Annotated in this window: 54 protein-coding genes and 1 riboswitch (2 of these 55 running past the window's edge); of the genes, 18 read left to right on the top strand and 36 right to left on the bottom strand. The window is 71.4% G+C overall.

Annotated elements, in window-relative coordinates; all coding sequences use genetic code 11:
- Together ASC82_RS10875 and ASC82_RS10870 are read left to right on the top strand one after the other, a co-directional pair.
- Nucleotides 1–2,218, top strand: partial view of an AAA family ATPase gene (locus tag ASC82_RS10875; protein WP_056644661.1) — the 3' portion only. 260 nt of this gene lie to the left of the window's left edge; only the last 2,218 of its 2,478 coding nucleotides appear in the window; its start codon lies off the left edge, out of view; its stop codon occupies nt 2,216–2,218.
- Nucleotides 2,211–3,521 (top strand): hypothetical protein, encoded by a 1,311-nt coding sequence (locus tag ASC82_RS10870; RefSeq protein ID WP_056644657.1) that lies wholly within the window; start codon nt 2,211–2,213, stop codon nt 3,519–3,521. Before ASC82_RS10875 ends, ASC82_RS10870 begins: the two co-directional genes overlap by 8 nt.
- A 20-nt stretch (nt 3,522–3,541) precedes the next feature.
- Here the strand turns inward: ASC82_RS10870 and ASC82_RS10865 are convergent, their stop codons facing one another.
- Complete coding sequence (locus ASC82_RS10865) at nt 3,542–5,287, bottom strand: glycoside hydrolase family 18 protein (protein ID WP_242427635.1); 1,746 nt, start codon at nt 5,285–5,287, stop codon at nt 3,542–3,544.
- A gap of 212 nt (nt 5,288–5,499) precedes the next feature.
- Entirely contained in the window at nt 5,500–5,973 is a 474-nt protein-coding gene (locus ASC82_RS10860) for a hypothetical protein (protein ID WP_056644652.1), read from the bottom strand.
- A gap of 240 nt (nt 5,974–6,213) precedes the next feature.
- Between ASC82_RS10860 and ASC82_RS10855 the strand changes: the two genes are divergently transcribed.
- Nucleotides 6,214–8,574, top strand: coding sequence for an MMPL family transporter (locus ASC82_RS10855; RefSeq protein ID WP_056644644.1), 2,361 nt, complete (start codon nt 6,214–6,216; stop codon nt 8,572–8,574).
- Between the two features lie 24 nt (nt 8,575–8,598).
- On the opposite strand, the gene ASC82_RS10850 is transcribed toward ASC82_RS10855, so the two are convergent.
- Genes ASC82_RS10850 through ASC82_RS10825 form a run of 6 tightly spaced genes read right to left on the bottom strand, consistent with a single transcriptional unit; the run spans nt 8,599 to nt 15,790 of the window.
- On the bottom strand, nt 8,599–10,017 hold the full coding sequence (locus ASC82_RS10850; RefSeq protein ID WP_056644641.1) for an FAD-binding oxidoreductase: 1,419 nt from the start codon (nt 10,015–10,017) through the stop codon (nt 8,599–8,601).
- Between the two features lie 37 nt (nt 10,018–10,054).
- Complete coding sequence (locus tag ASC82_RS10845; RefSeq protein ID WP_056644638.1) at nt 10,055–10,849, bottom strand: ABC transporter permease; 795 nt, start codon at nt 10,847–10,849, stop codon at nt 10,055–10,057.
- Nucleotides 10,849–11,781: an ABC transporter permease gene (locus ASC82_RS10840; RefSeq protein ID WP_056644636.1), complete on the bottom strand. Its 933-nt coding sequence runs from the start codon at nt 11,779–11,781 to the stop codon at nt 10,849–10,851. The genes ASC82_RS10845 and ASC82_RS10840 overlap by 1 nt, the downstream gene beginning before the upstream one ends.
- On the bottom strand, nt 11,778–12,935 hold the full coding sequence (locus tag ASC82_RS10835) for an ABC transporter ATP-binding protein (RefSeq protein ID WP_056644634.1): 1,158 nt from the start codon (nt 12,933–12,935) through the stop codon (nt 11,778–11,780). The genes ASC82_RS10840 and ASC82_RS10835 overlap by 4 nt, the downstream gene beginning before the upstream one ends.
- 43 nt (nt 12,936–12,978) lie before the next feature.
- Nucleotides 12,979–14,226: a spermidine/putrescine ABC transporter substrate-binding protein gene (locus ASC82_RS10830; RefSeq protein ID WP_056644632.1), complete on the bottom strand. Its 1,248-nt coding sequence runs from the start codon at nt 14,224–14,226 to the stop codon at nt 12,979–12,981.
- Between the two features lie 49 nt (nt 14,227–14,275).
- Nucleotides 14,276–15,790: a gamma-aminobutyraldehyde dehydrogenase gene (locus ASC82_RS10825; RefSeq protein WP_056644629.1), complete on the bottom strand. Its 1,515-nt coding sequence runs from the start codon at nt 15,788–15,790 to the stop codon at nt 14,276–14,278.
- A gap of 175 nt (nt 15,791–15,965) precedes the next feature.
- Here ASC82_RS10825 and ASC82_RS10820 point away from each other — a divergent pair, with 175 nt between their 5' ends.
- Nucleotides 15,966–16,514: an NADAR family protein gene (locus ASC82_RS10820; RefSeq protein WP_056644625.1), complete on the top strand. Its 549-nt coding sequence runs from the start codon at nt 15,966–15,968 to the stop codon at nt 16,512–16,514.
- Between the two features lie 69 nt (nt 16,515–16,583).
- Here the strand turns inward: ASC82_RS10820 and ASC82_RS10815 are convergent, their stop codons facing one another.
- Nucleotides 16,584–17,243, bottom strand: coding sequence for a DUF4190 domain-containing protein (locus ASC82_RS10815; RefSeq protein ID WP_056644620.1), 660 nt, complete (start codon nt 17,241–17,243; stop codon nt 16,584–16,586).
- 75 nt (nt 17,244–17,318) lie between these two features.
- On the opposite strand from ASC82_RS10815, the gene ASC82_RS10810 reads away from it, so the two are divergent.
- The 6 genes from ASC82_RS10810 (at nt 17,319) to ASC82_RS10785 (ending at nt 22,976) form a co-directional block, all read left to right on the top strand.
- Complete coding sequence (locus tag ASC82_RS10810; RefSeq protein ID WP_056644617.1) at nt 17,319–18,350, top strand: adenosine deaminase; 1,032 nt, start codon at nt 17,319–17,321, stop codon at nt 18,348–18,350.
- A 19-nt stretch (nt 18,351–18,369) separates the two neighbouring features.
- Nucleotides 18,370–19,059 carry a glycerophosphodiester phosphodiesterase gene (locus ASC82_RS10805; protein ID WP_056644612.1) on the top strand — a complete coding sequence of 230 codons (690 nt, stop codon included), beginning with the start codon at nt 18,370–18,372 and terminating at the stop codon, nt 19,057–19,059.
- Complete coding sequence (locus ASC82_RS10800) at nt 19,056–19,835, top strand: SAM-dependent methyltransferase (RefSeq protein WP_056644606.1); 780 nt, start codon at nt 19,056–19,058, stop codon at nt 19,833–19,835. Before ASC82_RS10805 ends, ASC82_RS10800 begins: the two co-directional genes overlap by 4 nt.
- Entirely contained in the window at nt 19,835–21,007 is a 1,173-nt protein-coding gene (locus ASC82_RS10795; protein WP_056644603.1) for a histidine kinase, read from the top strand. The genes ASC82_RS10800 and ASC82_RS10795 overlap by 1 nt, the downstream gene beginning before the upstream one ends.
- Nucleotides 21,004–21,714 (top strand): response regulator transcription factor, encoded by a 711-nt coding sequence (locus ASC82_RS10790; protein WP_056644601.1) that lies wholly within the window; start codon nt 21,004–21,006, stop codon nt 21,712–21,714. Before ASC82_RS10795 ends, ASC82_RS10790 begins: the two co-directional genes overlap by 4 nt.
- A gap of 95 nt (nt 21,715–21,809) precedes the next feature.
- Nucleotides 21,810–22,976: a serine hydrolase domain-containing protein gene (locus tag ASC82_RS10785; protein ID WP_056644598.1), complete on the top strand. Its 1,167-nt coding sequence runs from the start codon at nt 21,810–21,812 to the stop codon at nt 22,974–22,976.
- Between the two features lie 18 nt (nt 22,977–22,994).
- Here ASC82_RS10785 and ASC82_RS10780 read toward each other — a convergent pair whose 3' ends face one another.
- Nucleotides 22,995–23,645 (bottom strand): nitroreductase family protein, encoded by a 651-nt coding sequence (locus ASC82_RS10780; RefSeq protein ID WP_056644595.1) that lies wholly within the window; start codon nt 23,643–23,645, stop codon nt 22,995–22,997.
- A gap of 74 nt (nt 23,646–23,719) precedes the next feature.
- Between ASC82_RS10780 and ASC82_RS10775 the strand changes: the two genes are divergently transcribed.
- On the top strand, nt 23,720–24,433 hold the full coding sequence (locus tag ASC82_RS10775; protein WP_056644591.1) for an IclR family transcriptional regulator C-terminal domain-containing protein: 714 nt from the start codon (nt 23,720–23,722) through the stop codon (nt 24,431–24,433).
- 3 nt (nt 24,434–24,436) lie between these two features.
- Here ASC82_RS10775 and ASC82_RS10770 read toward each other — a convergent pair whose 3' ends face one another.
- Together ASC82_RS10770 and ASC82_RS10765 are read right to left on the bottom strand one after the other, a co-directional pair.
- On the bottom strand, nt 24,437–25,600 hold the full coding sequence (locus ASC82_RS10770) for a spermidine/putrescine ABC transporter substrate-binding protein (RefSeq protein ID WP_056644590.1): 1,164 nt from the start codon (nt 25,598–25,600) through the stop codon (nt 24,437–24,439).
- A gap of 145 nt (nt 25,601–25,745) precedes the next feature.
- A complete protein-coding gene (locus ASC82_RS10765) occupies nt 25,746–27,182 on the bottom strand; it encodes a gamma-aminobutyraldehyde dehydrogenase (RefSeq protein WP_056644587.1) in 1,437 nt (478 codons plus the stop codon).
- Between the two features lie 190 nt (nt 27,183–27,372).
- Between ASC82_RS10765 and ASC82_RS10760 the strand changes: the two genes are divergently transcribed.
- The 6 genes from ASC82_RS10760 (at nt 27,373) to ASC82_RS10735 (ending at nt 32,877) form a co-directional block, all read left to right on the top strand.
- Nucleotides 27,373–27,879 carry an Lrp/AsnC family transcriptional regulator gene (locus ASC82_RS10760; RefSeq protein ID WP_037641878.1) on the top strand — a complete coding sequence of 169 codons (507 nt, stop codon included), beginning with the start codon at nt 27,373–27,375 and terminating at the stop codon, nt 27,877–27,879.
- The gene (locus ASC82_RS10755; protein ID WP_199862508.1) at nt 27,864–29,243 is read left to right on the top strand and encodes an aspartate aminotransferase family protein; all 1,380 of its coding nucleotides are present in this window, start codon (nt 27,864–27,866) and stop codon (nt 29,241–29,243) included. The genes ASC82_RS10760 and ASC82_RS10755 overlap by 16 nt, the downstream gene beginning before the upstream one ends.
- 279 nt (nt 29,244–29,522) lie before the next feature.
- Complete coding sequence (locus ASC82_RS10750; RefSeq protein ID WP_024755663.1) at nt 29,523–30,251, top strand: ATP-binding cassette domain-containing protein; 729 nt, start codon at nt 29,523–29,525, stop codon at nt 30,249–30,251.
- Nucleotides 30,233–31,384 (top strand): hypothetical protein, encoded by a 1,152-nt coding sequence (locus ASC82_RS10745; protein ID WP_056644577.1) that lies wholly within the window; start codon nt 30,233–30,235, stop codon nt 31,382–31,384. Before ASC82_RS10750 ends, ASC82_RS10745 begins: the two co-directional genes overlap by 19 nt.
- 71 nt (nt 31,385–31,455) lie before the next feature.
- Nucleotides 31,456–32,595: an LOG family protein gene (locus ASC82_RS10740; protein WP_056644575.1), complete on the top strand. Its 1,140-nt coding sequence runs from the start codon at nt 31,456–31,458 to the stop codon at nt 32,593–32,595.
- Between the two features lie 102 nt (nt 32,596–32,697).
- Nucleotides 32,698–32,877, top strand: coding sequence for a hypothetical protein (locus ASC82_RS10735; protein ID WP_056644569.1), 180 nt, complete (start codon nt 32,698–32,700; stop codon nt 32,875–32,877).
- A gap of 42 nt (nt 32,878–32,919) precedes the next feature.
- Here the strand turns inward: ASC82_RS10735 and ASC82_RS10730 are convergent, their stop codons facing one another.
- The 9 genes from ASC82_RS10730 to rpsB form a co-directional block, all read right to left on the bottom strand.
- A complete protein-coding gene (locus ASC82_RS10730) occupies nt 32,920–33,954 on the bottom strand; it encodes an ABC transporter ATP-binding protein (protein WP_056644567.1) in 1,035 nt (344 codons plus the stop codon).
- On the bottom strand, nt 33,954–35,567 hold the full coding sequence (locus ASC82_RS10725; RefSeq protein WP_056644968.1) for an iron ABC transporter permease: 1,614 nt from the start codon (nt 35,565–35,567) through the stop codon (nt 33,954–33,956). Before ASC82_RS10725 ends, ASC82_RS10730 begins: the two co-directional genes overlap by 1 nt.
- 47 nt (nt 35,568–35,614) lie before the next feature.
- Complete coding sequence (locus ASC82_RS10720) at nt 35,615–36,742, bottom strand: thiamine ABC transporter substrate-binding protein (RefSeq protein ID WP_056644965.1); 1,128 nt, start codon at nt 36,740–36,742, stop codon at nt 35,615–35,617.
- Nucleotides 36,743–36,843: 101 nt separating this feature from the next.
- Nucleotides 36,844–36,953, bottom strand: a riboswitch (TPP riboswitch).
- A 29-nt stretch (nt 36,954–36,982) separates the two neighbouring features.
- Complete coding sequence (rlmN, locus tag ASC82_RS10715) at nt 36,983–38,095, bottom strand: 23S rRNA (adenine(2503)-C(2))-methyltransferase RlmN (protein ID WP_024755670.1); 1,113 nt, start codon at nt 38,093–38,095, stop codon at nt 36,983–36,985.
- Nucleotides 38,096–38,303: 208 nt separating this feature from the next.
- Nucleotides 38,304–39,407, bottom strand: coding sequence for a phosphatidate cytidylyltransferase (locus ASC82_RS10710; RefSeq protein WP_079039186.1), 1,104 nt, complete (start codon nt 39,405–39,407; stop codon nt 38,304–38,306).
- Entirely contained in the window at nt 39,407–39,964 is a 558-nt protein-coding gene (gene frr / locus ASC82_RS10705; RefSeq protein WP_024755672.1) for a ribosome recycling factor, read from the bottom strand. Before frr ends, ASC82_RS10710 begins: the two co-directional genes overlap by 1 nt.
- Before the next feature lie 97 nt (nt 39,965–40,061).
- A complete protein-coding gene (gene pyrH / locus ASC82_RS10700) occupies nt 40,062–40,826 on the bottom strand; it encodes a UMP kinase (RefSeq protein ID WP_024755673.1) in 765 nt (254 codons plus the stop codon).
- A gap of 163 nt (nt 40,827–40,989) precedes the next feature.
- Nucleotides 40,990–41,826, bottom strand: coding sequence for a translation elongation factor Ts (tsf, locus tag ASC82_RS10695; RefSeq protein WP_056644563.1), 837 nt, complete (start codon nt 41,824–41,826; stop codon nt 40,990–40,992).
- 102 nt (nt 41,827–41,928) lie between these two features.
- Nucleotides 41,929–42,846, bottom strand: a complete 918-nt coding sequence (gene rpsB, locus ASC82_RS10690) for a 30S ribosomal protein S2 (protein WP_056644561.1) — start codon at nt 42,844–42,846, stop codon at nt 41,929–41,931.
- 255 nt (nt 42,847–43,101) lie between these two features.
- Here rpsB and ASC82_RS10685 point away from each other — a divergent pair, with 255 nt between their 5' ends.
- Complete coding sequence (locus ASC82_RS10685; protein WP_056644560.1) at nt 43,102–43,551, top strand: M23 family metallopeptidase; 450 nt, start codon at nt 43,102–43,104, stop codon at nt 43,549–43,551.
- Nucleotides 43,552–43,624: 73 nt separating this feature from the next.
- Here the strand turns inward: ASC82_RS10685 and ASC82_RS10680 are convergent, their stop codons facing one another.
- From ASC82_RS10680 to ASC82_RS10610, 15 genes are all read right to left on the bottom strand, one after another.
- A complete protein-coding gene (locus ASC82_RS10680; protein ID WP_079039185.1) occupies nt 43,625–44,191 on the bottom strand; it encodes a TetR/AcrR family transcriptional regulator in 567 nt (188 codons plus the stop codon).
- A gap of 54 nt (nt 44,192–44,245) precedes the next feature.
- Nucleotides 44,246–45,082, bottom strand: a complete 837-nt coding sequence (gene whiG, locus ASC82_RS10675; RefSeq protein WP_056644559.1) for an RNA polymerase sigma factor WhiG — start codon at nt 45,080–45,082, stop codon at nt 44,246–44,248.
- A gap of 239 nt (nt 45,083–45,321) precedes the next feature.
- Entirely contained in the window at nt 45,322–46,527 is a 1,206-nt protein-coding gene (dprA, locus tag ASC82_RS10670; protein ID WP_056644555.1) for a DNA-processing protein DprA, read from the bottom strand.
- Nucleotides 46,524–48,137, bottom strand: a complete 1,614-nt coding sequence (locus tag ASC82_RS10665; RefSeq protein WP_056644552.1) for a YifB family Mg chelatase-like AAA ATPase — start codon at nt 48,135–48,137, stop codon at nt 46,524–46,526. Before ASC82_RS10665 ends, dprA begins: the two co-directional genes overlap by 4 nt.
- Nucleotides 48,137–48,502 (bottom strand): YraN family protein, encoded by a 366-nt coding sequence (locus ASC82_RS10660; protein ID WP_056644549.1) that lies wholly within the window; start codon nt 48,500–48,502, stop codon nt 48,137–48,139. The genes ASC82_RS10665 and ASC82_RS10660 overlap by 1 nt, the downstream gene beginning before the upstream one ends.
- A 149-nt stretch (nt 48,503–48,651) precedes the next feature.
- Complete coding sequence (locus tag ASC82_RS10655) at nt 48,652–48,960, bottom strand: DUF2469 domain-containing protein (RefSeq protein ID WP_005311352.1); 309 nt, start codon at nt 48,958–48,960, stop codon at nt 48,652–48,654.
- A 55-nt stretch (nt 48,961–49,015) separates the two neighbouring features.
- Nucleotides 49,016–49,537, bottom strand: coding sequence for an NUDIX hydrolase (locus tag ASC82_RS10650; protein WP_056644547.1), 522 nt, complete (start codon nt 49,535–49,537; stop codon nt 49,016–49,018).
- Nucleotides 49,534–50,322 (bottom strand): signal peptidase I, encoded by a 789-nt coding sequence (lepB, locus tag ASC82_RS10645; protein ID WP_056644544.1) that lies wholly within the window; start codon nt 50,320–50,322, stop codon nt 49,534–49,536. The genes ASC82_RS10650 and lepB (ASC82_RS10645) overlap by 4 nt, the downstream gene beginning before the upstream one ends.
- A gap of 53 nt (nt 50,323–50,375) precedes the next feature.
- Complete coding sequence (lepB, locus tag ASC82_RS10640; protein WP_056644541.1) at nt 50,376–51,290, bottom strand: signal peptidase I; 915 nt, start codon at nt 51,288–51,290, stop codon at nt 50,376–50,378.
- A gap of 10 nt (nt 51,291–51,300) precedes the next feature.
- On the bottom strand, nt 51,301–52,239 hold the full coding sequence (lepB, locus tag ASC82_RS10635) for a signal peptidase I (RefSeq protein ID WP_079039184.1): 939 nt from the start codon (nt 52,237–52,239) through the stop codon (nt 51,301–51,303).
- Entirely contained in the window at nt 52,232–52,996 is a 765-nt protein-coding gene (gene lepB, locus ASC82_RS10630) for a signal peptidase I (RefSeq protein WP_056644538.1), read from the bottom strand. The genes lepB (ASC82_RS10635) and lepB (ASC82_RS10630) overlap by 8 nt, the downstream gene beginning before the upstream one ends.
- Nucleotides 52,997–53,064: 68 nt before the next feature.
- Complete coding sequence (gene rplS / locus ASC82_RS10625) at nt 53,065–53,415, bottom strand: 50S ribosomal protein L19 (protein ID WP_024755882.1); 351 nt, start codon at nt 53,413–53,415, stop codon at nt 53,065–53,067.
- A 127-nt stretch (nt 53,416–53,542) separates the two neighbouring features.
- Nucleotides 53,543–54,364: a tRNA (guanosine(37)-N1)-methyltransferase TrmD gene (gene trmD, locus ASC82_RS10620; protein ID WP_024755883.1), complete on the bottom strand. Its 822-nt coding sequence runs from the start codon at nt 54,362–54,364 to the stop codon at nt 53,543–53,545.
- Complete coding sequence (rimM, locus tag ASC82_RS10615; RefSeq protein ID WP_056644535.1) at nt 54,361–54,918, bottom strand: ribosome maturation factor RimM; 558 nt, start codon at nt 54,916–54,918, stop codon at nt 54,361–54,363. Before rimM ends, trmD begins: the two co-directional genes overlap by 4 nt.
- 118 nt (nt 54,919–55,036) lie before the next feature.
- On the bottom strand, nt 55,037–55,178 hold the 3' portion of the coding sequence (locus tag ASC82_RS10610) for an RNA-binding protein (RefSeq protein ID WP_005311361.1). Its footprint extends 98 nt past the window's final position; 142 of the gene's 240 nt are visible here — the last part of the coding sequence; its start codon lies beyond the right edge, outside the window; its stop codon occupies nt 55,037–55,039.

Below are 55,178 nucleotides of genomic sequence, written 5' to 3'. Positions count from 1 at the left end.
CACCGGAGTCTGTTCCTGCGCGCTGCGCCCCGTGACCGAGACGCATGCCGAGACCCTGGAGTACTGGCCGGTCGACGACGCCCTGAAGGTCTTCGACCGCGACCGTCACCGGGCGGCGGTCGAGGCGGCCGACCGGGAGGCCGCGGCCATCCGGGCGGCCTTCCCCTGGGAGGAGTGGCCCACCCTGCCGGTCGAGCGCTACGCCCTCGGGCAGCCGGACGCCCAAGGGCAGGTCTACAGCCACGCCCTCGAGTACGGCAGCAAGGCGCTCGGCAGCATCACCGGCGGCTCGGCGATGAAGCACCTGGTCTACTACAGCCGCCGCGACCACGGCTGGTGGTACGACAAGGGCCACGGCAGCCTCGACGAGGCGTGGACGGCGGTCCGCTCCGGGATCGTGGAGGCGGTCACCGCCGCACGCGAGGGCCGGGTCCGGGACATCGACGACCTGCCGGCCGTCCGCTCCGGCATCACCGTCGTCGCGAAGACGCTGCGCGTGTACGCCCCCGAGGCGATCCTGCCGATCTACGCGGACAGCTTCACGCAGCACTATCTGGACCGCCTGGCGTTCCCCGGCGCCTCGGCGGTGCTTCAGCCGTTCGCCCGCAAAGAGGTCCTGAAAGCCCTCCTGGACAAGGACCCGCGGTTCGCGGGCTGGGCGCCGCAGCTCGTCTGGTACTTCCTCGACTGGTGGGCGCCGGTCCGCAGGACCGCGGCCAAGGTCGTACGGATCGGGCTGCCGGACCCGGCGCGCTGGGACCGGTTCCGCGCGGAGGGGCGCATCGGCGTCGAGGCCGAGGAGGCCGGGGACCTGCACGGGTACGCCGACCTGGACGAGTTCAAGGCCGCCTACGCCGAGGCCCTTGCCGACAAGGGAGTTCCGGCGGAGCGGGCCGCCGGGCGGGCGGCCGACCTGTGGCAGCTGCTGGAACTGCGCGTCGGCGACCGCGTCGTGGCCGCCACCGGCTTCAGCAGGGTGCATGCGGTCGGCCGGGTCGTCGGGGACGGCTACAGCTGGCGGGCGGAGCTGCCGGACCACCGGCACACGGTCGGTGTGGAGTGGGACGACTCGTACGCGGGGACCCTCGACGCGCCGGTCCCCGAGTGGGCCGGGCGGACGGTCTCGGAGGTGCCGTCGGCGCTCTGGCGCCGGATCCAGAAGCAGGCCACCGCTCCTCGGCCGACCGTTCCGGGCGTCACCGGGGACGTCCCGGAGCCCGCCGAGGCGGAGAACGGCAGCGAACCGGTGGAGATCCCGCCCCTGGAGGACGACCTCCAGCGGATCGACGACGCCCTCGAACGGCGCGGGCAGGCCGTCCTGTTCGGGCCGCCCGGAACCGGCAAGACGTACCACGCCCTGCGGTACGCCGTGCGCCGGCTCGGCGAGCTCTCCGACGACCTGCCCGGGGTGGATCCGCTCGCCGAACCGGGCACGTCCGCCTTCCGCACGACCCTCGACGCCCTCACCGCGTCCGGGCGGCTGACCATGGTCACCTTCCACCCGAGCTACGGGTACGAGGACTTCGTCGAGGGGCTGCGCCCGGTCAAGGGCGCCGCCGGATTCACCCTGGAGCCGACCCCGGGCGTCTTCAAGAGGGTCTGCGAGGCCGCCGCGGCGAACCCCGGGCGCCTGCACCTGGTCGTCGTCGACGAGCTCAACCGGGGCAATCTGCCGCGCATCCTGGGCGAGTTGGTGACCGTCCTCGAAAAGGACAAGCGCGGCCTGCCCGTCACCCTGCCCCTGACCGGCGCGCCCTTCAGAGTGCCGTCCAACGTCCGGATCCTCGGCACGATGAACACCGCGGACCGCTCGATCCGGATGCTCGACGCGGCGATCCGCCGCCGCTTCACCTTCCTCGAACTCCTCCCCGATTCCGGACCGTTGCTCGGCCGAAGGGTCGGAGAGCTGCATCTCGCGGCCTTCCTCGACGAGCTGAACCGGCGCATCCGGAGCACCCTCGACCGCGAGAAGCAGATCGGGCACGCCTTCTTCCTGCCCGAGGGGGTGCCGGTCGCCGACCCCGCGGAGTTCGCGGCCGTGATCCGGGGCGAGATCCTGCCGCTGCTCCAGGAGTACGCGTACGACGACTACACCCTGCTCGCGGGCTTCCTGGGCGACGACCTCGTCGACCCCGTGACGCACACGCTGAGGGACGTCGCCGACGAACGTCTCGTCACCCTGCTCTACGAGGAGCTGGAGGTCGGCGCCGGTGCGTAGCGGCCCGTCGCCCGTGCCGAGCGGTCCGGTCCACGAGCTGCGCGAGTACGAGACCGGTGTCTTCGCCGGGGTCCGCCTGACGGAAGCCGACCGTCGGCTCCTCGGCGACGGCGGCCTCTCGTCGCGGCTGAGGGTGCGCGAACTCGCCGACGGGAAGCTTGAGGTGACGGCCACCCAGTACGTGGGGTCGCTGCGCCTCGACGGCTGCGAGATCCGGGTCCGGCCGAAGTACCTCGGCACCGAGCTCGACGTGCTGCGGATGCTCGATCTGGCCTGGGGCGCGGCACGCGACCCGCTGCCGACGGCACAGGAGTTCCGGGACGGGCCGCCGAACCTCCGCGACCTGGTCTGCCGGATGGTCGTCGAGCACGGCGAGCGGCTGCTGCGGCACGGGGTGCGCCGCGACTATCTGAGCGTCGAGGACGACCTGCGGGTCGTACGAGGCCGACTGCTGCCGGACCGGCAGCTGCTGCGGCACCACGGCCGGCTCGACCGGCTGGCCTGCCGCTTCGACGAGCACGAGGCCGACATCGCCGACAACCGGCTGTGCGCCGCCGCTCTCGCGCTCGCGGCCCGTACGGCCCGCGATCCCGGCGTACGGGCCGGTGCGCGACGGGCCGCGGCCGAGTTCGCGGCGCACGCCCCGACCCCGCCGGGGGACGTCCGGACGCTGGTGTCCGGCCTGGAGTACCACCGGCACAACGAGCACTACCGGCCCGCGCACCGCTGGGCCCGGCTGCTGCTGTGCGGGGGCGGTCTCGACGGCCTGTTCACCGCGGGGCCCCTCGCGGCGCGGGCCTTCCTCGTCGACATGAACAGCCTCTTCGAGTCCTTCGTGACCCGGCTGGTCGAGTGGGGCGCGGCCGGTTCCGGGCTGCTCGTGAGCGCGCAGGCCGGGCAGCGGCGGGTGCTGCTCGACGAGGGGGCGGGGCGGAGCCACGGTGAGGTGCGGCCGGATCTGCTGGTCTCGGGGCGGCGGGACGGGGAGGTCTTCCGGCTGCCGGTGGATGTGAAGTACAAGCTGTACGACACGAAGAAGCTCTCCCCCGCGGATCTCTACCAGGCGTTCCTGTACGCGCGGACGCTCGGCAGGAGCCCCGGGGGAAAGCCGCCCGTCTGTGTCCTGCTCCATCCCGGCGACCGGGCGGCGGGGCGGGTCCGGGTCGCGGTGCGGGAGCTCGACGGGCCGGTGGCGGGGCGGGTGCGGGCGGTGCCGGTGGATCTGCGGGCGGTGCTGGGTGAACTGGCCGGGCCGGGGCCCTCGCGGACCGCGGCCCGGCTGTTCACGGAGCTGCTGGGCTGAGCTTCGGCGGCCCGGCTGCCTCAGCTCCAGTTGTACGCGTCGAAGTTCTTCGAGAACGCCCACTGGTTGTAGCGGTCCCAGTTGATCGACCAGGTCATCAGGCCGCGCAGGGCGGGCCAGGTGCCGTGGGTCTGGTAGGTGCCGCAGTCGGTCTTCCTGGTGAGGCAGTTGAGGGCCTTGTTCACCTCGGCGGGGGCCGTGTGGCCGTTGCCGGCCTGGGTGGAGGCGGGGAGGCCGATGGCTACCTGTTCGGGGCGGAGTGCCGGGAAGAAGCGGTCGCTGTTGCCGGCGACGGGGAAGCCGGTGAGGAGCATGTCGGTCATGGCGATGTGGAAGTCGGCGCCGCCCATCGAGTGGTACTGGTTGTCCAGGCCCATGATGGAGCCGGAGTTGTAGTCCTGGACGTGGAGCAGGGTGAGGTCGTCGCGCAGGGCGTGGATGACCGGGAGGTAGGCGCCGGCGCGGGGGTCCTGGCCGCCCCATGGGCCGGAGCCGTAGTACTGGTAGCCGAGCTGGACGAAGAAGGTCTCGGGGGCCATCGTCAGGACGAAGCCGGAGCCGTACTTGGCCTTGAGGGTCTTGACCGCCTGGATCAGGTTGACGATGACGGGGCTCGTCGGGCTCCGGAAGTCGGTGTCGCCGGTCTGGAGTGAGAGGGAGTGGCCCTCGAAGTCGATGTCGAGGCCGTCGAGGCCGTACTCGTCGATGATCTTCGAGACGGAGGAGACGAAGGTGTCGCGGGCGGCGGTGGTGGCGAGCTGGACCTGGCCGTTCTGGCCGCCGATGGAGATGAGGACCTTCTTGCCCGCGGCCTGCTTGGCCTTGATCGCCGCCTTGAAGTCGGCGACGGACTCGACGTTCGGGCATTCGGTGGCGGGGCAGAGGCTGAAGCGGATGTCGCCGGAGGTCACCGAGGTGGGTTCGCCGAAGGCGAGGTTGATGACGTCCCAGGAGTCGGGGACGTCGGCCATGCGGGTGTAGCCGGAGCCGTTGGCGAAGCTGGCGTGGAGGTAGCCGACGAGGGCGTGGGCGGGCAGGCCGGGGGTGCCGCCTCCGCCGCCGCTGGTCGTCGTCGCGGTCACCGCGGCCGACTTCGGGGACTCGCCGGCGCTGTTCACCGCGGCGACCTGGAAGGTGTACGGGGTGGAGGCCGTGAGCCCGGTGACGGTGGTCGAGGTGCCGGTGACCGTCTGGACCTTCGTCGTGCCCTGGTAGACGTGGTACGAGGTGGCGCCGGAGACCGCGCTCCAGGTCAGCGGCACGGTGGTGGAGGTCGGGGAGCCCGCGGCGAGTCCGGTGGGGGCGGCCGGGAGCTGGACCGGGTCGCCGCCGGGGCCGAAGAGGGAGAGGTCGTCGGCCTGGTAGGCGGGGGTGCCGTACCAGCCGTGGGTGTAGATCGTCACCGAGGTGGTCGAGGCGCCGGTGGTGAACCTGGTCGAGAGCCGCTGCCAGTCGGGGGCCGAGCCCGTCCAGGTGGAGACGTCGGTGGTGCCGGTGCCGGAGGCGCCGAGGTAGACGTAGCTCCCGCGGACCCAGCCGCTCAGCTCGTACGAGGAGTTGGGCTTGACGGTGACGGTCTGGGAGCACTTGGCGTTGTCGCTGCCGGCCGGGGTGGCCTGGAGCGCCTTCGTCCCGCCGTGCACGGGTGACGGGACGACGGCTCCGCTGCCCGCCGTGCAGGACCAGCCGTCGAGGCCGGCCTCGAAGCCGCCGTTGCGGGCGAGTTCGGCGTCGGCGGCCTGGGCCGCCACGGGGGTGAGGGCCATGAGCCCGCCGGCGGCGAGGACGCTCGCCAACAGCAGGGTGAGGGGTCTGGTGCGGTCCACAACTGCCTCCGGGGGTGGGGGAATCGAGGTGGAGCGCGCCACAGCATGGTCCAGACCAATCAAGTGGTCAAGACCTCTGTCTCGTGCGGAGCTCGCACGGAGCACGTACCGAACACGTACGAAACACGTGCGGAACCCGCCCGCGCCTCGCGTCAGAGCTCGGGCGGCTCCCCTTCCCCCCTGGCCAGTTGGCCCGCGGCCTCGTGCATCGCGAGCTCCAGGAGCGAGGTGTCGTTGAGGGTGCCCACCCCGTCCGGCGCCACCAGCCAGCGGACGCCGCCCGTCGCCCGCCCCGGGTACGGGACGACGATCCACGTACCGGAGCCGGCGCTGCGCACCCCGGTGCCGAGCCAGCGCGCGGCGGTGCCCGGCGGGACGAAGAAGCCGATCCGCGCGTCGCCGAAGTCGGCGAGGACCGGACCCGGCCGGTCCACCAGCCGGCTCAGCACGTCGAGGGTGGGATAGCCGAGCTCCCCCGGCAGGATCAGCACGTCCCAGCGCCTGCCGGCGGGCAGCAGCGCGACCCCGTGGGGGTTGCGCTCCCACTCCCACCGGCAGGCGTCGGGATCCGGTGCCACCGACGCCAGCCACTCCACCGCGGCCTTGGCCGCCCCCGAACCAGTCATGGCCAACGGCCTCCTTCATCTCCGTGCGGACACCTTGTCCACCCGCAGAGAGCGGGGTCGGCGCCGTTCATTACGCGGGTTCGGGCCATCGATTCACCGTGACCTGAGTCACACGACCGGCGCGCCCGATCGGGTGGACGACGGGGGGGCCGGTCGGCGGCATCCCCGGCTGGCCCGTCCCCACGTGGTCGTATGGGCCTCCACCCGCCCGGTCGCACCGCATTCGTCACGGGAGTACCCATGCCGTTTCCCCAGTCATCGGGTGGCACCGCACGCGACGGTGCCGCCCCGGACGGCCGACGCTCCGGCAAGGGCCTGCTCCGGCGGATGGGCGAGTGGTCGGCCCGGCACTTCGCCGTCGTGCTGGCCGCCTGGATCGTGGCACTGGGCGCTCTGGTGGCGCTGAACCACGCGTACGGCGGCGAGTACTCCGACAACTACTCGCTGCCCGGCACCCAGTCCCAGGAGGGGCTCGACGTGCTGCGCGCGCACGAGCCCGCGGCCGGCGGCTACAGCGCCCAGGTGGTGCTCCACGACGGCTCCAAGCCGCTGACGGACGCCGCCGACCAGGTCTCGTCCGCCGTGGACTCGCTGAAGAAGCTCCCGCACGTCCTCGACGCCACGAGCCCCCTGCCGGCGTCCGGCACGCAGCCGCCCGCCCCTCCGGCGGGCACCCCCGACGTCGGCCCGCTGTCCACCGACGGGAAGACCGGCTACATCACCGTCCGCTTCGACGTGCAGCCCGGCACCCTCGGCGACGCCTACCTGACCGGGGTGGACAGCGCCGTGCAGCCCCTGCGCACCGCCGGGGTCCAGGTCGAGTACGGCGGTTCGCTGGGCGAACTGGCCCGGCCGGAGGCGGACGACCGCACCAGCGAGGCGATCGGCTTCGGCGTCGCCATCGTCGTCCTGATCATCGGCTTCGGCAGCCTGATCGCCGCCGTGCTCCCCCTGGTCACCGCCCTGGTGGCGGCCGTCTGCGGGCTCGCCGTGCTCGGGCTCCTCGCCTCCGTGTGGACCTTCGCGACCGTCTCCCCGACCCTCGCCACGATGATCGGCATCGGCGTCGGCATCGACTACGCGCTCTTCCTCATCACCCGGCACCGGCAGTTGCTGATGAACGGCCTGGATCCGGTGACGGCGGCCGGGGTCGCCACGGCGACCAGCGGACGGGCCGTCCTCGTCTCGGGCTGCACCGTCGTCATCGCGCTCTGCGGACTGTGGGTCTCCGGGCTGAGTTTCATCGGACTGCTCGGCCTCGCCGCGACCTCCACCGTCGTCACGGCCGTCATCGGCGCCCTCACGCTCGTCCCGGCGATGCTCGGGCTCGTCGGGCGCCACATCGACCGGCTCCACCTGCGCAAGCCCGTGGCCGAGACCGAGGAGACGACGGTCGAGCAGACGACCGGCGTGGGGGCGACCGGTGAGGGGGCGACCGGCGAGGCGCACGGCACCTGGCACCGCTACGCCCTCCGCGTCGAGCGCCGCCCCTGGTGGTTCCTGACCTCCGGCGTCGTCGTCCTCGCCGTGCTCTCCATCCCCCTGTTCTCCATCCAGCTCGGCCACATCGGCGACGGCGCGGACCCGGAGTCCTTCACCGACCGGCGGGCGTTCGACCTGATGTCCACGGCCTTCGGGCCCGGCTCCAACGGGCCGCTGACGCTGGTCATCGACCAGACCTCGGTCCCCGCCGCCGACCGCTCCGCCCTGGCGAGCCAGGCCCAGAAGGCGCTCACCGGAGTGCCCGACGCCCTCCTGATCACCCCGCTCACGCCGACCTCGGACGGGGACGTCCTGATCGCCACGGCCTACTCGGTCGCCGCCCCGCAGGACGAGGCCACGACCTCCCTGACCAACCACCTGGCCGACGACGTCCTCCCGCAGGCGGTCAGTGGCACCACCGCCGCCACGTACGTCACGGGCACCACCGCCGCGCAGGTGGACTTCCTCGACATCGTCTCCTCGCGGCTGCTGCTCATCATCGCCGTGGTCGTGGCGCTGGCGTTCCTCGTCATCCTGGTCGTCTTCCGCGGCCCGCTCGTGGCCCTCAAGGCGGCGGTGCTCAACCTGCTGTCCATCGCCGCCTCGTACGGCGTCGTCGTCGCCGTCTTCCAGTGGGGCTGGGGCGGCCCGGCGCTCGGTGTCTCCGGCGACGTGCCCATCGAGAGCTACGTGCCGATGATGATGTTCGCCATCGTCTTCGGCCTGAGCATGGACTACGAGATCTTCCTGCTGTCCCGGGTCCACGAGGCGTGGCTGCGCACCGGCGACGCGAAGGCGAGCGTGGCGCACGCCCTGGAGATCACCGCGCGCGTCATCACCTGCGCGGCGCTGATCATGGTGAGCGTCTTCGCGGCCTTCATCCTCAACGACAGCATCGTGGTGAAGATGATGGGGCTCGGACTGGCCGCGAGCGTGCTCATCGACGCGACGGTCGCACGGCTGCTGCTCGTGCCCGCGGTGATGACCCTGCTCGGGAAGTGGGCCTGGTGGACCCCGCGCTGGCTGGACCGGATCCTGCCGCACGTCGACACGGAGGGCGAGGGAGAGCTGGCCCAGGTGAGCGCGAACGGCGCGGCGGGGCCACGGAAGACACCGTGACCCCGCCCCCGGACCGACGACGCTCTAGCTGTCGAAGCCCAGGCCCAGCTTGTCCATGGTCTTCAGCCACAGATTGCGCCGGCCGCCGTTCTCGTCGGCGCGGGCCATCGACCACTTGGTGATGCCGATGCCTGCCCAGGCGATCGGCTCGGGCGGGAACGGCAGCGGCTTGGAGCGGACCATGTCCAGCTCCGTGCGCTCGGTCCGCTCCCCCGCGAGCAGGTCGAGCATGACGTCCCCGCCGAAGCGGGTGGCGCCGACGCCGAGGCCGGTGAACCCGGCCGCGTACGCGACCTTGCCCTGGTACGCCGTACCGAAGAAGGCCGAGAAGCGCGAGCAGGTGTCGATCGCGCCGCCCCAGGCGTGGCTGAAGCGCAGGCCCTCCAGCTGCGGGAAGCAGCGGAAGAAGTGCTCGGCCAGCTTGAGGTAGGTCTCCGGGCGCTGGTCCATCTCGGCGTCGAGCTTCCCGCCGAAGGGGTAGATCGCGTCGTAGCCGCCCCACAGGATCCGGTTGTCGGCCGTGATCCGGAAGTAGTGGAACTGGTTGGCGGAGTCGCCGAGACCCTGCCGGTTCTTCCAGCCGACGGAGGCGAGCTGCTCGGGGCTGAGCGGCTCGGTCATCAGGGCGTAGTCGTACACCGGGACGGTGTACGACCGGACCCGCTTGACCAGCGACGGGAAGACGTTGGTGCCGAGCGCGACGCGGCGGGCGACGACCCGGCCGTACGGCGTACGCACGCCCATGCCGGCGCCGACGGAGACCAGCTCCAGGCCCGGGGTGTTCTCGAAGATCCGGACGCCCAGGTCGAGGCAGGCCCGCTTCAGGCCCCAGGCCAGCTTGGCCGGGTTGAGCATGGCGACGCCGCGGCGGTCCCAGAGGCCGCCGAGGAAGGTCGGCGAGTCGACCTCGGCCCGGACGGCGTCCCGGTCGAGGAGTTCGAGGCCGTCCGCGAGACCGAGGCGCTCGATCTCCTCGTACATCTCGTGGAGTTCCTCGACCTGGTACGGCTCGGTGGCCACGTCGATCTCGCCGGTGCGCTCGAAGTCGCAGTCCAGCGAGTAGCGGGCGACCGCCTCCTCGATCCCGTCGAGGTTGCGCTCGCCGAGCTCCTCCAGCTTCGGCAGCTCGCCCGGCCAGCGGGCGAGCCCGTTGCCGAAGCCGTGCGTGAGGGAGGCGGCGCAGAAGCCTCCGTTGCGGCCCGAGGCGGCCCAGCCCACCTCGCGGCCTTCGATCAGTACGACATCCCTGGAGGGTTCGCGCTCCTTGGCGAGGAGCGCGGTCCACAGTCCGCTGTAGCCGCCGCCGACGACGAGGAGATCGCACTTCTCGGTGCCGGTGAGGGCGGGCAGGGCTCCGGGCTTGCCGGGGTCTTCCAGCCAGAAGGGGACGGGCTGGGCGTCGGAGAGAGATTGTGCAGCGAGACGCATGGCGACGGGGGCCATGGTTTCCAACTCCTTCGGTGCCTGAGCTGCCTATTGCTCAGGCCGTTGCTGTTTTCTTGCGCCGGTTCGTAATGATTTGCCCGGCCACCACCATCAGTACCGCGAGGACGAACATCGCGGTGCCGATGACGTTGATCTGAACGGGGGTTCCGCGCTGCGCCGAGCCCCAGACGAACATGGGGAAGGTGACGGTGGAGCCCGCGTTGAAGTTGGTGATGATGAAGTCGTCGAACGAGAGCGCGAAGGCGAGCAGCGCGCCGGCGGCGATGCCGGGCGCGGCGATCGGCAGGGTCACGCGCAGGAAGGTCTGCACGGGTCCCGCGTAGAGGTCGCGCGCGGCTTCCTCCAGGCGCGGGTCCATGGACATGACCCGGGCCTTGACCGCCGTCACGACGAACGACAGACAGAACATGATGTGGGCGATCAGGACCGTCCAGAAGCCCAGCTCGATCCCCATGTTGAGGAAGAGCGTGAGCAGCGAGGCGGCCATGACGACCTCGGGCATCGCCATCGGCAGGAAGATGAGCGAGTTGATCGCGCCGCGCGCCCGGAAGCGGTAGCGGACCAGCGCGAAGGCGATCATCGTGCCGAGGACGAGGGCGCCGACGGTGGCCCAGGCGGCGAGCTGGAGCGAGAGGGAGAGCGACTCGCACATGTCGGCGACGCCGCAGGGGTCCTTCCAGGCGTCCAGGGAGAAGCGCTGCCAGGAGTAGTTGAAGCGCCCGTTCGGCTTGTTGAACGAGAACACCATCACGACGATGTTCGGCAGGATCATGTACGCGAGCGTGAGCAGGCCCGCGATGACGACGAGGTTCCGGCGGATCCAACGCATCAGACCAAGTCCTCCGTTCCGGCCTTGCGGATGTAGACGGTGACCATGACCAGCACGATCGCCATGAGGATGAAGGAGAGCGCGGCCGCCGTCGGGTAGTCGAGGACCCGCAGGAACTGCGACTGGATGACGTTGCCGACCATCTTGGTGTCGGTCGAGCCGAGCAGTTCGGCGTTGACGTAGTCGCCGCTCGCCGGGATGAAGGTGAGCAGGGTGCCGGAGACGACGCCGGGCATCGACAGCGGGAAGGTCACCTTGCGGAAGGTCGTCGCCGGGGAGGCGTACAGGTCCTGCGCGGCCTCGTGGAGCCGGCCGTCGATCCGCTCCAGGGAGGTGTAGAGGGGCAGGATCATGAACGGCAGGAAGTTGTACGTGAGACCGCAGACCACGGCCATCGGCGTGGCGAGCACGCGCTCGCCCTCGGTCCAGCCGAGCCAGCTGGTCACGTCGAGGACGTGCAGCGCGTTCAGGACGTCGACGACGACGCTGTCGTCCGCCAGGATCGTCTTCCACGCGAGCGTCCGGATGAGGAAGCTGGTGAAGAACGGGGCGATGACGAGGACCAGGAGCAGGTTGCGCCAGCGGCCTGCCTTGAAGGCGATCAGGTACGCCAGCGGGTAGCCGAGCAGCAGGCACAGCAGGGTCGCGGTCCCGGCGTACAGCAGGGAGCGGACGAACTGCGGCCAGTACTCGGTGAAGGCGTCCCAGTACGTCTGGAAGTGCCAGGTGACCTGGAAGCCCTGCTCCAGGGAGCCGGTCTGGATCGAGGTCGAGGCCTGGTAGACCAGCGGCAGCGCGAAGAAGACGACCAGCCAGATGATGCCGGGCAGCAGCAGCCAGTACGGGACGAGCCGCTTGCGGGTGGAGGGCTTGCGCAGAACCGGTTCCTCGACCGGCTGCGGCGCCTCCTTCGTGAGGGTCGGAGTGCTCATCCGGCGTCCTCCACCGTCTCCACGCCCGCGTCGATGTCCTGCGCCGCGTCGAGCCCGAAGGTGTGCGCCGGGTTCCAGTGCAGGACGACCTCGGCGCCGGGGACGAGCCGCGTGTCGCGCTCGATGTTCTGCTCGTACACCTGGAGCTCCGCACCCGCCGGGCTGTTCACCACGTACTGGGTGGAGACGCCGATGAAGGAGGAGTCGGCTATCCGGCCGGTGACCCGGTTGCGGCCGTCGGCGATCGAGCCGGCGTCGTCGGCGTGCGCGAGCGAGATCTTCTCGGGGCGGACGCCGACGAGCACCTTGCCGCCCTGGCGGACGGCGGAGGTACAGCGCGCGCCGGGGACCCGGAGCTTGCCGCCGCCGGCCGTGACGAGCACGTCGCCGCCGGAGGAGCCGGTCTCCAGGACCTCGGCCTCGATGAGGTTCGAGGTGCCGAGGAAGTTGGCGACGAAGGTGGTCTGCGGGTTCTCGTACAGGTCGGCGGGGGCGCCGAGCTGCTCGACCCGGCCGCCGTTCATCACCGCGACCTGGTCGGCCATGGTCATGGCCTCCTCCTGGTCGTGGGTGACGTGCACGAAGGTGATGCCGACCTCGGTCTGGATCCGCTTGAGCTCCAGCTGCATCTGGCGGCGCAGCTTCAGGTCGAGCGCGCCGAGCGGCTCGTCGAGGAGGAGGACCTGCGGGTGGTTGATGAGCGCGCGGGCCACGGCGACGCGCTGCTGCTGGCCGCCGGAGAGCTGGTGCGGCTTGTGGTGGGCCTTGTCGCCGAGCTGGACGAGCTCCAGCATGTCGTCGACCTGCTTCTTGACCGACTTGATGCCGCGCCGGCGCAGACCGAAGGCGATGTTCTCGCTGATGTCCATGTGCGGGAAGAGCGCGTAGGACTGGAAGACGGTGTTGACCGGCCGCTTGTACGGCGGGAGGTCGGTGACGTCCTTGTCGCCGAGGAAGATGGTGCCGGTGCTCGGGTCCTCCAGGCCGGCGATCATGCGCAGCGTGGTGGTCTTGCCGCAGCCGGAGGCGCCGAGCAGGGCGAAGAAGGAGCCCTGCGGGACGGTCAGGTCGAGCGGGTGGACGGCGGTGAAGGAGCCGTACGCCTTGCTGATCCCGGTGAGACGGACGTCGCCGCCGGTGTTGTTGTCAGTCATGGGTTGCTGTCCCAGGGAGTGAGAGAGGTGGACGACGTCGGGCTCAGGCGCCGATGAGCTTGGCGAACTTCTCCTCGTACGCCGTCTCCTCCGCGCTGGTGAGCGAGCGGAAGGCGCGCGACTTCTTGGCCATGGCCTTGTCCGGGAGGATCAGCGTGTTGTTCGCGAGCTCGGGGTCGATCTTGGCGAGCTCGTCCTTCACCCCGTCGACGGGGCAGACGTAGTTGATGTACGCGGCGAGCTGCGCGGCGACGGGAAGCTCGTAGTAGTAGTCGATGAGCTTCTCGGCGTTGGTCTTGTGCGTGGCCTGGGCCGGGACCATCAGGTTGTCGCTGGAGGTGATGTATCCGGCGGACGGGATGGCGAACTTGATGTCCGGGTTGTCCGCCTGGAGCTGGATGACGTCACCGGCCCAGGCGAGGCAGGCCGCGAGGTCGCCCTTGTCCAGGTCGGAGGTGTAGTCGTTGCCGGTGAAGCGACGTATCTGCTTCTTGTCGACGCCCTTCTGGAGCCGGCCTATCGCCTCGTCGTACTCGGCGTCGGTGAACTTCCCCGGGTCCTTGCCCATGTCGAGCAGGGTCATGCCGACGGTGTCGCGCATCTCGGTGAGGAAGCCGACCCGGCCCTTGAGGGCGGGGTCGTCCAGGAGCTGGGTGACCGAGTCGACCTTCTTGCCGCCGGTCGCCTTGGAGTTGTACGCGATGACGGTGGAGATGCCCGTCCACGGGTACGAGTAGGCGCGGCCCGGGTCCCAGTCGGGGCGCCGGAACTGCGCGGAGAGGTTCGCGTACGCGTTGGGCAGGTTCGACGGGTCGAGCTTCTGCGCCCAGCCGAGCCGGATCATCCGGGCGGCCAGCCAGTCGGTGACGCAGATCAGGTCGCGGCCGGTGTTCTGGCCGGCCGCGAGCTGCGGCTTGATCTTGCCGAAGAACTCGACGTTGTCGTTGATGTCCTCGGTGTACTTGACCTTGATCCCGGTGCGTTTCGTGAACGCCTCCAGCGTGGGACGGGACTTCTCGTCCTCGCTGATGTCCATGTACTCGGTCCAGTTGGAGAAGGCGACGCTCTTCTCCTTGGCCGAGGCATCGGTGGAGGCGGGACCCTGTCCCTCCCGCTTGGCCGGCGGGATGCCGCAGGCGCTCAGGCCGGCGAGACCGCCGACCGTGAGCGCGCCGACGCCACCCGCGCGCAGCATCGAACGGCGGGTGAGGGCGCCCCGGCCGCTCGTCAGACTGCGCTGCATCGCCGCGAGCTGTGCGGCGGACAGGCTTTCGGGCTCGTACTGCTCCATGCGCTGTGCCCTTTCGGGAGGGTTTCGCCGCTGGTCGGGCGGCTGTGGGCTATCGGTCCCCGAAGATCGTGCGGTGCCAGTCCTTCGCGGCCACCGCGGTGTTGTCGAACATCACGTGCTTGACCTGCGTGTACTCCTCGAAGGAGTACACCGACATGTCCTTGCCGTATCCCGAGGCCTTGGTGCCGCCGTGCGGCATCTCGCTGATGATCGGGATGTGGTCGTTGACCCAGACGCAGCCCGCCCGGAGCTCCCGCGTGGCGCGGTTCGCCCGGAAGACGTCACGGCTCCAGGCGGAGGCGGCGAGGCCGTACGGGGTGTCGTTGGCGAGCCGGATGCCCTCGTCGTCGGTGTCGAAGGGCAGGGCCACCAGGACCGGTCCGAAGATCTCCGACTGCACGACCTCGCTGTCCTGCGCGGCGCCGGTGATCAGGGTCGGACGATAGTACGCGCCGTCCTTCAGGTCACCCCCCGGGATCTCGCCGCCGGCGACGACGGTGGCGTAGCCGCGGGCCCGCTCGACGAAGCCGGCGACGCTGTCGCGCTGCGCGTGGCTGACCAGCGGGCCGAGGTCGGTGGTGGCCTCGAAGGGGTCGCCGACGCGGACCGATTCCATCAGCTCGGCGACACGGGCGACGAAGGCGTCGAAGAGGGGGCGCTGAACGTACGCGCGGGTGGCGGCGGTGCAGTCCTGGCCGGTGTTGATGAGGGAGGCGGCGACGGCGCCGTTGGCGGCGGCCTCCAGGTCGGCGTCGTCGAAGACGACGAAGGGGGCCTTGCCGCCGAGCTCCAGGTGGAGCCGCTTGACGGTGGCGGTGGCGACCTCGGCGACGCGCTTGCCGACGGGGGTGGAGCCGGTGAAGGAGGTCATGACGACGTCGGGGTGGCCGACGAGGTGCTCGCCGACGACGCGGCCGGAGCCGCTGACGATGTTGATGACGCCGTCGGGGATGCCGGCCTCGGTCGCCGCCTGGGCGAACATCAGCGAGGTCAGCGGGGTGATCTCGGCGGGCTTCAGGACGATCGTGTTGCCCGCGGCGATGGCCGGGAGGATCTTCCAGGCCGCCATCTGGAGCGGGTAGTTCCAGGGGGCGATGGAGCCGATGACGCCGATCGCCTCGCGCCGGATGTACGAGGTGTGGTCGCCGCTGTACTCGGCGGCGGCCTGGCCCTGGAGGTGGCGGGCGGCGCCGGCGAAGAAGGCGGTGTTGTCGATGGTGCCCGGTACGTCGAACTCGGTGGTGAGCCGGAGCGGCTTGCCCGCCTGGAGCGACTCGACCCATGCGATGTCCTCGGCCCGTTCGGCGAGGACTCCGGCGAAGCGGTGGAGGGCGTCGGAGCGCTCGCCGGGGGTGGCGCCGGACCAGCCGGGGAAAGCGGCCTTGGCGGCGGCGACGGCCTCGTCGACGTCGGCGGTGGAGGCGAGCCGGTAGGTGTAGATGCCCTCGCCGGTCGCGGGGTTGACGATCGTGTGTTCTCGATCGGAGGTTCCGGCCCGGAGCCGTCCGCCGATGTACTGTGCGCCGTCCGCGAAGCGGTCCGTCACCTGGAAGCGGTTGCCCATGACGCTCTCCGTTGTTCCAGCTCGAATTGAGTGCCGATCCTGACATGCGGATGCCACCCCAACAAGTGATTCCGTTGTTGCCTTTTGGTTACGCAACGGAATCGGTCGACCATGTGTCGAGGTGGCCGGAATATCTCCGTACGGAGTGTCCGTGGCGGATGCCAGACTCGCGTGTATGAACAAGATCGACGAGCTGACACAGCAGGTCAACGCCGGTGAGCGCGTCAAATGGCTGCATTTCTGGGGCCACCGGCCGCACCCCGACGGGCGGCTCTCGGCGAGCTGCCTGAGCCAGTGGTGGCCGGCACCCTTCGTGGTCGACGGCGTGCGGTACGCGACCGCCGAGCACTGGATGATGGCCGCCAAGGCCCGCCTCTTCGGCGACGCCGAGGCCGAGCGGTCCGCGCTGGCCGCCCCCACCCCGGCGGAGGCGAAGAAGGCCGGCCGGCTGGTGCGGGGCTTCGACGACGTGGTGTGGGAGCGGGAGCGCCTCGCGATCGTCGTCGAGGGCAGCGTCCACAAGTTCTCCTCGGACGAGGCCCTGCGCGCGTACCTCCTCGGCACGGGCACCCGCGTCCTGGTGGAGGCCAGCCCGCTGGACCGCATCTGGGGCATCGGCCTCGCGGCCGACGACGCCCGCGCCCACGACCCGGCCCGCTGGCGCGGCCTGAACCTCCTGGGATTCGCCCTGATGGAGGCGCGGGACCGGCTGCGGTGCGGGTGACGCGCGCACACCTATGGGAAGAGGCCCCGCACCGGTCGGTGCGGGGCCTCTTCACGCGTGTGCCCGGCGTCAGCGGCCGTCGCGCTCGATCTGCAGGACCGACGCGAACGGGTCGTCGCTGCCCTCCTCGTACGAGGCGTCCTGGGTGGCGGCCCAGATGATGAGGCCCAGGATGACGGAGCCGACGACGATGCCGACGGAGCCGAGGATGACGCCCGCGAGCGCCATGCCCCGGTTGGTCGCCTCGCCCCGGCCGGCCTTCTTGAGGCCGATGATGCCGAAGATCAGCGCCAGGATGCCGAGGATGATGTTGAGGCCGTACAGGCAGAAGCCGACCACCGCGACGATGCCGAGCACCATCGATGCGATGCCCATGCCGTTGGACGGCTGCTGCCAGCCGGGCGGCTGCCCGTAACCCGCGCCGTAGGAGGGGTACGCGTACCCCGACGCCGTCGGAGGCGTCACGGCGGGCGGCGTGGCCGCGGGGTAGCCGTAGGCGCCGGCGGGCGGCGTGGCCGCCGGGTAGCCGTAGCCGGGCGTGGCCGCCGGGCCGCCGGGGGCGACCGGGGGCGGCGGGACGTCACTCGCGGCCGGCATGGACGTGACGGTCTGCTGGTCGTGCACCGGCGGCGGCGTCGGCTTGCTCAGTTCCACCCCGTCACGGTTCGGCGGAGCCCACGGGTCCGCCGGGTCGTACCCGCCCTGCGGCTGGTCTCGGTTGTCAGACATGGGCCTCCCCCATCGTGGTCACGCCATGTTACGACCTCACCCCTGAGGGGGAACCGCCCGGCCTACGATGACCCGATGACCGATCTCCATCCCTTCATCGCGGGCCTGCCCAAGGCCGAGCTGCACGTCCACCACGTCGGCTCCGCCTCGCCGCGCATCGTCGCCGAGCTCGCGGCCCGCCACCCGGACTCCAAGGTCCCCACGGACCCCGAGGCCCTGACCGACTACTTCACGTTCACGGACTTCGCGCACTTCATCGACGTCTACCTGTCGGTCGTCGACCTGGTCCGCACCCCCGAGGACGTCCGGCTGCTGACCTTCGAGGTCGCCCGGGACATGGCCCGGCAGAACATCCGGTACGCCGAGCTGACCATCACCCCGTACTCCTCCACCCGCCGCGGGATCGACGAGCGCGCCTTCATGGCGGCCATCGAGGACGCCCGCAAGTCGGCCGAGGCCGAGTTCGGCACGATCCTGCGCTGGTGCTTCGACATCCCCGGCGAGGCCGGCCTCGTCTCGGCCGAGGAGACCGTGCGGCTCGCCACGACCGACGGGATCCGCCCCGAGGGCCTGGTCTCCTTCGGTCTCGGCGGCCCCGAGGTCGGGGTCCCGCGCCCGCAGTTCAAGCCGTACTTCGACCTGGCGCGCGCCGCCGGTCTGCGCTCCGTCCCGCACGCGGGCGAGACGACCGGCCCGGAGACGATCTGGGACGCGATCAACGACCTGGGCGCCGAGCGCATCGGCCACGGCACCAGCTCGGTCCGGGACCCGGCGCTCCTGGCCCATCTGGCGGAGCAGCGCATCGCCCTGGAGGTCTGCCCGACCTCCAACATCGCCACGCGGGCCGTCGCCACGCTCGACGAGCACCCGATCCGGCAGATGGTGGACGCCGGGGTCCTCGTGACGGTCAACAGCGACGACCCGCCGATGTTCGGCACGGACCTCAACAACGAGTACGCGGTCGCCGCCCGGCTCCTCGGCCTCGACGAGCGCGGTGTCGCCGCCCTCGCGAAGAACGCGGTGGAGGCCTCCTTCCTCGACGCGGCCGGCAAGGCGCGGATCGCCGCCGAGATCGACACGTACACGGACGGCTGGCTGGCTCGCTGACGGCGGTGAGAATGGGGCCATGCGCCCTGTCACTGTCGTAGGTCATCGCGGCGACCCGTACCGCGTCCGTGAGAACACGCTCTCCTCGATCGCCTCGGCGATCGAGCGGGGGGCGGACGCGGTCGAGGTCGACGTCCGGCTCACGAAGGACGGCGTGCCCGTCCTCCTCCACGACGACACCCTCAAGCGGCTGTGGGGCCACGACCGGCCGCTGTCCCGGCTCTCGTACGAGCAGTTGCGCGAGCTGACGTACGACGGCGTGCCGACCCTGCGCGAGGCGCTGATCACCGCGGGGGCGCACCGGCTGATGCTGGACCTGCCCGGCGGGAACGAGGACTCGGTCCGCAAGATCGTCGGCACGGTCCGGGAGTGCGGCGCCGGGGAGCGCGTGTACTACTGCGCGGGGTCCGTGGCCATGCTCCAGGTGCGGGCCGCCGACCCGGCCGCAGAGATCGCCCTGACCTGGACGTCGCTCGCCCCGCCCCGGCGGGTGCTGCTCGACGCGGTGCGGCCGAAGTGGCTCAACTACCGCTTCGGTCTGGTGAGTCGGGAGCTGACGGAGCGGGTGCACCGGGACGGTCTGCTCGTCTCGGCCTGGACGGCGGACACCACCCGCACCATGCGTAAGCTGATCTTCAACGGGGTCGACTCGATCACCACGAACCGGGTCGACGCACTCGCCGCCGTCCTGCGAAAGGCTCGCGCATGAACGACCGCATCCGCACCGACATCGCCCACAACGCCCGCGTGTGGAACTACTGGCTGGGCGGCAAGGACAACTACCCGGTGGACCGTGCGGTCGGCGACCAGGTCACCGCCTTCTACCCGAGCATCGGCGAAGTGGCCCGCGCGGACCGGGCGTTCCTCGGCCGGGCGGTGACGCATCTGGCCGCCGACGCGGGCGTGCGCCAGTTCCTCGACATCGGTACGGGCCTGCCGACCGCGGACAACACCCACGAGGTCGCGCAGCGGGTCGCCGCCGACTCGCGGATCGTCTACGTCGACAACGACCCGATCGTCCTCACCCACGCCCGGGCGCTCCTGACCAGCGCGCCGGAGGGGGTCACCGAGTACGTCGACGCGGACGCGCAGGACCCGGAGAAGATCCTGGCGGCCGCGGGCGCGACGCTCGACCTGTCCCGCCCGGTCGCGGTGCTGATGCTCGGCATCCTCAACTTCGTCCTGGACACCGGCGAGGCCCGGTCGATCGTGCGGACCCTGATGGACGCCGTCCCCTCCGGCAGCTACCTGGTCCTGACCCACCCGACGCTGGAGCCGGAGCTCGGCGGCGAGGGCAACAAGGCCGCCATGGCGTTCTGGAACGAGAACGCGACCCCGCCGATCACCGCCCGCAGCCGGGCCGAGTTCGCCTCCTTCCTCGACGGGCTCGACCTGCTGGAGCCGGGCATCGTGTCCTGCGGGCGCTGGCGCTCCGAAGAGGCCGCCGTGGTCGCGCAGTTCGGCGCGGTGGGCCGCAAGCCGTAATGGCGGGGCGGGGGGAGATACCGGGGGCGGTACGCGGCGGCTGGGAGCGGGCGCGGCGCTGGGGCGCGGCGAACCCGTGGGCGGTGGACATCGGGATCGCGCTCCTCGTGCAGGCGGCGATGACGATGCCGTTCGTGGTGCCGCGCGGGCCCGAGCTGGAGCCGGCGACCTGGCCGGCGTACGGCCTGACGACGCTCACCGTGCTGCCGCTGGTCTGGCGGCGGCGCGCCCCGCTCGCCGTCCTTCTCGCGATCCTCGCGGCGAGCGCCCTGTACAGGGTGGCCGTCGAGGGGCCGGGGCAGCCGCTGCCGTACACCGGGCTCGTCTCCGTCTACACCATCGCCGCGCTGTCCCCGCCGTGGAAGCGGCTGACGACGGCGGCCCTGATGGTGGTCGCGGTGCCGGGCTCGGTGTGGCTCAACACCCAGTCGGCGCGGGAACTGACCTTCTCCCTCTTCGTGTTCGGCGCGGCGTACGTCTTCGGCCGGCTCCAGGACGCGCGGCAGCGGGAGCACCGGATCGAGGCCGAGCGGGCCGCCGCCCGCGAACGGGCCCGGATCGCGCGGGAGATGCACGACATCCTGTCGCACGCGGTGAGCCTGATGGTCGTGCAGGCGGAGGCGGGGCCGGTGGCGGTACGGGCGGCCCCGGAGCGCGCGGAAGCCGCCTTCGAGGCGATCTCGGCGACCGGCCGCGACGCGATGGCCCAACTACGTCAGATGCTCGGGGTGTTGCGCGAGGGCTCCGAGAGCGGCTCCGCCCCGCGCGAGCCGCAGCCCGACCTGTCGGGCATCCCGGAGCTGGTCGAGCGGGTCCGGGCCAGCGGCCTGACCGTCACCTACGCGACGGAGGGCGGGGTCCGTGCCCTGCCCCCGGCGACCGGCGCGAGTGCCTACCGGATCGTCCAGGAGGCCTTGACGAACGTGGTCAAGCACGCGCGCGCCCGCACGGCCGAGGTCCGACTGGCTCACGCGGAGGGCGTGTTGCGCGTGACGGTGACGGACGACGGGCGTGGCCCGCAGGCGGGCGTCGGCGGCCACGGCCTGGTCGGCATCCGGGAGCGGGCGGCCGCCCACGGCGGTACGGCGGCGCTGGGTCCGGGCCCCGGCGGCCGGGGCTTCGAGGTGCGGGTCCTGCTCCCCGTACCGTCCGAGGAGGGGGTGGGGGCATGACGATCCGGGTGGTGGTCGCCGACGACCAGGAGCTGGTCCGCAGCGGCTTCGCGATGATCCTGGACGCGCAGCCGGACATCGAGGTGGTCGCGGAGGCCGGGGACGGCACGGAGGCGGTCGAGGCGGTGCGGCGGCTCGCGCCCGACGTGGCGCTGCTCGACATCCGGATGCCCCGGACGGACGGCATCGAGGCCTGCCGGACGATCAGCGCGGAGTCGAGCTGCCGGACGGTGATCCTGACGACCTTCGACACCGACGCGTACGTGTACGAGGCGCTGCACGCGGGGGCGAGCGGTTTCCTCCTCAAGGACGTGCGCAGGGACGACCTGGTGCACGCGGTCCGGGTCGTGGCGGCGGGCGAGTCGCTGCTCGCCCCGTCCGTGGCCCGGCGTCTCGTGGAGCAGTACACGGCGGGCGGCCCCCGCAGGACGGCCCCGGACCCGCGGCTCGACGTCCTGACCGGCCGGGAGCGGGAGACGCTGTTGCTGCTCGCGCGCGGCCTGTCGAACGCGGAGATCGCGGCGGAGCTGGTGGTGAGCGACCACACGGTGAAGACCCATGTGGGGAACGTGCTGGCGAAGCTGGGGCTGCGCGACCGGATCCAGGCGGTGATCTGCGCGTACGAGACGGGCCTGGTCGAGGCGGGTGCTCCCCCGCCCGGGGGAGGCACGGGCCCCGGCTCCTCCCCCGCGTCGGCGAGGGACTGACCCCGCAAGACCGCCGGTGCGGGCGATCCGTGGATCGCCGCTGGTCAGCAGGATGGAGCCATCGAGAACAACGGCTCACACCACGGGAGTTGACCATGAAGAAGTCCACCCGCACGCTGCTCGCCGCCGCCCTGGTCCTGGGAGTGGCGGCGGGACCGGCGGTCGTCCCCGCCGTCGCGGCGGCGCCGCCGGCGGCAGCCGCCTCGCAGGCCTCGTCGCCCGACCTGTCGGCGGTGATCGCGGGCCTCCCCCGCGCCGACGCGACGGCCGCACTGGTCCGGGTCGGCGGCACCGAGGGTTCCTGGCAGGGGAGTTCGGGTGTCCACGACCTGGAGAGCGGCTCCCCGGCGGACCCGGCGGCCCGCTTCCGGGCCGGTTCGGTGACGAAGGTGTTCACGGCGGCGACCGTCCTCCAGCTCGCCGCCGAGGGCCGGATCGACCTGGACCGGCCGGCCCGCTCGTACCTCCCGGACCTGATCCCCGGCCGGTACGCCAGGGTGACCGTCCGCCAGCTCCTGAACCACACCCACGGCATCCCGGCCCCCGACTTCCCGGGCGACACGGTCGAGGAGTGGTACGCGAACCGCTTCGTCGTCCACACCCCGGAGGCGATGGTCCGCTCGGCGACGGCGAAGCCGCGCGAGTTCCGTCCGGGCACCCGGCAGCACTACCTCAACATCGGGTACACGATCGCCGGCCTGCTCGTGGAGCGGGTCACGGGCGACACGTACGAGCGGCAGGTGGAGCGCCGGATCCTGCGCCCGCTCGGCCTCCGGGACACGTACTTCCCCGGCGAGGCGGCCGAGATCACCGGCCCGTACAACCACGGCTACCAGACGATGCGGCTCGACGACGGCACGACCGGCCTGCGGGACGTCTCCGTGTGGGGCACGACGGACGGCTGGGCCGCCGGCGACATCGTCTCGACCACCGCCGACCTGGAGCGCTTCACCCGCGTCCTGTTCAAGGGCGGCGTGGTCCGCGGCCCGCTCCTGGAGGAGATGTTCACCCTGCCGAAGGTCCCGGACCTGAAGTCGGGCGACCCGGCCGCGTACTCCGCCGGCCTGTCGATGAAGAAGCTCGGCGGCCGCGAGGTCTGGGGCAAGACGGGCGGCCGCTGGGGCTACAACAGTGCGATCGCCTCGACCCGCGACGGCGCCCGCACCCTCGTCTACAGCGTCAACTCCACCGACGCCAAGGGCCAGGACATGAACCCGACGGCCCTCGGCCTGATGGTGGCGGCGTACGGCCTGCCGGACTGAACCCCGCGTGCACGGCGCTCACCACGCGTCCCAGTGGAGGACCTCCTCGCGCGGGATCCGCCGGGCGGGCCGGAAGTCGGTGCCGACCGTGTACGCGACGGGGATGAAGGCGGCCTGCATCACGTGCGCGTACGGGATGCCGAGGAAGCTCGCGAACTCCCGCTCCATCGGCAGGTTCCCCGTCGTCCACACCGTGCCGAGCCCGCGCTCGCGGGCGGCCAGCATGAAGCTCCAGGCGGCGGGCAGGATCGACCCCCAGGTGCCGGCCTGATGGGTGACGGTGGCGCCTTCCGTGCGGCCTTCGACGCAGGGGATGACGTACGCGGGCACCTCGTGCAGGTGCCGGTGCAGATGCCCGACGCCGGAGTAGACCCGGTCCATCACACCGGGCGCGACCTCCGCCCGGCGCACGTCCCGGTCGGGCAGCGGCTGGTGGGCGCCGGGTGCGGTGAGGGCGGCCCGCCACAGATCGGCGAGGACGGCCCGGCGGGCCGGGTCGGTGACGATCACGAAGTGCCAGCGCTGCCGGTTGCGGCCGGTGGGCGCCTGGACGGCGAGGTCCACGCACTCCTCCAGCAGCGCGCGGGGCACGGGCCGGGTGAGGTCGAGGCGGTGGCGGACGGCCCGGGTGGTGGAGAGCAGGGTGTCGGAAGCGAGACCGAGGTTCATGCGTTGAGCCTCGTACGGGCCGGGCGGGGGCGGGAAGTCCGGGCTTCCACTGAGTGAAAGGCACGGTCGGGGACATGGGCGAGAGTGTGGCGGGGCGGCTCTTCTCGGTGCTGGACGCCTTCGACGGCGCGCCGGGCGGCCCGGTGGCGCTGCGGCTCACCGACATCGCGGCGCGGACGGGGCTCCCGGCACCGACGGCCCTGCGCATGGTGCGGGAGCTGGTGGCCTGGGGCGGTCTGGAGCGGGGCGCGGACGGCACGTACCGGCTGGGTCTGCGGCTGCGGGCACTGGGCGCGGCGGCGCCCTGCCCGCGCGGGCTCCTCGACGCGGCGCTGCCCGCGCTGCGGGCGTTGGGCGCCAGGACGGGCGGCCACGCGGACGTGGCGGTCCTCTGCGGCCCGACGGCCGACAGCGCCACGGCCGACAGCCCGACGGCCGGCGGTGTGCTGTGCCTGGTGAGCGGGGAGCAGCTGCCGGGTCATGCGACGGCGTACGGGAAGACCCTGCTCACCGCTCCCCCGGCGGACCTGCCCCGTCTCACCCGCCACACGGTGGTCTCCAGGGGCGTCCTGGCCGCCCAACTGGCCCGGATCCGCGCGGAGGGCCTCGCGGTCTGCGCCGAGGAGCACCGCCTGGGCGAGATCACGGTGGCCGCCCCGGTGCGGGGCCCGGCCGGTCCGGTCGCCGCCCTCGGCGTGACCGTCACCGGCGGCGTACCCCTGGAGCGGGTGACGGCGGCGGTCCGGGAGGCCGCGGCGCGGGTGCGGCTCCCGGCGTCGGCGCCGTGACCGTCAGAGCCCCACGATCCCGTTCCACCTCTTCGCGAACTCCTGCCGCTCGTCGGCGCGGATGTCGCGGGCGATGGCGAGCCGGCCGCGCATGTCGGCGTCCGGGAAGATCAGCGGGTCCTCGGCGAGGGCGACCAGTTCCTCGTCGCCGGAGTCCGCGAGGACGGCCTGGGCGGCCGGGACCGGGCAGACGTAGTTGACCCAGGCGGCCAGTTCGGCGGCGACCTCGGGCTCGTAGTAGTAGTCGATCAGCTTCTCGGCGTTGGACTTGTGCTGGGCCCGGTTGGGGATCAGGAGGGACTCGGCCCACAGCTCGCCGCCCTCCTCGGGGACGACGAACTCGATGTCCGGGTTGTCGGCCTGGAGCTGGATGACGTCGCCGGAGTAGGCCTGGCAGGCGAGCACGTCGCCGGTGGACAGGTCCTTGATGTAGTCGTTGCCGGTGAAGCGGCGGATGTGCTTCTTCCGGACGAGCCCCTCGATCTGCTCGCAGAGGGCGTGGAAGTCGTCGCGGGTCCAGCGGGTGACGTCGACGCCGTTGCCCTGGAGGAGCAGCGACATGGACTCGTCGAGGCCGGAGAGCAGGGTGACCTTGCCGCGCAGGTCGTCGGCCCACAGCTCCTTGGTGGAGCGGAGTTCCCGGCCGAGCTTCTTGCGGTTGTACGCGATGCCGGTGATCCCGGACTGCCAGGGCACGCTGTGCAGCCGGCCCGCGTCGAAGGCGGGCGAGCGCAGCTGCGGGTTGAGGTGCTTCGCGACGTGGGGCTGGGCGGCGCGGTCCATCTCCTGGACCCAGCCGAGGCGGACGAAGCGGGCGGCCATCCAGTCGCTGACGACGATCAGGTCGCGGCCGGTCTCCTGGTGGTTCATCAGGGACGGGCCGATCTTGCCGAAGAACTCGTCGTTGTCGTTGATCTCCTCCGTGTAGCGGACGGAGATCCCGGTGCGCTCGCGGAAGGCGTTCAGCGTCGGGCGCTTCGCCGTGTCGTCGTCATCGGTGTCGATGTAGAGGGGCCAGTTGGCGAAGTCGAGCGTCCGGTCGCGCGCGGACAGGTCGCGGCCGGCCCGGTCGCTCTCGTCGACGTAGGCGGCGGGGACCCCGCACCCGGCGAGCGCCGCGGCCGCTCCGACACCGCCGATCCCGCGCAGCAGGGACCTGCGGGACATGCTCTTCCTGGCTATCGCTCTCACCGCCCCAGCATCCCCACCGGGTGCCACCTGCGGCAATGGACGGTCCGTCCAGCGACGGACCGCGGCCCCGACACCCTGTCGACCAGGGTGCCGGGGCCGCGGGTTCGCGTGCCGGCTGGGATCAGCCCAGGGAGGTCATGACGTGCTTGATGCGCGTGTAGTCCTCGAAGCCGTACGCGGAGAGGTCCTTGCCGTAGCCGGACTTCTTGTAGCCGCCGTGGGGCATCTCGGCGACGAGCGGGATGTGGGTGTTGATCCACACGCAGCCGAAGTCGAGGGCCTTGGACATGCGCATGGCGCGCGCGTGGTCCTTGGTCCAGACGGAGGAGGCGAGGGCGTACTCGACGTCGTTGGCGTACGCGAGGGCCTGGGCCTCGTCCGTGAAGGACTGGACGGTGATGACCGGGCCGAAGACCTCGTTCTGGACGATCTCGTCGTCCTGCTTGAGGCCGGAGACGACGGTCGGGGCGTAGAAGTAGCCCTTGTCGCCGACGCGGTGACCGCCGGCCTCGACCTTGGCGTGGGCCGGGAGGCGCTCGATGAAGCCGGAGACCTGCTTCAGCTGGTTGGCGTTGTTGAGCGGGCCGTAGAGCACGTCCTCGTCGTCCGGCTGGCCGGTCTTCGTCTCGGCGGCGGCCTTGGCGAGGGCGGCGACGAACTCGTCGTGGATCGACTCGTGGACGAGGACGCGGGTGGCGGCCGTACAGTCCTGGCCGGCGTTGAAGAAGCCCGCGACCGAGATGTCGCCGACGGCCGATTCGATGTCGGTGTCCTCGAAGACGACGACCGGCGCCTTGCCGCCCAGCTCCAGGTGGACGCGCTTGACGTCCTTGGCGGCCGACTCGGCGACCTGCATGCCGGCGCGGACCGAGCCGGTGATGGAGGCCATCGCCGGGGTGGGGTGCTCGACCATGGTCCGGCCGGTCTCGCGGTCGCCGCAGATGACGTTGAAGACGCCCTTGGGGACGATCTGCCCGATGATCTCGGCCATCAGGAGCGTCGACGCGGGGGTCGTGTCCGAGGGCTTGAGGACGACGGTGTTACCCGCGGCGAGCGCCGGGGCGAACTTCCACACGGCCATCATCATCGGGTAGTTCCACGGCGCGACCTGGGCGCAGACGCCCACGGGCTCGCGGCGGATGATCGAGGTCATGCCCTCCATGTACTCGCCGGCCGAACGGCCCTCGAGCATGCGGGCGGCGCCGGCGAAGAAGCGGATCTGGTCCACCATCGGCGGCACCTCCTCGCTCCCGACGAGGGCGGTCGGCTTGCCGGTGTTCTCGACCTCGGCGGCGATGAGGTCCTCGGCGCGCTCCTCGAAGGCGTCGGCGATCTTGAGGAGTACCTTCTGGCGGTCGGCCGGGGTGCTGTCGCGCCAAGCGGGGAAGGCGGCCGAGGCGGCCTCCATGGCGGCGTCGACGTCGGCCTGGCCGGAGAGCGGGGAGGTGGCGTACACCTCGCCGGTGGCCGGGTTGACCACCTCGATGGTGCGGCCGTCGGCCGCATCCCGGAACTCCCCGTTGATGTAGTTACGCAGCCGGCGCAGCTCGGTGGTCACTTGCCACCCCTCCTGTCACGTTCTGTCTTCGCACGTCCTTGTGCGGTGTCCCGATGGGCGAGACACCTCAGCCTAGTCGCTCGACTGACGCTTTCAACAGCCCCGACCCTCGCCAACTTCGGATTCGGTGAGATCTAGACCCGATCACAACGAATTTCATCAGTTCGGGCTTGCACGACGGACAATCTCGGTGCACAGTGAAGCCGTGGCCAGTCGAAGCACAGACTCCAGAACCGGAACCGGTTCGTCCCCGACGATCGATGCCGTCTCCCTGGCAATCATCGAACAGCTCCAGCAGGACGGTCGCCGTCCCTACGCGGCGATAGGCAAGGCCGTCGGCCTCTCCGAAGCCGCGGTACGCCAACGCGTGCAGAAGCTGCTCGACCAGGGCGTCATGCAGATCGTCGCCGTCACCGACCCGCTCACCGTGGGATTCCGGCGCCAGGCGATGGTCGGCATCAACGTCGAGGGTGACCTCGATCCGGTTGCGGAGGCACTGACGGCCATGGCCGAATGCGAGTACGTGGTGATGACCGCGGGCTCCTTCGACCTCATGGTGGAGGTCGTCTGCGAGGACGACGACCACCTGCTGGACGTCATCAACAAGCGGATCCGCACCCTCCCCGGCGTGCGCTCCACCGAGAGCTTCGTCTACCTCAAGCTCAAGAAGCAGACCTATATGTGGGGAACTCGATAATCGTGACCCAGGACCTGTCCAAGACCGCGTACGACCACCTGTGGATGCACTTCACCCGCATGTCGTCGTACGAGAACTCGCCCGTTCCCACCATCGTGCGTGGTGAGGGCACCTACATCTTCGACGACAAGGGCAAGCGCTACCTCGACGGTCTCGCGGGTCTGTTCGTCGTCAACGCCGGACACGGCCGCGAGGAACTGGCCGAGGTCGCGTACAAGCAGGCCAAGGAGCTCGCGTTCTTCCCCGTGTGGTCGTACGCGCACCCCAAGGCCGTCGAGCTCGCCGAGCGTCTGGCCGACTACGCCCCGGGCGACCTGAACAAGGTCTTCTTCACCACCGGTGGCGGCGAGGCCGTCGAGACCGCGTGGAAGCTCGCCAAGCAGTACTTCAAGCTGCAGGGCAAGCACACCAAGTACAAGGTCATCTCGCGTGCGGTCGCCTACCACGGCACCCCGCAGGGCGCCCTGTCCATCACGGGCCTGCCGGCCCTGAAGGCCCCCTTCGAGCCGCTGGTCCCCGGCGCTCACAAGGTGCCGAACACCAACATCTACCGCGCGCCGATCCACGGCGACGACCCCGAGGCCTTCGGCCGCTGGGCCGCCGACCAGATCGAGCAGCAGATCCTCTTCGAGGGCGCCGACACCGTCGCGGCCGTCTTCCTGGAGCCCGTGCAGAACGCCGGTGGCTGCTTCCCGCCGCCGCCCGGCTACTTCCAGCGCGTCCGCGAGATCTGCGACCAGTACGACGTGCTGCTCGTCTCCGACGAGACGATCTGCGCCTTCGGCCGCCTCGGCACGATGTTCGCCTGTGACAAGTTCGGCTACGTCCCGGACATGATCACCTGCGCCAAGGGCATGACCTCGGGCTACTCCCCGATCGGCGCCTGCATCGTCTCGGACCGCATCGCGGAGCCGTTCTACAAGGGCGACAACACCTTCCTCCACGGCTACACCTTCGGTGGCCACCCGGTGTCGTCGGCGGTCGCGATCGCCAACCTCGACATCTTCGACAAGGAAGGCCTGAACCAGCACGTGCTGGACCAGGAGGGCAACTTCTTCAACACCCTGAAGAAGCTGCACGACCTGCCGATCGTCGGCGACGTCCGCGGCAACGGCTTCTTCTACGGCATCGAGCTCGTGAAGGACAAGGTCACCAAGGAGTCCTTCACGGACGAGGAGACGGAGCGCGTGCTCTACGGCTTCCTCTCCAAGGCGCTCTTCGAGAACGGCCTGTACTGCCGGGCCGACGACCGTGGCGACCCGGTCATCCAGCTGGCCCCGCCGCTCATCGCCGACCAGGGCACCTTCGACGAGATCGAAGGCATCCTGCGGTCGGTGCTGACGGAGGCGTGGACGAAGCTCTGACGGCTCCGCTCCTCACCTCCCCGCGAGGCACAGGACCTCACGCCGCCCTCACGGCGTGACAACGGCCCGGGCATGCCGCCATCCGAGTGGATGGTGACATGCCCGGGCCGCGTGCTGTCCGTACAAACCGATCTGAATCCTTACGGTGCATCCCTGGCCGCCTTCCGGGTCGCTCCCCCGGCCGCCCCCTGATTTCCCACGGCGCCAGTGACCGAAAGGCCCGTCTCTTCGTTCCCCCGGACGGGGGAACACAGATCGGACGACATCGAGGTGTACGCGATGGCCCCACCGGACAACGACGTGCTCTGGGCGCGTTCCCTGCACTGCGCCCTGGGCGGTTCGGACGCCCTCAGCGGCGTCTCCCTCGGCGTCCGCGAGGGCGAGATCCTCGCCCTCGTCGGCCCGCGCGGCAGCGGCAAGACCACCCTCATGCGCTGCCTGTCCGGCCAGCTCGTCGCCCAGCAGGGCGAGGTCTGGTTCAACAGCAGCCCCGTGCACACCCTGGGCCAGGCCCAGCGCGAGCGGCTCCGCCGCGACCGCTTCGGCTGGATCGACCCCGAGCCCGGCCTCGTCCCCGAACTCACCGGCTGGGAGAACGTCGCCCTGCCGCTGCTGCTCCGCGGCGCCTCCCACCGGGCCGCGAAGACCGCCGCCGTCGAATGGCTGGAGCGCCTCGACATCGGCGTCTGCGCCCGCAGGCGCCCGCACGCGCTCACCCACTCCCAGCGCCAGCGGATCGCGATCGCCCGCGCCCTCGTCACCACCCCGTCGGTCCTCTTCGCCGACGAACCCACCGCCGCGCTGCACCGGGCCGACGGGGCGCAGGTCCTGCGCACCCTGACCGCCGCGGCCCGCTCGCACGGCATCACGGTGCTCCTCGCCACCCACGACGGCGAGGTGGCGGCGCTCGCCGACCGCACGGTCGCCCTCCTCGACGGCCGCCGGGTCGGCACCGTCCCTCCGGCGTCAGGGGCGGAGGGCGTCACCGCGTGCTCGCTCTCCGTCTAGCCCGCGGGACCCACCCCCTCGTCCTGACGCGGCGGCTCCTCGTCGCCGCCGCGGCCGCGGGGGTGGGGTTCCTGCTGCTCTGCACCCTCGGGTACGCCGTCGGGCACCCGGCCCAGTCCTCGGCCTCCGTCCTGCGCCTGCTGTGGTGCGCCCTGCCGCTCGCCGCCACGGTCCAGTTCGCCGTGGCCGTGGCCCGCACCGACCCCAGCACCCGGCCGCGCCCCGGACTCTCGGCCGTCGGACTCGGCCCGGTCCGGCTCACCGCCGTCGCGGCGGCGTCGACGGCCGTCGCCTGCACGCTCGGCTCGATGGTCGCGCTCCTCTTCTACCTGCACCTGCGCGGCGACATCACGGGCCTCCCCTTCGACGGGGCGGCGGCCGAGCTCCTCGCCGCCGACCAGCCGATGCCGCTCGCCGCCGCCCTCACCCTCCTCGCGATCCTGCCGGTCGTCGCCGCCACGGCCGCGGGCCTCGCGCTCCGCCCGCGCTCCGCGCCCGCGGAACCGGAGGGCGTCGAGAAGTCCGTGCCGTCCGGACTGCCGTGGGGCGTCGCCCTGGTCGCCATCGGCCTGGCCATCGAGACGTACGCGGGCCGCAGCGGCGCCGCGGACGGCCTCCCGCTGCCGGGCCGCTTCGACGGCAGCCCGGCAGGCGTCCTGGCCGGCTGGGTGCTCACCGCCTTCGGCCTCGCGCTCGCGGGCCCCGGACTAACGTACGGCTGCGGCCGGCTCCTCCAGGCCGTCCGGCCGGGCGCCACCCGGCTGCTCGCCGGCCGCGTCCTGATGGACGAGTCCCGCCGTATCGGCCGCCCCCTCGGAGTGGTCTCCGCCGTGCTCTCCGGGACGCTCGCGGCGGCCGCGCTGTACGCGTCGGGCACCGGACCGGCCGCCTTCGGGCCGCTCACCGGTCTCGGCGCGGCCCTGGTCATGGCCTGCACCACGGCCACGCTCCTCACGGCGGCGCTGGAGTCCAAGCAGTGCCGCGCCCACACCACCGAGGCGCTCCTCCGCCTCGGCGCCCCGCCGACGGTCCTGCGCACGGCGGCCCTCATGCGGGCGGGCGCGCTCGTCGCCGTCTTCCTGCCGCTGACCTGGTTCGTGGCGGAGCTGGCGGCGCTCCCCCTGACGGGCTGACGGGCTGACGGGCCGGCAGGCCGACGGGCGGCCCGCGCGCCCGATCGGCGGGCGGCCCCTATCGTGGGCCCATGGCGACGCCTCCTCCTGCACACCGGCCGCCCGGTCCGCGCGGGCGCGGGCACGAGATCCACACGCTCGAAGAGTTCGACGCGGCCATGGCCCTGCCCGGCGCGCTCGCCGGGCTCCGCGTCCAGTCCGTCGACCTGACCGACCGCGGCTTCGCCCTGCTCTCCGCCTCCGCGGCCGGCGCCGTCTTCCTCGGCTGCCCCATGGAGCCGGAGGCGGCGGCGAAGGTGCGCGCCGACGGGGCGCTCGTCTTCCCGCCCGTACCCGACCTGCCGTTCGACCCGTACCGTTCGGGGCTCTACTCCCCCGAGGAGCTCTACGACGGCATCACCGCCGCCGGATACGCGTCGACGCCGGACGCCCTCGCGTACGCCTGGTTCGGGCGGACCCGGGCCGACGGCGACATCTTCTCCTCGATGCTCCGCTCGCTCCACGACGACGCCGTCTCCGACGCCCTCGACGAACTCCTCGAAGGGGCCCGGGTCGTCGGCGTGATGGGCGGGCACGCGATGGGCCGGGGCACGGAGGCGTACGCGGGCGCCGCCCGGCTCGGCAGGTCGCTGGCCCGCGCCGGCCTGACCGTGGCGACCGGCGGCGGACCGGGCGCCATGGAGGCGGCGAACCTCGGCGCGTACCTGGCCCCGTTCCCCGACGAGACCCTGCCCGAGGCCCTCTCCCTCCTCTCCGCCGCCCCGTCGTTCACCCCCTCCGTGACGGAGTGGTCCCGCGCCGCCTTCGCGGTGCGGGACCGGTGGCCGCGCGGCGGCGACTCGGTCGGCATCCCCACCTGGTTCTACGGCCACGAGCCGCCGAACGCCTTCGCCGGCCACATCGCCAAGTACTTCGCCAACGCCCTCCGCGAGGACGGCCTCCTCGCCCGCTCCACGGCGGGCGTCGTCTTCCTGCCGGGCGCGGCGGGCACGGTCCAGGAGATCTTCACGAACGCCACCCCGAACTACTACGGCTCCCTGGGCGCCCCCGCCCCCATGGTCCTGGTCGACCGCGCCCACTGGACCGAACGCCTCCCGGCCTGGCCCCTCCTGGAAGCCCTCGCCGCCGGCCGCCCGATGGCGCCCCGGATCGCCCTCGTCGACTCGATCGACGAGGCCCCGGAGGCACTGGAACGACTCGCGAAGGCGTAGGCGCGCCTCCGCCGCACGGCGGGAAGAGCTCCGCCGCGTGGCGGAGCCCGACCCGACTGCCGACGGACGCGCCCGATGGCCTCCCGCCGGAAGGCTCGGGGCATGACACCGAAGACACTCCTGGCCCGCTGGCCGTCGTGGGCCGGTTCCGCCGCGCTCACCTGGTCGCTGCTGTACGCGGCGGGCGCCGCCCTGGCCGCCCTCACCGGACCCTCGCTCGGGTACGCGATCCTGGGCAAGGGGACCGGCACGGGCGCCCAGGCGGCGTGCACCGTCTGCTGAGCCGTGTCCTGGCCGGGCGCGCCCAGGCCCCCGTACTCCGGGTCAGTCGCCCAGCACCACGACGTCCTCGACCGCGAAGCCCACGTCCACCCGGGCCCCTTCCTCCGGCGCCTCGCTCAGCGGGAACTCCGCCTCCAGCGGCGGCCCGTCCGCCGGCCGGAGCCGTACCGCGACGCGGTCGCCGCGGAAGGTCCGCGACTCGACGGTCCACTCCGGGGACGCCGGTGACACCGACGGTGTCGCCGGGAGGAGCCGCACCCCGCCCGGCCGGACGAGGAGCCGACGCTCCCCCTGCGGCGAGCCCTCCGGCACCGGGACCTTCCCCCACGCGGTCTCCGCGGCCGTGCCGGCGACCCGCGCCGCCACCACGTTGTCGAAGCCGAGGAAACGGGCCACGAACTCCGAGGCCGGCCGCGACCACACCTCGACGGGCGCGCCCGACTGGGCGATCCGCCCGTCCCGCATCACCACGACCCGGTCGGCGAGCGCGAAGGCCTCGCCCTGGTCGTGGGTGACGGCCAGAACGGTCGTCCCGAGCCGCCCGAAGAGCTGCCGCAGCTCGACGACGAGCCGTTCCCGCAGCCCGCGGTCGAGCTGGCCGAGCGGCTCGTCCAGCATGAGGAGCCGGGGCCGCGGCGCCAGCGCCCTGGCCAGCGCCACCCGCTGCTGCTCGCCGCCGGAGAGCGCGGACACCGAGCGCCGCTCGGCCCCCGGCAGCCCGACGAGGTCGAGCAGTTCCCGTACTCGCTCCGCCTGTTCGGCCTTGGCCGCGCCCCGCATCCGCGGCCCGAAGGCGATGTTGCCGCCGACGTCCCGCTGCGGGAACAGCTGGTGGTCCTGGAACATCAGCCCGACGCCCCGCCGGTGCACCGGCACCCCCGCCTGGTCGGCGCCGCCGAGCAGCACCCGGCCGCCGTCCAGCGCCTGGAGCCCGGCGACGACCCGCAGCAGCGTCGACTTGCCGCTGCCGCTGGGGCCGAGCACGCACACGATCTCGTGCTCGGCGACCTCCAGGTCCACGGCGTCGAGCGCGGCCCGCTCCCCGAACCGTACGGTCGCCTCCTGGATCGAAAGCATCAGAACTCCCCGGAGGTCCGCTCGGTGCGCAGCCGTTCGAGCAGGAGCAGGGACACCGCGCACACCACCATCAGAATCGTCGAGAGGGCCATCGCCTGCCCGTAGTTGAGCTCGCCGGGCCGCCCGAGCAGCCGGGCCACCGCCACCGGCAGCGTCGGGCTGTCCGGCCGGGCGATGAAGACGGTCGCGCCGAACTCGCCCAGCGAGACGGCGAAGGCGAACCCGGCGGCGATCAGCAGAGCCCGCCGCACCAGCGGCAGGTCCACCTCCCGCCAGGCCCGCCACGGCGACGCGCCGAGGACGGCCGCCGCCTCCCGCAGCCGCTCGTCGACCGCCCGCAGCACCGGCAGCATCGTCCGTACGACGAAGGGGACGCCGACCAGGGCCTGTGCGAGCGGTACGAGGATCCAGCTGGCCCGCAGGTCGAACGGCGGCTCGTCGAGCGTGATGAGGAACCCGAAGCCAACGGTGACCGCCGAGACCCCGAGCGGCAGCATCAGCAGCGCGTCGAAACCCCGCACGAGCCGGCCTGCCCGCCGGGTGAGCGCCGCCGCCGCGAGCCCGCCGATCAGCACCGCGATGGCGGTGGCGGCCACCGCGTACCGCAGCGAGTTCCCGATCGCCTCCAGCGGCGGTACGAGGAAGGTGCCGGACTCGTCGAGCGAGCCGAGCGCCCGGTAGTAGCCGAGCCCGTAGCCGTGCGGCCCGGCGAAGGAGCGCTCCACGAGCACGCCGAGCGGCAGCAGGATCAGCAGCGCCACGGAGACGAGGACGCCCGCGAGCAGCGCCCACTGCCCGATCCCGCGCGGCCGGCGGGCGGTCGTCTCCGGCGGCACGAGCCGCAGCGCGGTCTCCCGCCTGCGAACCGTCCGGGCGTGCACGGCCAGGATCGCCCCGACCGCGGCGAACTGGACGAGCGTGAGGACGGCGGCCGTCCGCAGGTCGAGCAGCCGGGCGGTCTGCCGGTAGATCTCGGCTTCCAGGGTGGAGTACGCGTCCCCGCCGAGGATCTGCACGACACCGAAGGAGGTGAAGGTGAAGAGGAAGACCATCAGGGCGGCCGCCGACACCGCCGGCACGAGCGCGGGCAGGGTCACCGTCCGCCAGGCCGTCCACCGCGAGGCGCCGAGGACCCGCGCGGCCTCCTCCTGCCGCGGGTCGAGCTGCGACCAGAGGCCGCCGACGGTCCGGATGACGACCGCGTAGTTGAAGAAGACGTGCGCGAGGAGGATCGCCCACACGCTGGTGTCGAGCCGCAGCCCCCACAGCTCGTCCGTCAGACCGCCGCGGCCGACGACCGCCAGGAAGGCCGTGCCGACGAGGACGGTCGGCAGCACGAACGGCACCGTGACCACGGCCCGCAGCACGCCCTTGCCCGGGAAGTCGAAGCGCGCGAAGACGTACGCGCCGGGCAGCGCCACGAGCAGGGTGAGACCGGTGGAGGCCAGCGCCTGCCACACGGTGAAGCCGAGCACGTCGAGGACGTCCGGCCGGCTCAGCGTCTCGCCGATCCGGCCGAACCGCCAGACGCCGTCGGGCCGCAGCCCCCGGTCGACGATCGACACGACGGGCCAGGCGAAGAAGACCCCGAAGAACGCGACGGGCAGGGCCATCAGCCCCAGCCGCGTCGCGCTCCCCTTGAGGTCGCCCCGGCCCCGCACTACTTCAGGACGAGCGACGACCACTGCTGGATCCACGGGTCACGCTTCTCGGCGATCTTCTCGGGCGCCATGGTCTCCGGCTTGTCGACGACCACACCGTGCTTCGTGAAGAGCTCCGGCAGCGTCGCGTCCTCGGCGACCGGGTTGACGAACATCTGGAGCGGCATGTCGTCCTGGAACTTCTTCGAGATCAGGAAGTCGATCAGCGCCTTGCCGCCCTCGGGGTTCTTCGCCCCGTTCAGCAGGCCCGCGAACTCGATCTGCCGGAAGCAGGTGCCGGTGGACACCCCGGTCGGCGCCACCTTCGGCTGCGGCTCGCCGTACAGCACCTCGACCGGCGGGCTGGAGGCGTACGACACGACGAGCGGCCGGTCGCCCTTGGCCTGCTTGCCGCCGGCCGAACCGGAGAACTCCTGGTTGTAGGCGAGCTCCCAGCTGTCGACGGTCTTCACGCCGTTGGCCTTCAGCTTCGTCCAGTAGCCCTGCCAGCCTCCCCCAGAGGCTTCGCCCTGGGAGGTACCCCCATCGCCGTACTTCGCGGCCGTACCGAGGAGGAAGCCGAGGCCCGGGGAGGACCGCTCGGGGTTCTCGACGACGAGCAGGTCCTTGTACGCCGGCTTCGCCAGGTCGTCGAAGGTCTGCGGCGGCGCCAGCTTCTTGTCCGCGAAGTACTTCTTGTCGTAGTTGACGCAGATGTCACCGGAGTCGATCGGCGTGACCCGCTGCTCCTTGTCGAGGCGGTACGCGGCCGGGATCCGGTCCACGCCCTTCGCCTCGTACGGGACGAAGATCCCGTTGTCGAGAGCGCGGGAAAGCAGGGTGTTGTCCACACCGAAGAAGACGTCACCCTGCGGGGAGCCCTTGGTCAGGATCTCCTTGTTGACGGCCTCGCCCGCGTCGCCGGCCTTGAGGACCTTGACCGTGAAACCGGTCTGCTTCGTGAACTCCGCCAGCACCTCCTTGGAGGCGTTGAAGGAGTCGTGACTCACGAGGGTCACGGTCTTCGAGACGGGCTTGCCGGTCTTGCCCGCCTCTCCCTTGGCACCGGACTCGGTGCCGCAGGCGGCGAGGGTGGTGACACCCAGCGCCGCGACGAGCGCGACGGCGGCCATCTTCCTGGTGCTCATGGACGTGGTGGTGCTCACTGAGATTCCTCCTGGGTATGACCAGGAAGAGACGCGGCCCCGCCCGCGGCCGGCGGAACCGGACGCGGGCAGGGCGCAACAGCTTGAGTTAACGACCGAACTTCCTACCCAGAATGACCTGGGCAAGGTTCAGAGGGTCTGCGGTCTACGGTCACCGCACTCTCAGCGCTGTGGCGCTCCCCTGTCGGAATATGGAGATGTGTTCGAGCTCAGAGTACAAGGTCAGCGTTCGGAGGCCGCGAGCTGTCCACAGGCACCGTCGATCTCCTGGCCACGGGTGTCCCGGACGGTCACCGGAACGCCGTGGCGGGCGATGGCGTCGACGAACGCCCGCTCGTCCTCCGGACGGGACGCCGTCCACTTCGAACCGGGCGTCGGGTTCAGCGGGATCAGGTTGACGTGCACCCGCTTGTTCTTCAGCAGCCGGCCGAGGAGGTCACCGCGCCACGCCTGGTCGTTGATGTCGCGGATGAGCGCGTACTCGATGGAGACCCGGCGCCCCGACTTCTCCGCGTACTCCCAGGCGGCGTCGAGGACCTCGCGCACCTTCCAGCGCGTGTTCACCGGCACCAGGGTGTCGCGCAGCTCGTCGTCGGGAGCGTGCAGCGAGACCGCGAGGCGGCACTTGAAGCCCTCGTCGGCGAAGCGCTGCATCGCCGGCACGAGACCGACCGTGGACACGGTGATCCCGCGCTGCGAGAGCCCCAGGCCGTCCGGCTCGGGGTCCGTGAGCCGCCGGATCGCGCCGACGACCCGCTTGTAGTTCGCGAGCGGCTCGCCCATGCCCATGAACACGATGTTCGACAGGCGCGCCGGTCCCCCGGGCACCTCCCCGTCCCGCAGGGACCGCATGCCGTCCACGATCTGGTGCACGATCTCGGCGGTCGACAGGTTCCGGTCGAGCCCCGCCTGCCCGGTCGCGCAGAACGGGCAGTTCATGCCACAGCCGGCCTGCGAGGAGATGCACATCGTCACCCGGTCCGGGTAACGCATGAGCACCGACTCGACGAGCGTGCCGTCGTGCAGCCGCCACAGCGTCTTACGGGTCGTGTCGTCGTCGCACGAGATGTGCCGCACCACGGACATCAGGTCGGGCAGCAGCTCCCCGGCCAGCTTCTCCCGCGAGGCCGCCGGGATGTCGGTCCACTGCGCCGGGTCGTGCGCGTACCGCGCGAAGTAGTGCTGGGACAGCTGCTTGGCACGGAACGGCTTCTCGCCGATCGCGGCGACCGCTTCCTTCCGCTCGGCGGGCGACAGGTCGGCCAGGTGCCGCGGCGGCTTCTTGGCTCCCTTGGGGGCGATGAAAGTGAGTTCTCCGGGCACTGGACGGGCCACGATCGGGTGTCTCCTCAGACGGCACGAGGTCCGGACAGCCCCGCGTCGGCGGGAAGCGCGGCATGACGATGCCGAAGCCAGGAGACCTCACTGGAGCGCCCTCACGGTGGCGAGGACGACGGAAGGGCCCGCGGCGCACGCGCCACGAGCCCTTCCAGAGTACCCGCTGTCCGTCAACACCTTCCGACGGAAGAAACCGACCGGCCGGTCAGCTCGTCCCGACGAACAACGCCAGCAGCAACCACACCACCGGCGCCGTCGGCAGCAACGAGTCAAGCCGGTCCATGATGCCGCCGTGTCCCGGGAGCAGCGTGCCCATGTCCTTGATGCCGAGATCACGCTTGATCATCGACTCGCCGAGGTCACCGAGCGTCGCACTCGCCGCCACCGCGAGACCGAGCAGCAGACCCTGCCACCAGGACCCGTCGTCGATCATGAACTCCATGCACAGCGCGCCCGCCGCCATCGCGAAGGCCACCGCGCCGACGAGACCCTCGCGGGTCTTGCCGGGGCTGATCCTCGGCGCCAGCTTGTGCTTGCCGAAGCGCCAGCCGACCGCGTACGCCCCGGTGTCGCTGACCACCGTCAGGATCAGGAACGTCAGCACCCGCTGCGGACCGTCGTCCGCGGTGAGCAGCATCGCCACGAACGTCGCCAGGAACGGCACGTAGAACGCGGCGAACACACCCGCCGTGACGTCCTTCAGGTAGCCCTCGGGGGGCTCCGTCATCCGCCAGACGAGCACGGCCAGCGCCGTCAGCGCCATCGCCACCCAGGCGCCCTCGGGACCCCGGACGTAACCGGCGACGACCATCGCCGCTCCGCCGACCGCGAGCGGCACCAGCGGAGCCTTGATGGCCTTGCGCTCCTGGAGGCGGGAGGTGAGCTCCCACAGACCGACGACGACGGCGACCGCTATCACTCCGACGAACGCCGGCTTCCAGATGAACAGCGAGGCGACGATGACGGCGCCGAGACCGACCCCGACCCCTATGGCCGCGCCCAGGTCGCGCCCCGCGCTCTTCTTCTGCCGTGGCGCCGTCGGCGCGGGCGGCGGAGGCGGGGTGGGGCTGGACATGGGCTCCTGCGGGTGCTCGTGCGGCGTCTCGTCACGGAACAGGGGACCGCTCTGGTGAGCGGCCCCCCGGCCGTGACCGTCCTGGAATCCGCCGGCGGGAACGTCGGGCACGATGGGCATGGGCCGAGTCTGCGCCGCGTGATGCCGATCGTCTGCGGGACCCGCCGGGGCAGGCCCCTGGTGGGGTCCCCGGCGGCCGATGCCGCCCGGGGCCCCCCAGGAAGAGTCGTTCATCAGACCTCGAGCAGCTCGGCTTCCTTGTGCTTGAGCAGCTCGTCCACCTGCGCGACGTACTTCGCGGTGGTGTCGTCGAGCTCCTTCTCCGCGCGACGGCCGTCGTCCTCGCCGACCTCGCCGTCCTTGACGAGCTTGTCGATGGACTCCTTGGCCTTGCGGCGCACGGCGCGGATCGAGATCTTCGAGTCCTCGGCCTTGCCCTTGGCCACCTTGATGTACTCCCGGCGGCGCTCCTCGGTCAGCTCGGGGAACACCACCCGGATGATGTTGCCGTCGTTGCTCGGGTTGACGCCGAGGTCCGAGTCGCGGATCGCCTGCTCGATGTTGCGCAGCGCGCTCTTGTCGAACGGGGTCACCACGGCCATGCGCGGCTCCGGAACGGAGAACGACGCAAGCTGGTTGATGGGGGTGATGGCACCGTAGTAGTCCGCCACGATCTTGTTGAACATCGCCGGGTGCGCACGGCCGGTGCGGATCGCGGCGAAGTCCTCCTTGGCGACCACGACGGCCTTCTCCATCTTCTCCTCGGCCTCGAGGAGGGTCTCTTCGATCACCACATGCTCCTGCGTGTCGTCGCGTTGTGTCCTGCACGGTGGGTACGACCGGCAGGGCTCTGTCCATCCCCTTGCGGGGCGGTTCCCGGTTCGGGTGTCAGGCCCGGGTGCCCTGGTCGCTCACGAGCGTGCCGATCTTCTCACCCTTCACCGCGCGAGCGATATTGCCCTCGGTGAGCAGTTCGAAGACGAGGATCGGGAGCTTGTTGTCCCGGCACAGGGTGATGGCGGTGGCGTCGGCGACCTTGAGGTCGCGGGAGAGCACCTCGCCGTACTCCAGCGCGTCGAACTTGACCGCGTTGGGGTTGGCCTTCGGGTCGGAGTCGTAGACCCCGTCCACGCCGTTCTTGCCCATGAGCAGGGCCTCGGCGTCGATCTCCAGGGCACGCTGGGCCGCGGTGGTGTCGGTGGAGAAGTAGGGCATGCCCATGCCCGCGCCGAAGATGACCACGCGGCCCTTCTCCAGGTGGCGCACGGCGCGCAGCGGAATGTACGGCTCGGCGACCTGGCCCATGGTGATGGCGGTCTGGACGCGCGAGTCGATGCCCTCCTTCTCCAGGAAGTCCTGGAGGGCGAGGCAGTTCATCACGGTGCCGAGCATGCCCATGTAGTCGGAGCGGGCCCGGTCCATGCCGCGCTGCTGGAGCTCAGCGCCACGGAAGAAGTTGCCGCCGCCGATCACCACCGCGATCTCCGCGCCGTCGCGTACGACCGCCGCGATCTCACGCGCGATGGCGTGCACGACATTGGGGTCGACGCCCAGGCCCGTACCGCCGGAGAAGGCTTCTCCGGACAGCTTCAGCATGTAGCGGCCGGCCTTTTTGCCGTTGTTGTCGTCGCCCTGTACGGCGCCCTGGTTCATGGAGATCTCCTCGTGCACATACGAAGGAGGCCATTGCCTTGGGTCCTCGCGGTATCCCGTACGGCAATGGCCTCCTCGTCAGATCTGCGGTCGTCCTGCGCGGGGGCGGACGACTGCCTCAGACCCTACCGGGGTCCGGTGTCCGTCGCGTTCGCGGACGGACTCAGATGCCGACCTTGATGCGCGTGAAGCGCTTCAGGGTGACACCGGCCTCGTCCAGGACCTGCTGGACGGACTTCTTGTTGTCAAGGGCGTACGGCTGACCGAGCAGCGTCGCGTCCTTGAAGAAGCCGTTCACGCGACCCTCGACGATCTTCGGGAGCGCGGCCTCGGGCTTGCCCTCGGCGCGGGTGGTCTCCTCGGCGACGCGACGCTCGGTCTCGACGACCTCGGCCGGGACGTCCTCACGGGTGAGGTACTTCGGCGCGAAGGCGGCGATGTGCTGGGCGACACCCTTGGCGACGGCGGCGTCGGCCTTGTCGAACTCGACGAGGACACCGATCTGCGGCGGGAGGTCCGGCATCGTGCGGTGCATGTACGCGAAGACGAAGCCGTCGGCGTACTGCGCGAAGCGGTCCAGGACGATCTTCTCGCCGAGGTTGGCGTTGGCCTCGTCGACGAACGCCTGCACGGTCTTGCCGGCCTCGATCTCGGAGGCGAGCAGCGCGGCGATGTCGGCCGGGGCGGTGGCGGCGACGTGAGCGGCGAGCTGGTTGGCGACGGCCTGGAACTTGTCACCCTTGGCGACGAAGTCCGTCTCGCACTTCAGCTCGACGAGGACACCGGAGGTGTTGTCGTCGGCGATGAGGGAGACCACGGCGCCGTTCTCGGCGGAGCGGCCCTCGCGCTTGGCGACACCCTTCTGGCCCTTGATGCGCAGGGCCTCGACGGCCTTGTCGACGTTGCCGTCGGCCTCGTCGAGGGCCTTCTTGCAGTCCATCATGCCGGCGCCGGTGAGCTCGCGGAGCTTCTTGACGTCAGCGGCGGTGTAGTTCGCCATGAGTCTGTTTCTCTCTCGAAGTCTGAAAGATCGGGCGGGTCCACGGGTGGACGGCGGGGGCTTCGTGGGCCCCCGCCGTCACTACCCGAAGGTCCTGAAGGGTCAGGCCTGCTCGGCGTCCGTGGCCGGAGCCTCGGCGACGACCTCGGCCTCGGCGACGACCTCGGCGGCGTCGGCAGCCTCGGCGTCCGCGACCTTCTCGGTCTCGGCGGAGGTCTGGACCTCGGCGTCGTCGGCCTTCTTCTCACCCTCGAGCAGGTCGCGCTCCCACTCGGCGAGGGGCTCGCCGGCGGCCTTCTCGCCCGGCTTCGAGTCGCCGGTCGCGGCGCCGGAGCGGGCGATGAGGCCCTCGGCGACGGCGTCGGCGATCACGCGGGTGAGCAGGGTGACGGAGCGGATCGCGTCGTCGTTGCCCGGGATCTTGTAGTCGACCTCGTCGGGGTCACAGTTGGTGTCGAGGATCGCGACGACCGGGATCTTGAGCTTGCGCGCCTCGCCGACGGCGATGTGCTCCTTCTTGGTGTCCACGATCCAGACGGCGCTGGGCACCTTGGACATCTCGCGGATACCACCGAGGGTCTTCTCCAGCTTGGCCTTCTCGCGCGAGAGCACGAGAAGCTCCTTCTTGGTGAGACCGGAAGCGGCGACGTCCTCGAAGTCGATCTGCTCGAGCTCCTTGAGGCGCTGCAGACGCTTGTAGACGGTCGAGAAGTTGGTGAGCATGCCACCGAGCCAACGCTGGTTGACGTACGGCATGCCGACACGCGTCGCCTGCTCGGCGATGGCCTCCTGGGCCTGCTTCTTCGTACCGACGAACATGATGGAGCCGCCGTGGGCGACGGTCTCCTTGACGAACTCGTAGGCGCGGTCGATGTACGACAGCGACTGGAGCAGGTCGATGATGTAGATGCCGTTGCGCTCCGTGAAGATGAAGCGACGCATCTTCGGGTTCCAACGACGGGTCTGGTGACCGAAGTGGACGCCGCTTTCCAGCAGCTCCCGCATCGTGACGACGGCCATGGCCGTATCTCCTTGGGTTTCTCGGTTGTATTCCTGACGCCCCGGCGCGCCATGCCCACAAGGGACCGAAAGGCGCTGCCACGACCGGTGAGGGTTATGGCGGGGCGTGCGAAGTCGACCCGGTGACCCGAGTCGCCATAGGAAGTGTACGGGACCCTGGGAGCGACGGGTGACGGCACTGTCCACAACCGCCGAGTAGTCCACAGATACCGTCCCCGACCCCCGCGAACCGGTCACCCGGGGGAGCCTTCCCCCATGCACCTCATGACCCTGTTCCTGACCCTCGGCCTGCTGTGGCCGGTGGGCCCGCCCCCGCCCGAGATCCTGCGCGGCTGGCAGCCCCCGCCGGGCCCGTACGCCCGCGGTCACCGCGGCGTCGACCTGGCGGCCCCGCCCGACACCCCGGTGCTCGCCCCGGCCGCGGGCACGGTCACCTTCGCGGGCCCGGTCGGCGGCCGCGGGGTCCTCACCCTCACCCTCCCGGGCACGGGCACTCCCCCACTGCGCACGACCTTCTCCCCCGTGACCCCCCTGGTCACAGCAGGCACCCGGGTCACCGCCGGCACCCCCGTGGCCCGCGTCGCCCCGAACACCCACTGCCCCCGAGCCTGCCTCCACTGGGGCCTCCTCCGCGGCGACACCTACCTGAACCCCCTCACCCTGACGAACAGACCCCCGTCCCGCCTGCTACCCCTGGGCGGATGAGCCACGGACACACGAGGGGCGGGGGCCGGGGGGGAGGGGGCGGGGGGGGAGGGGGCGGGCCCCCTCCGACGGGTCAGGTGCGGGGGCCGGCCACGCCGTGGAGGGCCATGGTGACCGCTGCTTCCGCGATGGCCGTGGGATCCTCCGCCGCGCCGAGTTCGATGCGGCGGACGGCCGCGTCGACGACGCCCTGGAGGAGCATGGCGCCCAGGCGGGGCTCGGGCTGGCCCAGGGCGGCGAGGGCTTCGACGATCATGGCGACGAGGCCGCCGTGGGCCGCGCGGATCTTCTCGCGGGCGCCGTCGTCGAGTTCGCTCGCCGAGATCGCGACGACCGCCCGGTGGCGTCGGTCCCCGACCAGGGCCAGCTGGGTGCGGACGTACGCCTCGACCTTGCCCTCGGGCGTATCGGCGCCGGCCATGGCGGTCTCGACCTCGGCGGCCCAGACGGGGAAGTCGACGGCGCAGAGCTCTTCGACGACGGCCGCGCGCGAACGGAAGTACTCGTACACCGAGGAGCGGGCCAGGCCCGTGCGCTCGGCGAGTGCGGGGAAGGTCAACGCCTCCGTACCGCCCTCGGACAGCAGGGAACGCGCGGCGTCCAGCAGGGCGCCTCGCTGCATCGTCCGGTGCTCGGCCACGGAGGCCGCTCGAATCCTGGGCACGGCTCCACTGTACGACCGGCCACGGACGGCTCAGCGTCCGACGTCGGCCAGCTTGGCGCGGAGCTGGAGGACCGACTTGGTGTGGATCTGGCTGACGCGGCTCTCCGTGACGCCGAGGACGTTGCCGATCTCGGCCAGCGTGAGGCCCTCGTAGTAGTAGAGCGTGACGACGGTCTTCTCCCGCTCGGGGAGCGTGTTGATCGCCCGGGCGAGCAGGCGGCGCAGCTCGCGGTCCTCGGCGACCTCGACGGGGTTGTCCGCCGCCGTGTCCTCCAGGGTGTCCATCAGGGAGAGGCGGTCGCCGCCCTCTCCGCCGACGTGCAGCAGCTCCTCCAGGGCGACCACGTTCGCCAGGGACAACTGGCTGAAAACCGCGTGTAGTTCCTCCAGTGTGACGTCCATCTCCGCGGCGACTTCGCTCTCGGAGGGGGTGCGCCTGAGCTGGGCTTCGAGGGTCGCGTAGGCGCGCTCGACGTTGCGCGCCTTCTGGCGGACGGAGCGCGGGATCCAGTCCAGGGCGCGGAGTTCGTCGATCATGGCACCGCGGATGCGGGTGATCGCGTACGTCTCGAACTTGATGGCGCGCTCGACGTCGAACTTCTCGATGGCGTCGATGAGGCCGAAGACCCCGGAGGAGACGAAGTCGGCCTGTTCCACGTTGGACGGCAGCCCCACGCTGACCCGTCCCGCGACGTACTTGACGAGCGGCGAGTAGTGCAGGATCAGCTGCTCCCGCAGCCGTTCGTCGCCGGTGTCCTTGTACGACCGCCACAGCTCGTCGAGGGAGGTCGGTGCGGGTGGTCGCACGGTGCCCCGGGCTGCTGGGGGCACCGCAGCGCGGTCAGACCCGGAGGTGTGCTGGGGCATGCGTTGCCTTGAGCCGTTCTGCTGTCGGGTGTGTCGTCGGGGGTGTCCTGTGGGGAATCCTGGTGAGCGTAGCGTGAGTGCGCAGTCGCGGTGCGCGAACATCGGTGGATCGCGCCGGTCCGGGTGGACACCGTCGGCCACATCTTCGAACCCGGGTCGTGGCGCGTGTCGACCCCTCGGATCCGGCCGAGAGAACTCGGTTGCTCATCGGCTTCACCCTGTCACCCGAATGCGCCAGGTCAAGTATCGCCTCGCCGCGCGTTCGACCCGTGTGTGGCCGTGTTCGTCAACCGCCAGCCTTCGCCGTGCCGTTCGACGAAGCCGAGGGAATGCAGTTCGTACAGCTTGGCGAGGGTGTCGTCGGGGGTGGTGCCGGCTCGGCGGGCGATGACGGTCGTGGGGGTGGGGCCGCGGGCGGGGACGGCTTCGAGAATGTGTGCGGTGGCGGGTGCGAGGAGGTCGCGCGGGAGGACGGGGCCGCGGCGGGCGGGGGCCAGTTCGCCCATGTCGCCGACGAGTTCGACGATCTCCTGTGCGTCGGTGACGAGGGTGGCGTCGCCCCGGAGGAGTTCGTGGACGCCGGCGGAGAGGGTGCTGGTGACGGGGCCGGGGACGCCCATGGTGTGACGGCCGAGGCGGGCGGCGGCCCGGGCGGTGACGAGGGAGCCGCTGCGGTGCTGGGCTTCGACGACGACGGTGCCGCGGGTGAGGGCGGCGATCACGCGGTTGCGGAGGATGAATCGGCTGGGTGTGGGGTGGCTGTCGGGCGGTAGTTCTCCGACGACGAGTCCTTGTTCCGTGATGCGGCCGATGAGTCCGGCGTGGCCTCGGGGGTACGGGGTGTCGACGCCGCAGGCGAGGACGGCGACGGTGGCTCCTTCGGCGGCGAGGGCGCCGCGGTGGGCGGCGCCGTCGATGCCGTAGGCGGCTCCGGAGACGACGACCCAGCCCTGTCGGGTGAGGCCGGTGGCGAGGTCGGCGGCGATGTGGGCGCCGTAGGGGGTGCAGGCGCGGGCTCCGACGAGGGCGACGGAGCGCAGGGCCCAGGTGCGCAGGTCGGCGGGGCCTCTGATCCAGAGGCCGAGGGGGCGGGTGGGGCCGAGGTCGTCGAGTTGACGGGGCCATTCGGTGTCGCCGGGGATGAGGAAGCGTCCGCCGAGCCGGTGGATGGTGTCGAGGTCGCGGGCGGGGTCGGCGGCGGTGGCGCGTCGGCGCCAGCTGTCGACGCGTTTCGCTCCGGTGCCGGGGAAGGGGTCGTCGCCGGGGTGGAGGAGGCGGTCGAGGAAGCCGATGGCTCCGAAGTGGCGGAGCCAGCGGCCCGCGTGTTCGTCGCCGGGTTCGACGGCTCGGGTGAGGGCGGCGCGTGCGAGGCGCTCGTCCGCGGCGTGCGCGGCCCCAGCGCTCCCAGTGCTCCCGGCGCTTTCCGGGGTGTCGTGGCCGGTCATGTGCGCTCCCCCGCTGCGACGGGTACGCCGCGGGCGATGCCGGTGCGCATTTCGAGGGCGAGGGCGATGTCCGTGCTGTCGGGCCGGTCGTGTCCGGCGAGGTCGGCGACGGTCCAGGCGACGCGGAGGACGCGGTCGAGGCCGCGGGCGGTGAGGTGTCCGCGTTCGATGTCGCGTTCGGCGGCGGCGAGGGCGCCGGGTGCGGCGAGGTAGCGCGTACGGAGTTCGTGTCCGGGGATCTCGCTGTTGACGTTCCAGGGGGTGTCGGCGAGGCGGGCGGTGGCGCGGGCTCTGGCTTCGTGGACGCGGGCGGCGACGGTGGCGGTGTTTTCGCCTCGTCCGCCTTGTCCGAGGAGGTCGGCGCGGGTGACGGGTTCGACCTCGACGCGCAGGTCGACGCGGTCGAGGAGGGGGCCGGAGAGGCGGGCCTGGTAGCGGCGGATGAGGGAGGCGGGGCATTCGCAGCCGGCGCCGTGGAGGGTGTGGCGTCCGCAGGGGCAGGGGTTGGCGGCGAGGGCGAGGAGGAAGCGGGCGGGGAGGCGGACGACTCCGGCGGCGCGGGCGATGACGACGTGTCCGGATTCGAGGGGCTGGCGGAGTGCGTCGAGGACCTTGCCGGAGAACTCGGGTGCTTCGTCGAGGAAGAGGATGCCGCGGTGTGCGAGGGAGACGGCGCCGGGCCTGGGGAGGCCGTTGCCGCCGCCGACGAGGGACTGCATGGTCGCGGAGTGGTGGGGCGCGCAGTAGGGGGCGCGGCGGACGAGGGGTTCGCCGGGCGGGAGGATGCCGGCGACGGAGTGGACGGCGGTGACTTCGAGGGATTCCTGTCGGGTGAGGGGCGGGAGGATGCCGGGGAGTCGTTCGGCGAGCATGGTTTTTCCGGCGCCGGGAGGGCCGGAGAGCAGGAGGTGGTGGCTGCCGGCGGCGGCGATCTCCAGGGCCTGGCGGGCCCGGTGCTGGCCGGCGACGTCGGCGAGGTCGGGTCCTTCGGTGGGGTCGGCGGCGAGTCCGGAGCCGATGCCGGCGCCGGGGACGAGGAGTCCGGCGAGCATGGCGTCGGGTCGTCCTTCCTCGGTGGGTTCCTCGTCGGGGACGGGTTCGTCGGTGAGGACGGCGATGAGTTGGCGGAGGGTGCGGACGCCGAGGACGGAGACGCCGGGGACGAGTGCGGCTTCGCCTGCGGTCTGTTCGGGGACGACGACCTGGCGGTATCCGGCGTCTGCGGCGGCGAGGACGGCGGGCAGGACGCCGCGGACGGGGCGGACGCGTCCGTCGAGTCCGAGTTCGCCGATGAGGACGAGGTCGGCGATGGTGCGGGGGTCGACGCGCTCGGCCGCGCCGAGGACGGCGGCGGCGACGGCCAGGTCGAAGCCGCTGCCGCTCTTGGGGACGGATGCGGGGCTGAGTCCGACGGTGAGTTTCTTCTGGGGCCATTCGGCGCCGGAGTTGACGACGGCGGCGCGGACGCGGTCGCGGCTCTCGCTGAGGCTTTTGTCGGGGAGGCCGACGAGGGTGAAGGCGGCGACGCCCGGTTCGAGGTCGGCCTGGACTTCGACGACGACGCCTTCGACGCCGACGAGGGCGACGGAGCAGGTGCGGGCGAATCCCATCAGGCCACCCCTTGGGCGTGGGTGAGGACGGGGGCGCCCTTGTGGGGCAGGACGATGCCGACGAGGTCGATGCGGATGCCGCCGGCGGGGGCGGGGGTGCCGGTGCGGTCGAGCCAGCAGGCGGCGAGGCGGCGGAGGCGCTCGGCCTTGGTGGGGGTGACGGCGGCCATGGGGTGTTCGTAGGTGCCGTGGCGTCGGGTCTTGACCTCGCAGATGACGAGGGTGTCGCCGTCGCGGGCGACGATGTCGATCTCTCCGGCCCGGCCGCAGCGCCAGTTGCGGGCGAGGATGTGCATGCCGGTCGCGGTGAGCCGGCGGGTCGCCAGCTCTTCCCCGTACCGTCCGAGGGCTTGGGTGCTGTTCATGCGGTACCACCTCCGTCACCGACTGTGACGGAGCGGGCGGGACCGTGTGCGGCCCTGTGGAGGGCCGGGGCGCTGTGGAGAACTCGCTCACCCCTGAGGGTGATTCAGGGGGTGAGTCAGAGGGGGGAGTCGGGCAGCGGTGAGTGGGCTCAGCTGCCGGGGAGTTCGAGGTCGCTCTTGTTGAGCTCCTCGATATTCACGTCCTTGAACGTGAGGACGCGGACCTGCTTGACGAACCTGGCCGGCCTGTACATGTCCCAGACCCAGGCGTCAGCCATGCTGACTTCGAAGAAGACCTCACCTTGCACCGAGTGCACCTGCATCTCGTAGTCGTTGGTGAGATAGAAACGTCGCTCGGTCTCGATCACGTATTTGAACAGCCCGACGACGTCGCGGTACTCCCGGTAGAGCTTCAGCTCCATCTCGGTCTCGTACTTCTCGAGGTCCTCGGCGCTCATGGCATGTTCCCCTTCAGCCGTGCGTCCACCCATTGTGCGCCAGTCGGCCGCACCCCTAAACGATTTCCGGGGCGAGGACCACCGGCGCACTCGGAGGTCCCTCGTCGAGCAGCGTGCGCAGCAGCTCGGCGAGTCTGGTCGGGTACACCGTCTCACGGGCCGCCGACAGTTCGGCGGAGGTCCACCATCTGAGGCCCGCGAGGCTGCGGGTCTCCAGCTCCGTGAGGGCCTGGGGGCGGGGTTCGGTCCCGCTGCGGCGGATGCGGGCGAGGTAGTACCACTCGTCCTGGTCCCAGCGCCGCCCGTCGAAGGGGAAGGAGCAGTACCGCTGCCAGAGGACGGGTCCGAGCTCGGCGTCGGTGATGCCGGTCTCCTCGGCGAGTTCGCGCAGCGCGGCCTCGGCCCGGGTCTCGTCGCCCTCCAGGCCGCCGCCGGGGGTGAACCACCAGGTGTCGGCGGGGTCCTCGGGTTCGTACCCGTGCAGGAGCAGGATGCGGTCGTCGGGGTCGAGGAGGACGACCCGGGCGACCTGGCGCGTGGCGCTCCGCGGCGCCGCGGAGGATTCGCTGTCCGTCACGCCCTCACCTTCTCACTCGCCCCGGAATCCGCCCCGGGTCGTGTCCCGGAGCCCGTCCCGACCGGGCGTCGTGTCAGGAGGCGTGCCACCGGCCCGTACGCGGCCCCCGCGAGGATCAGTACACACCCGGCCACGATCGCCGTGAGGAGGAGCGTGAAGGGCCCGGGGGTCGAGATCCCGCCGGGGAGCCCGGCGAAGCCCTTCGCGGGGCCGAGGAGGCCCTCGACGGGCCAGACGACGGCGTCGACCCGGGCGACGACCGCGGAGCGGGGTACGGTCCCCTGTCCGGCGTCCTCCAGGTGCGAGCGGGAGTCGAGCGAGGTGTGGCGGTCGTCGCCGAGGAGGAAGAGGTTTCCTTCGGGGACGGTGACGGAGAACTCCTGACTGGAGGCGACGATGGTGCCGGCGGGTCCCGGTCGCAGGTAGGGCTCGTCGACGGCCTTGCCGTTGACGGTGAGCCGGCCCTCTCCGTCGCAGCAGGCGACGGTGTCGCCGCCGACGGCGACGACCCGCTTGACCATCGGCGCGGAGCCCCACAGGGCGTCCTTGAAGACGACGATGTCACCGCGTCGGACGTCGTCGCCGTCGATGCGTTCGGCGAGGACCTTGGAGCCGACGGCGATGGTGGGGGTCATGGAGTCGGTGGGGACGGTGTACGGCTGGTAGACCAGCGCTCCCCCGATGAAGCCGCCGAGGAAGAGCACACAGCCGACGGCCACGGCCAGCCCCGACAGCACGCTGCCGAGGCGGCCGTGGCCGCCCTCTGCTCTTTTGTTTCCGCTCATGCGCACCCCAGAGGTCTGTCGACGGTCCGGGACGGCAATCTACCCGCGGGTCACTACTCGGCGGTATGCCCTGCCGTGCGCTTCTTCCGACGCCACAGCACCAGCGGGAGCGCTGCTGCCAGGCTCGCCGCGCCCAGCGGGGCGGCGCCCACGGCCTTGTTGAGGGCGGGCTGGTCGAAGATGTCGGGCACGGGGAGAGTGGCCCAGCGGGTGACGGGCCAGGCGATCACGACGGCACGGCCCACGACCTGGTCGTTGGCGACGGTGCCGCCGCCGGGCAGCTGCTGGTGGAAGCGGGAGTCCAGCGAGTTCTGCCGGTTGTCGCCCATGACCCAGATGCGGCCCTCGGGGACCTTGATCGGTCCGAAGGAGTCCTGGCAGGGGACGGAGCCGGGGTAGAGGTACGAGGTCTCGTCCAGGGCCACGCCGTTGAGGACGACCTTGCCGCCCTCCTTGCAGGAGACCGTGTCGCCGCCGACCGCGATGACCCGCTTGATGAGGTCCTTCTCCTCGGCGGACGGCATGAGGCCGATGAAGCTGAGGAACTTCTGGACGACGTTCGGGTCGGGGGTCTCCTGGCCTTCCAGCCAGCCGCCCGGGTCGTGGAAGACGACGACCTCGCCGCGCTCCGGCTCGGAGCCGAACCACGGGGTGAGCTTGTCGACGAGGACCCGGTCTCCGCGCTGGAGCGTGTTCATCATGGATTCCGAGGGAATCGAGAACGCCTGCACCAGGAAGGTCTTGATCAGGAGCGCGAGCACCAGGGCGATGCCGATGAGAAGGGGCAGTTCCTTCCAGAAGGAACGCGGCTTCTTCGGGCTCCGGCCCGACCTGTCGGCCGCCGCTCCGTCGTCGTCGTCGTGCGCCCGCTCGTCATCCGTCACATCGTCACCCGTCACGTCGTCGCCGATGGCCTCGTCGGCCCTCTTCTCGGGCTCATCGTGTCCGGATCGTGCGCCGACGGCCAAATCCCCCACATCAACTCCTCACTCCGTGCGATCGCCTGCCCCGGAACAGGGACAGGCCCACCACTCCCATAACGAGCAGAAGTTCCGCAGGGGTCGGGAGCCCGGGCAATCCGTTCAGATTGCGCGGGGACACACTATGCGACATACCGAGCGCGGTCTCGGTACCCGCACGCGCGTCCGGTACGGCGGCGAAGGTCTCCCGCTCCTCCAGGCTCCGCCAGTTCCCGACGGGCCAGGCGATCACGACGGCGCGCCCCACGACCTGCTCCTCGGAGATGGTGCCGTGGTCCTTCTCGTCGAGGTGGAAGCGGGAGTCGGCCGAGTTGGAGCGGTGGTCGCCGAGGACGAAGATCCGGCCCTCCGGGACCTTCACCTCGAAGGGGATCGTGGACGGCTTGTTCCCGGGGTGCAGGTACGGCTCGTCCAGGGGTACGCCGTTGACGGTGAGCCGGCCGTCCTTGTCGCAGCAGCGGACGGTGTCCCCTCCGACGGCGACGACCCGCTTGATGAGGTCGCGGTCGTCGGCGGAGGGCAGCAGTCCGATGAAGGTGAGGGCCTGCTTGACCTGTTTGACGCCGATCGGGTCCTCGGAGGCCGGCTCGGTCTCGTGCTGGAGCCAGTTGCCGGGGTCCTTGAAGACGACGACGTCGCCGCGCTGCGGCCGGGAGCCGAACCAGGGGGTGAGCTTGTCGACGAGGACCCGGTCGTCGATGCGGATCGTCTGCTCCATGGAGCCGGAGGGGATGACGAACGCCTGGACCAGGAAGGTCTTGAGGACGAGCGCGATGAGTACGGCGACGGTGACGAGGATCGGGATCTCGCGGATCGCGGAGCGCTGTCGCCGCCGCTTGACCTTGCGGGCGAGTCTGCGCCGCTCGGCGCGTCCGGGCAGCGGGGCGGCGCCGGTGCCCTGGGCGGGTCCGCCCGGCGGGCGGCCGCGGCTACCCACGGGGGCCCGTGCCGTGCCCGCCGGCTGCCGTGGTCGGAGCCGTTGCCGGTACGGCGTCGAAGGCTTCCGTCGCGGGCACGGTGGACCAGCGGCCGAAGGGCCAGGCGATCCAGTCGGCGCGGCCGATGACCTTGTCGACGGGGACCATGCCGCCGCCGGGGCTGCCGAGGTGGTCGCGGGAGTCGCTGGACTGGCTGCGGTGGTCGCCCATCACCCAGAGCCTGCCTGCGGGGACGACGATGTCGAAGGGGACGCTGGACGGCCGGTCGCCGAGCATCACGTACCGCTCCTCGACGGGGACGCCGTTGACGGTGAGCCGTCCGTCCTTGTCGCAGCAGACGATCCGGTCGCCGCCGACGCCGACGACCCGCTTCACGAAGTCGGTCTCGTCGGGTTCGGCGAAGCCGAGGGCGGCCGCGGCGTCGTGCAGGAGCCCGGTGAGGGGGTTGCCGCCGGGGTCCTCCCGTACGAAGGAGCCGGTGCCGTCGAAGACGACGACGTCGCCCCGGTCCGGCTCGCTGCCGAAACGGTACGCCAGCTTGTTCACGAGGATCCGGTCGCCGACCTGGAGCGTCGGCTCCATGGAGCTGCTGGGGATCAGGAACGGCTGGATGACGAAGTGGCTCAGGAGCAGCAGGAAGAGCACGCAGGCGACGCCGAGGAAGCCCGTGCGCCGCCAGGAAACGCGCGCGGAGCGCGACCCCTCCTCCGTGTCGGTGGAGGGGTCGCGCTCCGTGTGCTGTGCTTCGGTGTCCATCGGGGACAGAGCCTATCCGGCCCGTCTGTGCGTGGACCTCAAGCGTCGCGTGAGCGGTGAGCCGGGGCTCAGCGGTCGCGCTTCTCCTTGATCTTGGCAGCCTTGCCGCGCAGCTCACGCAGGTAGTAGAGCTTGGCGCGACGGACGTCACCGCGGGTGACGAGCTCGATCTTCTCGAAGATCGGGCTGTTCACCGGGAAGGTGCGCTCGACGCCGACGGAGAACGAGACCTTGCGGACCGTGAAGGTCTCGCTGACGCCCGCGCCCTGGCGGCGGATGACGACGCCCTTGAACTGCTGGATACGGGAGCGGTTGCCTTCGATGACACGCACGTGGACGTTCACGGTGTCGCCGGCGCGGAAGGCGGGGAGGTCGGAGCGGATGGAACCCGCGTTGACCTGGTCGAGCAGGGAGGCCATGGAGGTCTCTTTCCTCGCTGATGCCACAGGTCATCAGCGGTACGTTCGGATGTCTGGGGTGCCGTTCGTGCCTGGCGGGCGTCGTTCCCCCTGCGGCAGGGGCGCGCGCCGGACGTACGACAGCGGCCTATTCTTCCACGTCGGGGAGCCTGCGCCAAAATCGGCCACCGGGCTCGGGTGCCCACCCCATCATCGAGAGGATCTCGCGGTCCTTCTTGTCGAAGGCGGCCGGATCGCAGCGCTCGATGAGGTCGGGCCGGTTGGCGACGGTGCGCCGGAAGGCCTCGTCGCGCCGCCAGCGGGCGATCTTGCCGTGGTGCCCGCTGAGGAGGACGTCGGGGATGCCCCGGCCGCGCCACTCGGGGGGCTTCGTGTAGACGGGCCCCTCCAGGAGGTTGGCCATGGCGCCGGGGGCGAAGGAGTCGTCGCGGTGGGACTCGGCGTTGCCGAGGACTCCGGGGAGGAGGCGGGCGACGGCCTCGGTGACGACGAGGACGGCGGCCTCTCCGCCGGCGAGGACGTAGTCGCCGATGGAGACCTCGTAGACGGGCATGCGGGTCGCGTACTCGTCCATGACGCGGCGGTCGATGCCCTCGTAGCGGGCCGGGGTGAAGATCAGCCAGGGCCGCTCGGAGAGCTCGACGGCGAGTTCCTGGGTGAAGGGCCGGCCGCTGGGGGTCGGGACGACGAGGACCGGGCCGTGGGCGCCGGCCTCGTAGCCGTCGGCGAGCGTCTGGTCGAGGGCGTCGCCCCAGGGCTCGGTCTTCATGACCATGCCGGGGCCGCCGCCGTACGGGGTGTCGTCGACCGTGTTGTGCCGGTCGTAGGTCCAGTCGCGGAGGTGGTGGACGTGGACGTCGAGCTGGCCCCGGGCGCGCGCCTTGCCCACGAGGGAGACGTTCAGCGGTTCGAGGTACTCGGGGAAGATCGTGACGACGTCGAGCCTCATGCGTCGTCACCCTGCTCGTCGTCGCGGGAGGAGACGATCTCGGCGCGGTCGTCGATCAGGCCGGGCGGCGGGTCGATGACGGCGCGCTGCTCCTCCAGGTCGATCTCGGTGACGATCGACGACACGAAGGGGATCATCAGCTCGGTGCCGTCGGGCCGCTCGACGATGAACAGGTCCTGGGACAGCAGGTGGGAGATCTCGGTGATCCGGCCGATCTCGGTGCCGTCGGCGAGGACGACGTCGAGGTCCATGAGCTGGTGGTCGTAGTACTCGTCCTCCTCCTCCGGCAGTTCCTCGGGGTCGATCTCGGCGATGAGGAGGGTGTTGCGCAGGGCCTCGGCGGCGTTGCGGTCGCGGACGCCCTCGAAGCGCAGCAGCAGCCTGCCGCTGTGGACCTTGCCGGACTCGATGGTCAGCGGCCCGGCGGAGGCCGGGTCGGTGAGCAGGACGGCGCCGGGGCCGAGCCTGAGCTCGGGCTCGTCGGTGCGCACCTCGACGGTGACCTCGCCCTTGATGCCGTGGGCGCGGCCGATCCGCGCGACTACCAACTGCACTGCTCCACACTCTCCTGTCACACAGCTCGTACGACGAAAACGACAACGGGCCGGGGTGGGCTCGTAAGCCCTCCCCGGCCCGTGCCGGCACATCATTCAACCGATGCGGCCGACTTGTTCAGCGGACCTGGTCCACGTCGACGAGGTCGACTCGGATTCCACGGCCGCCGATGGCGCCCACGACGGTACGCAGCGCACGCGCGGTGCGGCCGTTGCGGCCGATCACCTTGCCGAGGTCGTCGGGGTGCACCCGGACCTCA

Origin of the sequence: Streptomyces sp. Root431, assembly GCF_001426585.1 — a bacterium.
In the GTDB taxonomy this organism is placed as follows: domain Bacteria; phylum Actinomycetota; class Actinomycetes; order Streptomycetales; family Streptomycetaceae; genus Streptomyces; species Streptomyces stackebrandtii.
Note: the sequence above shows the minus strand (reverse complement) of the source record. Positions and strands in the feature narration are given on the sequence as shown.

Bases quoted from the DNA above. Each gene is read 5' to 3' on its own strand.
- ASC82_RS10790 (WP_056644601.1), top strand. From the start codon at position 21,004: ATGACGATCCGGGTGGTGGTCGCCGACGACCAGGAGCTGGTCCGCAGC.
- ASC82_RS10665 (WP_056644552.1), bottom strand. From the start codon at position 48,137: ATGGGATTCGCCCGCACCTGCTCCGTCGCCCTCGTCGGCGTCGAAGGC.
- ASC82_RS10655 (WP_005311352.1), bottom strand. From the start codon at position 48,960: ATGAGCGCCGAGGACCTCGAGAAGTACGAGACCGAGATGGAGCTGAAG.
- rplS (WP_024755882.1), bottom strand. From the start codon at position 53,415: ATGGCCTCCCTGCTCGACCAGGTCAACGCGGGTTCCATCCGCTCCGAC.
- tsf (WP_056644563.1), bottom strand. From the start codon at position 41,826: ATGGCGAACTACACCGCCGCTGACGTCAAGAAGCTCCGCGAGCTCACC.
- ASC82_RS10710 (WP_079039186.1), bottom strand. From the start codon at position 39,407: ATGAACGACTCTTCCTGGGGGGCCCCGGGCGGCATCGGCCGCCGGGGA.
- ASC82_RS10795 (WP_056644603.1), top strand. From the start codon at position 19,835: ATGGCGGGGCGGGGGGAGATACCGGGGGCGGTACGCGGCGGCTGGGAG.
- lepB (WP_056644544.1), bottom strand. From the start codon at position 50,322: ATGAGCGGAAACAAAAGAGCAGAGGGCGGCCACGGCCGCCTCGGCAGC.
- rpsB (WP_056644561.1), bottom strand. From the start codon at position 42,846: ATGGCCGTCGTCACGATGCGGGAGCTGCTGGAAAGCGGCGTCCACTTC.
- ASC82_RS10815 (WP_056644620.1), bottom strand. From the start codon at position 17,243: ATGTCTGACAACCGAGACCAGCCGCAGGGCGGGTACGACCCGGCGGAC.
- ASC82_RS10735 (WP_056644569.1), top strand. From the start codon at position 32,698: ATGACACCGAAGACACTCCTGGCCCGCTGGCCGTCGTGGGCCGGTTCC.
- ASC82_RS10750 (WP_024755663.1), top strand. From the start codon at position 29,523: ATGGCCCCACCGGACAACGACGTGCTCTGGGCGCGTTCCCTGCACTGC.
- ASC82_RS10855 (WP_056644644.1), top strand. From the start codon at position 6,214: ATGCCGTTTCCCCAGTCATCGGGTGGCACCGCACGCGACGGTGCCGCC.
- ASC82_RS10810 (WP_056644617.1), top strand. From the start codon at position 17,319: ATGACCGATCTCCATCCCTTCATCGCGGGCCTGCCCAAGGCCGAGCTG.
- ASC82_RS10865 (WP_242427635.1), bottom strand. From the start codon at position 5,287: ATGGCCCTCACCCCCGTGGCGGCCCAGGCCGCCGACGCCGAACTCGCC.
- ASC82_RS10825 (WP_056644629.1), bottom strand. From the start codon at position 15,790: ATGGGCAACCGCTTCCAGGTGACGGACCGCTTCGCGGACGGCGCACAG.
- pyrH (WP_024755673.1), bottom strand. From the start codon at position 40,826: ATGAACCAGGGCGCCGTACAGGGCGACGACAACAACGGCAAAAAGGCC.
- ASC82_RS10730 (WP_056644567.1), bottom strand. From the start codon at position 33,954: ATGCTTTCGATCCAGGAGGCGACCGTACGGTTCGGGGAGCGGGCCGCG.
- ASC82_RS10740 (WP_056644575.1), top strand. From the start codon at position 31,456: ATGGCGACGCCTCCTCCTGCACACCGGCCGCCCGGTCCGCGCGGGCGC.
- ASC82_RS10720 (WP_056644965.1), bottom strand. From the start codon at position 36,742: ATGAGCACCAGGAAGATGGCCGCCGTCGCGCTCGTCGCGGCGCTGGGT.
- ASC82_RS10850 (WP_056644641.1), bottom strand. From the start codon at position 10,017: ATGGCCCCCGTCGCCATGCGTCTCGCTGCACAATCTCTCTCCGACGCC.
- ASC82_RS10800 (WP_056644606.1), top strand. From the start codon at position 19,056: ATGAACGACCGCATCCGCACCGACATCGCCCACAACGCCCGCGTGTGG.
- ASC82_RS10845 (WP_056644638.1), bottom strand. From the start codon at position 10,849: ATGCGTTGGATCCGCCGGAACCTCGTCGTCATCGCGGGCCTGCTCACG.
- ASC82_RS10685 (WP_056644560.1), top strand. From the start codon at position 43,102: ATGCACCTCATGACCCTGTTCCTGACCCTCGGCCTGCTGTGGCCGGTG.
- ASC82_RS10830 (WP_056644632.1), bottom strand. From the start codon at position 14,226: ATGGAGCAGTACGAGCCCGAAAGCCTGTCCGCCGCACAGCTCGCGGCG.
- ASC82_RS10840 (WP_056644636.1), bottom strand. From the start codon at position 11,781: ATGAGCACTCCGACCCTCACGAAGGAGGCGCCGCAGCCGGTCGAGGAA.
- lepB (WP_056644538.1), bottom strand. From the start codon at position 52,996: ATGGACACCGAAGCACAGCACACGGAGCGCGACCCCTCCACCGACACG.
- whiG (WP_056644559.1), bottom strand. From the start codon at position 45,082: ATGCCCCAGCACACCTCCGGGTCTGACCGCGCTGCGGTGCCCCCAGCA.
- ASC82_RS10775 (WP_056644591.1), top strand. From the start codon at position 23,720: ATGGGCGAGAGTGTGGCGGGGCGGCTCTTCTCGGTGCTGGACGCCTTC.
- dprA (WP_056644555.1), bottom strand. From the start codon at position 46,527: ATGACCGGCCACGACACCCCGGAAAGCGCCGGGAGCACTGGGAGCGCT.
- trmD (WP_024755883.1), bottom strand. From the start codon at position 54,364: ATGAGGCTCGACGTCGTCACGATCTTCCCCGAGTACCTCGAACCGCTG.
- ASC82_RS10835 (WP_056644634.1), bottom strand. From the start codon at position 12,935: ATGACTGACAACAACACCGGCGGCGACGTCCGTCTCACCGGGATCAGC.
- ASC82_RS10820 (WP_056644625.1), top strand. From the start codon at position 15,966: ATGAACAAGATCGACGAGCTGACACAGCAGGTCAACGCCGGTGAGCGC.
- ASC82_RS10725 (WP_056644968.1), bottom strand. From the start codon at position 35,567: ATGGCCCTGCCCGTCGCGTTCTTCGGGGTCTTCTTCGCCTGGCCCGTC.
- ASC82_RS10785 (WP_056644598.1), top strand. From the start codon at position 21,810: ATGAAGAAGTCCACCCGCACGCTGCTCGCCGCCGCCCTGGTCCTGGGA.
- ASC82_RS10805 (WP_056644612.1), top strand. From the start codon at position 18,370: ATGCGCCCTGTCACTGTCGTAGGTCATCGCGGCGACCCGTACCGCGTC.
- ASC82_RS10770 (WP_056644590.1), bottom strand. From the start codon at position 25,600: ATGTCCCGCAGGTCCCTGCTGCGCGGGATCGGCGGTGTCGGAGCGGCC.
- ASC82_RS10780 (WP_056644595.1), bottom strand. From the start codon at position 23,645: ATGAACCTCGGTCTCGCTTCCGACACCCTGCTCTCCACCACCCGGGCC.
- ASC82_RS10860 (WP_056644652.1), bottom strand. From the start codon at position 5,973: ATGACTGGTTCGGGGGCGGCCAAGGCCGCGGTGGAGTGGCTGGCGTCG.
- ASC82_RS10660 (WP_056644549.1), bottom strand. From the start codon at position 48,502: ATGAACAGCACCCAAGCCCTCGGACGGTACGGGGAAGAGCTGGCGACC.